This is a genomic window from Mitsuaria sp. GD03876 (assembly GCF_029840635.1).
Lineage (GTDB): Bacteria > Pseudomonadota > Gammaproteobacteria > Burkholderiales > Burkholderiaceae_C > Roseateles.
This window is the reverse complement of sequence record NZ_JAOCCU010000022.1, coordinates 1-55,682: the sequence shown is the minus strand read 5'-3', so window position 1 is coordinate 55,682 and position 55,682 is coordinate 1. Positions and strand designations below refer to the sequence as shown.

At 69.9% G+C, this 55,682-nt stretch carries 53 protein-coding genes and 1 pseudogene (1 of these 54 running past the window's edge); 27 read left to right on the top strand and 27 right to left on the bottom strand.

Annotated elements, in window-relative coordinates:
• The 12 genes from N5D62_RS15310 to N5D62_RS15255 form a co-directional block, all read right to left on the bottom strand.
• A protein-coding gene (locus N5D62_RS15310; RefSeq protein WP_279758707.1) for an ABC transporter substrate-binding protein crosses the window boundary here: on the bottom strand, window positions 1-269 show its beginning. It extends 880 nt beyond the left edge of the window; the window shows 269 of its 1,149 coding nt (coding positions 1-269); it begins with the start codon at window positions 267-269; its stop codon lies off the left edge, out of view.
• Window positions 270-382: 113 nt separating this feature from the next.
• Window positions 383-1,705, bottom strand: a complete 1,323-nt coding sequence (locus N5D62_RS15305) for a TRZ/ATZ family hydrolase (RefSeq protein ID WP_279758706.1) — start codon at window positions 1,703-1,705, stop codon at window positions 383-385.
• A gap of 18 nt (window positions 1,706-1,723) precedes the next feature.
• Window positions 1,724-2,704, bottom strand: a complete 981-nt coding sequence (locus N5D62_RS15300) for a nucleoside hydrolase (RefSeq protein ID WP_279758705.1) — start codon at window positions 2,702-2,704, stop codon at window positions 1,724-1,726.
• 19 nt (window positions 2,705-2,723) lie between these two features.
• Window positions 2,724-3,734, bottom strand: a complete 1,011-nt coding sequence (locus tag N5D62_RS15295) for a ribokinase (RefSeq protein ID WP_279758704.1) — start codon at window positions 3,732-3,734, stop codon at window positions 2,724-2,726.
• Window positions 3,731-4,747, bottom strand: coding sequence for a LacI family DNA-binding transcriptional regulator (locus tag N5D62_RS15290; RefSeq protein WP_279758703.1), 1,017 nt, complete (start codon window positions 4,745-4,747; stop codon window positions 3,731-3,733). Before N5D62_RS15290 ends, N5D62_RS15295 begins: the two co-directional genes overlap by 4 nt.
• 220 nt (window positions 4,748-4,967) lie before the next feature.
• Window positions 4,968-6,278, bottom strand: a complete 1,311-nt coding sequence (gltA, locus tag N5D62_RS15285; RefSeq protein ID WP_279758702.1) for a citrate synthase — start codon at window positions 6,276-6,278, stop codon at window positions 4,968-4,970.
• A gap of 32 nt (window positions 6,279-6,310) precedes the next feature.
• The gene (locus tag N5D62_RS15280; protein WP_279758701.1) at window positions 6,311-6,592 is read right to left on the bottom strand and encodes a succinate dehydrogenase assembly factor 2; all 282 of its coding nucleotides are present in this window, start codon (window positions 6,590-6,592) and stop codon (window positions 6,311-6,313) included.
• Between the two features lie 28 nt (window positions 6,593-6,620).
• A complete protein-coding gene (locus N5D62_RS15275; RefSeq protein WP_279758700.1) occupies window positions 6,621-7,325 on the bottom strand; it encodes a succinate dehydrogenase iron-sulfur subunit in 705 nt (234 codons plus the stop codon).
• Window positions 7,326-7,344: 19 nt separating this feature from the next.
• Complete coding sequence (gene sdhA, locus N5D62_RS15270) at window positions 7,345-9,162, bottom strand: succinate dehydrogenase flavoprotein subunit (protein ID WP_279758699.1); 1,818 nt, start codon at window positions 9,160-9,162, stop codon at window positions 7,345-7,347.
• 3 nt (window positions 9,163-9,165) lie between these two features.
• Complete coding sequence (gene sdhD / locus N5D62_RS15265) at window positions 9,166-9,528, bottom strand: succinate dehydrogenase, hydrophobic membrane anchor protein (protein WP_279758698.1); 363 nt, start codon at window positions 9,526-9,528, stop codon at window positions 9,166-9,168.
• Window positions 9,529-9,604: 76 nt separating this feature from the next.
• Window positions 9,605-10,045 (bottom strand): succinate dehydrogenase, cytochrome b556 subunit, encoded by a 441-nt coding sequence (sdhC, locus tag N5D62_RS15260; protein ID WP_279758697.1) that lies wholly within the window; start codon window positions 10,043-10,045, stop codon window positions 9,605-9,607.
• A gap of 126 nt (window positions 10,046-10,171) precedes the next feature.
• Window positions 10,172-10,954 carry a GntR family transcriptional regulator gene (locus tag N5D62_RS15255; protein ID WP_279758696.1) on the bottom strand — a complete coding sequence of 261 codons (783 nt, stop codon included), beginning with the start codon at window positions 10,952-10,954 and terminating at the stop codon, window positions 10,172-10,174.
• A 253-nt stretch (window positions 10,955-11,207) separates the two neighbouring features.
• On the opposite strand from N5D62_RS15255, the gene N5D62_RS15250 reads away from it, so the two are divergent.
• From N5D62_RS15250 to acnB, 6 genes are all read left to right on the top strand, one after another.
• Complete coding sequence (locus N5D62_RS15250; protein ID WP_279758695.1) at window positions 11,208-12,194, top strand: malate dehydrogenase; 987 nt, start codon at window positions 11,208-11,210, stop codon at window positions 12,192-12,194.
• A 191-nt stretch (window positions 12,195-12,385) separates the two neighbouring features.
• Window positions 12,386-13,396 (top strand): aldolase/citrate lyase family protein, encoded by a 1,011-nt coding sequence (locus N5D62_RS15245; protein WP_279758694.1) that lies wholly within the window; start codon window positions 12,386-12,388, stop codon window positions 13,394-13,396.
• Between the two features lie 233 nt (window positions 13,397-13,629).
• On the top strand, window positions 13,630-14,184 hold the full coding sequence (locus N5D62_RS15240) for a hypothetical protein (protein WP_279758693.1): 555 nt from the start codon (window positions 13,630-13,632) through the stop codon (window positions 14,182-14,184).
• Window positions 14,185-14,362: 178 nt separating this feature from the next.
• Window positions 14,363-14,608: an AbrB/MazE/SpoVT family DNA-binding domain-containing protein gene (locus N5D62_RS15235; RefSeq protein ID WP_279758692.1), complete on the top strand. Its 246-nt coding sequence runs from the start codon at window positions 14,363-14,365 to the stop codon at window positions 14,606-14,608.
• A 4-nt stretch (window positions 14,609-14,612) separates the two neighbouring features.
• Window positions 14,613-15,050, top strand: coding sequence for a type II toxin-antitoxin system VapC family toxin (locus tag N5D62_RS15230; RefSeq protein WP_279758691.1), 438 nt, complete (start codon window positions 14,613-14,615; stop codon window positions 15,048-15,050).
• Between the two features lie 53 nt (window positions 15,051-15,103).
• On the top strand, window positions 15,104-17,692 hold the full coding sequence (acnB, locus tag N5D62_RS15225; RefSeq protein ID WP_279758690.1) for a bifunctional aconitate hydratase 2/2-methylisocitrate dehydratase: 2,589 nt from the start codon (window positions 15,104-15,106) through the stop codon (window positions 17,690-17,692).
• Between the two features lie 138 nt (window positions 17,693-17,830).
• Here acnB and sodC read toward each other — a convergent pair whose 3' ends face one another.
• The 9 genes from sodC to N5D62_RS15180 form a co-directional block, all read right to left on the bottom strand.
• The gene (gene sodC, locus N5D62_RS15220) at window positions 17,831-18,367 is read right to left on the bottom strand and encodes a superoxide dismutase [Cu-Zn] SodC (protein WP_279758689.1); all 537 of its coding nucleotides are present in this window, start codon (window positions 18,365-18,367) and stop codon (window positions 17,831-17,833) included.
• Between the two features lie 176 nt (window positions 18,368-18,543).
• The gene (locus tag N5D62_RS15215; RefSeq protein ID WP_279758688.1) at window positions 18,544-19,044 is read right to left on the bottom strand and encodes a tetratricopeptide repeat protein; all 501 of its coding nucleotides are present in this window, start codon (window positions 19,042-19,044) and stop codon (window positions 18,544-18,546) included.
• A 158-nt stretch (window positions 19,045-19,202) separates the two neighbouring features.
• Complete coding sequence (locus tag N5D62_RS15210; RefSeq protein ID WP_279758687.1) at window positions 19,203-19,949, bottom strand: anti-sigma factor; 747 nt, start codon at window positions 19,947-19,949, stop codon at window positions 19,203-19,205.
• Complete coding sequence (locus tag N5D62_RS15205; protein WP_279758686.1) at window positions 19,946-20,521, bottom strand: sigma-70 family RNA polymerase sigma factor; 576 nt, start codon at window positions 20,519-20,521, stop codon at window positions 19,946-19,948. Before N5D62_RS15205 ends, N5D62_RS15210 begins: the two co-directional genes overlap by 4 nt.
• Before the next feature lie 45 nt (window positions 20,522-20,566).
• Window positions 20,567-21,088, bottom strand: coding sequence for a DUF3455 domain-containing protein (locus tag N5D62_RS15200; protein ID WP_279758685.1), 522 nt, complete (start codon window positions 21,086-21,088; stop codon window positions 20,567-20,569).
• 121 nt (window positions 21,089-21,209) lie between these two features.
• Window positions 21,210-21,881, bottom strand: a complete 672-nt coding sequence (locus N5D62_RS15195) for a retron system putative HNH endonuclease (protein WP_279758684.1) — start codon at window positions 21,879-21,881, stop codon at window positions 21,210-21,212.
• On the bottom strand, window positions 21,878-23,188 hold the full coding sequence (locus tag N5D62_RS15190; RefSeq protein ID WP_279758683.1) for an AAA family ATPase: 1,311 nt from the start codon (window positions 23,186-23,188) through the stop codon (window positions 21,878-21,880). Before N5D62_RS15190 ends, N5D62_RS15195 begins: the two co-directional genes overlap by 4 nt.
• Window positions 23,189-23,248: 60 nt before the next feature.
• Window positions 23,249-24,121, bottom strand: a complete 873-nt coding sequence (locus N5D62_RS15185) for a YbgC/FadM family acyl-CoA thioesterase (protein ID WP_279758682.1) — start codon at window positions 24,119-24,121, stop codon at window positions 23,249-23,251.
• Window positions 24,118-25,104 (bottom strand): alpha/beta hydrolase, encoded by a 987-nt coding sequence (locus N5D62_RS15180; RefSeq protein ID WP_279758747.1) that lies wholly within the window; start codon window positions 25,102-25,104, stop codon window positions 24,118-24,120. The genes N5D62_RS15185 and N5D62_RS15180 overlap by 4 nt, the downstream gene beginning before the upstream one ends.
• Before the next feature lie 97 nt (window positions 25,105-25,201).
• Between N5D62_RS15180 and N5D62_RS15175 the strand changes: the two genes are divergently transcribed.
• The 14 genes from N5D62_RS15175 to N5D62_RS15110 all read left to right on the top strand — a co-directional run bounded on the left by N5D62_RS15175 (window position 25,202) and on the right by N5D62_RS15110 (window position 42,799).
• A complete protein-coding gene (locus N5D62_RS15175; protein WP_279758681.1) occupies window positions 25,202-26,362 on the top strand; it encodes an iron-containing alcohol dehydrogenase in 1,161 nt (386 codons plus the stop codon).
• 34 nt (window positions 26,363-26,396) lie between these two features.
• Window positions 26,397-27,164: a hypothetical protein gene (locus tag N5D62_RS15170; protein ID WP_279758680.1), complete on the top strand. Its 768-nt coding sequence runs from the start codon at window positions 26,397-26,399 to the stop codon at window positions 27,162-27,164.
• 84 nt (window positions 27,165-27,248) lie between these two features.
• A complete protein-coding gene (locus N5D62_RS15165) occupies window positions 27,249-27,836 on the top strand; it encodes a TetR/AcrR family transcriptional regulator (protein ID WP_279758679.1) in 588 nt (195 codons plus the stop codon).
• 156 nt (window positions 27,837-27,992) lie between these two features.
• A complete protein-coding gene (locus N5D62_RS15160) occupies window positions 27,993-28,493 on the top strand; it encodes a hypothetical protein (RefSeq protein ID WP_279758678.1) in 501 nt (166 codons plus the stop codon).
• Between the two features lie 186 nt (window positions 28,494-28,679).
• The gene (locus tag N5D62_RS15155) at window positions 28,680-29,693 is read left to right on the top strand and encodes a tripartite tricarboxylate transporter substrate binding protein (RefSeq protein ID WP_279758677.1); all 1,014 of its coding nucleotides are present in this window, start codon (window positions 28,680-28,682) and stop codon (window positions 29,691-29,693) included.
• 117 nt (window positions 29,694-29,810) lie between these two features.
• Window positions 29,811-31,346, top strand: a complete 1,536-nt coding sequence (locus N5D62_RS15150) for an alkaline phosphatase D family protein (RefSeq protein WP_279758676.1) — start codon at window positions 29,811-29,813, stop codon at window positions 31,344-31,346.
• Between the two features lie 370 nt (window positions 31,347-31,716).
• The gene (locus tag N5D62_RS15145) at window positions 31,717-33,954 is read left to right on the top strand and encodes a TonB-dependent siderophore receptor (protein ID WP_279758675.1); all 2,238 of its coding nucleotides are present in this window, start codon (window positions 31,717-31,719) and stop codon (window positions 33,952-33,954) included.
• A gap of 67 nt (window positions 33,955-34,021) precedes the next feature.
• On the top strand, window positions 34,022-35,332 hold the full coding sequence (locus tag N5D62_RS15140) for a PepSY-associated TM helix domain-containing protein (RefSeq protein WP_279758674.1): 1,311 nt from the start codon (window positions 34,022-34,024) through the stop codon (window positions 35,330-35,332).
• Window positions 35,333-35,385: 53 nt separating this feature from the next.
• Window positions 35,386-36,348 (top strand): hypothetical protein, encoded by a 963-nt coding sequence (locus tag N5D62_RS15135; RefSeq protein WP_279758673.1) that lies wholly within the window; start codon window positions 35,386-35,388, stop codon window positions 36,346-36,348.
• The gene (locus N5D62_RS15130; RefSeq protein WP_279758672.1) at window positions 36,345-36,749 is read left to right on the top strand and encodes a hypothetical protein; all 405 of its coding nucleotides are present in this window, start codon (window positions 36,345-36,347) and stop codon (window positions 36,747-36,749) included. The genes N5D62_RS15135 and N5D62_RS15130 overlap by 4 nt, the downstream gene beginning before the upstream one ends.
• 175 nt (window positions 36,750-36,924) lie before the next feature.
• On the top strand, window positions 36,925-41,136 hold the full coding sequence (locus tag N5D62_RS15125; protein ID WP_279758671.1) for a PAS domain S-box protein: 4,212 nt from the start codon (window positions 36,925-36,927) through the stop codon (window positions 41,134-41,136).
• A gap of 7 nt (window positions 41,137-41,143) precedes the next feature.
• On the top strand, window positions 41,144-41,569 hold the full coding sequence (locus N5D62_RS15120) for a response regulator (RefSeq protein WP_279758670.1): 426 nt from the start codon (window positions 41,144-41,146) through the stop codon (window positions 41,567-41,569).
• Between the two features lie 115 nt (window positions 41,570-41,684).
• Window positions 41,685-42,269, top strand: coding sequence for an XRE family transcriptional regulator (locus tag N5D62_RS15115; RefSeq protein ID WP_279758669.1), 585 nt, complete (start codon window positions 41,685-41,687; stop codon window positions 42,267-42,269).
• Window positions 42,269-42,799 carry a GNAT family N-acetyltransferase gene (locus N5D62_RS15110; protein WP_279758668.1) on the top strand — a complete coding sequence of 177 codons (531 nt, stop codon included), beginning with the start codon at window positions 42,269-42,271 and terminating at the stop codon, window positions 42,797-42,799. Before N5D62_RS15115 ends, N5D62_RS15110 begins: the two co-directional genes overlap by 1 nt.
• A gap of 96 nt (window positions 42,800-42,895) precedes the next feature.
• Here N5D62_RS15110 and N5D62_RS15105 read toward each other — a convergent pair whose 3' ends face one another.
• The 3 genes from N5D62_RS15105 to N5D62_RS15095 form a co-directional block, all read right to left on the bottom strand.
• Window positions 42,896-43,813 (bottom strand): hypothetical protein, encoded by a 918-nt coding sequence (locus tag N5D62_RS15105; RefSeq protein WP_279758667.1) that lies wholly within the window; start codon window positions 43,811-43,813, stop codon window positions 42,896-42,898.
• Window positions 43,814-43,905: 92 nt separating this feature from the next.
• A complete protein-coding gene (locus N5D62_RS15100; protein ID WP_279758666.1) occupies window positions 43,906-44,505 on the bottom strand; it encodes a hypothetical protein in 600 nt (199 codons plus the stop codon).
• A gap of 207 nt (window positions 44,506-44,712) precedes the next feature.
• Window positions 44,713-45,303, bottom strand: coding sequence for a YcxB family protein (locus N5D62_RS15095; RefSeq protein WP_279758665.1), 591 nt, complete (start codon window positions 45,301-45,303; stop codon window positions 44,713-44,715).
• A 153-nt stretch (window positions 45,304-45,456) separates the two neighbouring features.
• On the opposite strand from N5D62_RS15095, the gene N5D62_RS15090 reads away from it, so the two are divergent.
• The 5 genes from N5D62_RS15090 (at window position 45,457) to N5D62_RS15070 (ending at window position 50,249) form a co-directional block, all read left to right on the top strand.
• Window positions 45,457-46,707 carry a hypothetical protein gene (locus N5D62_RS15090; RefSeq protein WP_279758664.1) on the top strand — a complete coding sequence of 417 codons (1,251 nt, stop codon included), beginning with the start codon at window positions 45,457-45,459 and terminating at the stop codon, window positions 46,705-46,707.
• Window positions 46,708-46,750: 43 nt separating this feature from the next.
• Window positions 46,751-47,356: a hypothetical protein gene (locus N5D62_RS15085; RefSeq protein ID WP_279758663.1), complete on the top strand. Its 606-nt coding sequence runs from the start codon at window positions 46,751-46,753 to the stop codon at window positions 47,354-47,356.
• 16 nt (window positions 47,357-47,372) lie between these two features.
• Complete coding sequence (locus N5D62_RS15080) at window positions 47,373-47,732, top strand: hypothetical protein (protein ID WP_279758661.1); 360 nt, start codon at window positions 47,373-47,375, stop codon at window positions 47,730-47,732.
• Between the two features lie 31 nt (window positions 47,733-47,763).
• Window positions 47,764-48,750, top strand: coding sequence for a LysR family transcriptional regulator (locus N5D62_RS15075; protein ID WP_279758660.1), 987 nt, complete (start codon window positions 47,764-47,766; stop codon window positions 48,748-48,750).
• 197 nt (window positions 48,751-48,947) lie between these two features.
• Complete coding sequence (locus N5D62_RS15070; protein ID WP_279758659.1) at window positions 48,948-50,249, top strand: aspartate aminotransferase family protein; 1,302 nt, start codon at window positions 48,948-48,950, stop codon at window positions 50,247-50,249.
• An 86-nt stretch (window positions 50,250-50,335) separates the two neighbouring features.
• Here the strand turns inward: N5D62_RS15070 and N5D62_RS15065 are convergent, their stop codons facing one another.
• Window positions 50,336-51,052, bottom strand: a complete 717-nt coding sequence (locus N5D62_RS15065; RefSeq protein WP_279758658.1) for a DJ-1/PfpI family protein — start codon at window positions 51,050-51,052, stop codon at window positions 50,336-50,338.
• Window positions 51,053-51,104: 52 nt separating this feature from the next.
• Here N5D62_RS15065 and N5D62_RS15060 point away from each other — a divergent pair, with 52 nt between their 5' ends.
• Window positions 51,105-51,962, top strand: coding sequence for an AraC family transcriptional regulator (locus N5D62_RS15060; protein WP_279758657.1), 858 nt, complete (start codon window positions 51,105-51,107; stop codon window positions 51,960-51,962).
• Here the strand turns inward: N5D62_RS15060 and N5D62_RS15055 are convergent.
• Both N5D62_RS15055 and N5D62_RS15050 read right to left on the bottom strand, forming a co-directional pair.
• Window positions 51,955-53,622 carry a response regulator gene (locus N5D62_RS15055; protein WP_279758656.1) on the bottom strand — a complete coding sequence of 556 codons (1,668 nt, stop codon included), beginning with the start codon at window positions 53,620-53,622 and terminating at the stop codon, window positions 51,955-51,957. The two genes, N5D62_RS15060 and N5D62_RS15055, sit on opposite strands and share 8 nt — an antisense overlap.
• Window positions 53,622-55,103: an ATPase domain-containing protein gene (locus N5D62_RS15050; protein ID WP_279758655.1), complete on the bottom strand. Its 1,482-nt coding sequence runs from the start codon at window positions 55,101-55,103 to the stop codon at window positions 53,622-53,624. Before N5D62_RS15050 ends, N5D62_RS15055 begins: the two co-directional genes overlap by 1 nt.
• Before the next feature lie 368 nt (window positions 55,104-55,471).
• Between N5D62_RS15050 and N5D62_RS15045 the strand changes: the two are divergent.
• Window positions 55,472-55,682: pseudogene (locus tag N5D62_RS15045) on the top strand (hypothetical protein); the annotation flags it as partial.

Here is a 55,682-nt window from a genome sequence, read left to right as displayed (position 1 = left end):
GCGGCGCGCTTCGGATCGAAGCCGTCGTCCAGCGACTGCAGGTCGATCTTCTGGCCGTTGACGCCGCCGGCGGCATTGACGTGGTCGATGTAGAGCCGGGCGCCCAGCGTCAGCTCCTTGACGCTGGCGGCGACCTGGCCGGTGAAGCCGGCCGTCTGGCCGATCAGGATGTCCGCGCGGGCGGCGGCGCTCAGGCCCAGGGCCAGCGCCGCGGTGGCGACGGAAGCGGCGAACCGGCTCAGGGGCCGGCGGCGGGAAGGCTTGCTCATGGTGGTCTGTCCCACCGGCGCGGTGTGGCGCGCCGGCTGTGTCTCCTGCACGCCGGCGCCCCGATCGGGAGTGGCGCCGGCCCCTCGGCGCCCTCCCCCGCGTTCAGGGGGGATCAGCGCCCCGCGCGCATCTTAGCGACGATGTCCTGGACGCGGCCCAGCAAAGCCTGGGTGTCGAAAGTCAGAACGTTGCGATTCGACAGCAGCTGCCGCCCGCCCACCCAGACATCCGTGACATGTTCACGCCCGGCGACATAAACGAGTTGCGCGTCGGCGTGATACACGGGCTGGCACTCGATCGAGTCCAGCGCCACGGCCACGACGTCGGCCAGCTTGCCGGCCTCCAGCGTGCCCAGGTCGTTGGCGCGGCCCATTGCCTTGGCCGCGCGCACGGTGGCCATCTCCAGCGCGGTGCGCGCCGAGACGGTCAGCGGGTCGCCCGTCACGCCCTTGGCCAGCAGCGCGGCGGCGCGGATCTCGCTGAACATGTCCTGGCGGTTGTTGGACGCGGCGCCGTCGGTGCCCAGCACCGTGTTGACGCCCGCGGCCTCCAGCGCCTTCACCGGCGCGACGCCCGAGGCCAGCTTCAGGTTGGAGCTCGGGTTGTGGACCAGGTGCACGCCCTGCCGGGCGACCAGGTCGATCTCGTCCTGGTCGAGGTGGACCATGTGGACGGCGATCATCTTGGCGTTCAGCAGGCCCAGCTTGTGCAGGCGGGCCAGCGGACGAACGCCGTACTGCTTGAGGCTGCCGTCGATCTCGTCCTGCGTCTCGTGGATGTGGCAGTGGACCTGCAGGTCGTACTTCTCGGACAGCTGGCGCAGCTGGATGAAGGTCTCGTCGGAGACCGTGTACGGCGCGTGCGGCGCGCTGGTCCAGTCCAGCAGCTGCTCGCCCTTGAACTGCTCGTAGGCGGCCAGGCCCTTGTCGATGTAGTCCTGCGCGTTGGCGGCGTACCCGGTGGGGAAGTCGATCACGTTGATCGACACGCCGGCGCGGATGCCGCTGTCCACCGCCGCGCGGGCCATCGCGGTGGGGAAGAAGTACATGTCGTTGAGGTAGGTCACGCCGCCGCGGATCGCCTCGGCCGCCGACAGCAGCGAGCCCTGGTAGGTCCAGTCCTCGCTGACCCACTGGCGCTCCAGCGGCCAGATGTGGTTGTTGAGCCAGTCCATCAGCGCCAGGTCGTCCGCGACGCCGCGCAGCAGCGACATCGCCGAGTGCGTGTGCGCGTTGATCAGGCCGGGGATCAGCACGTGGTGCGGCAGCTCGACGCGCTCGGCGTCGGCATAGCGCTTGAGGGCTTCCTCGCGCGGCAGCACGGCGGCGATGCGCTCGCCCTCGATGGCCAGCGCGTGCTGTTCCAGCACCGGGCTGTCCGGGGTCATGGTGATCAGCCAGCGGGGCAACAGCAGCTTCACGGCTTGGGTCGTCATGGGGTTCTCCTCACATCCTCAAAAGATCTCGTCGAACAGCGCCAGCACGCGCGCCGCGTCGACCTCGACGCAGACCTGCTGCGCGCGGAAGCGGCTCCACGGCGTGTCCGCGCCGTGCTCGCCGCGCCAGTCCTGGATCGTCTGGCCGGTGGCGATGCCCTCGAGCACGACGCGCACCGGACCGGCGCGCAGCGTGAAGGCCTCGGGCACCAGCAGCACCGCGGCGGCGCTCGCGTCGTGCGCGTAGATGCCGCCGATGCCGTCGCGGGCGTCGTAGAACTGCTGGTAATGGCGCGTCGCCTGCCACAGCAGGTCGCCGGCGCCGTCGCCGCGGCCGCGCAGCTTCGCGAGCTCCGCCTCGCGCATGATCGCTTCCTGCGTCACGTCCAGGCCGACGACGGTCACCGGCCAGTCGGCGGTGAAGACCCGGTCGGCGGCCTCGGGGTCGGCCATGATGTTGGCCTCGGCCACCGGCGAGACGTTGCCGCCGTGCCCGCGCAACCCGAAGGCGCCGCCCATCACGACGATCTGCCGGACCTTGGCCGCGATCGACGGGTCGTGCTCGAGCGCCAGCGCCAGGTTCGTGAACGGGCCGACGGCCACCAGCGTGATCTCGCCGGGACGCTCGTTGACCAGGTCGCAGATCGCTTGATGCGCGGGCCGCGGATCGAGCGGCCGCGTCGGCGCCGGCAGGCGATCGGCGACGCCGCCGAGGCCGTCGTCGCCATGCACGTGCGCGGCGTCCTTGCGGCGGCGCTTGTCCAGCAACGGCCCCTCGGCGCCGGCCGCCACCGGCACGTCCCGGCCGAAGAGCGCGGCCAGGCCGCGCGCGTTGCGGGTGGTGGTCGCCACCGGGCCGTTGCCGAAGGCGGTCGTGATCGCCACCAGCTCGAAGCGCGGGTGGCAGGCCAGCAGCGCGAGCGCCAGCGCGTCGTCGATGCCGGGATCGGTGTCGAAGAGGACGGGAATGCGGCCCGGGGCCGTCAGGGTGCTGTCCATGGGGTACTGCGCTCCAGGGTCAGGGGTTGCCGACGGCGGAGTGTGCCGCGTTCGCGGCCCGCGCGGACAACTCCGGCAATTCCGGCAGCGGCGGCAGCTCCGAGCGGTGCGGCATGGCCTGCTGCACGCCGGAGCGGCTGACCGCCAGCGCCGCGGCCGATTGCCCCAGCGCGGCGGCGCGCGCCGGCACCAGGCCCTCGGCCAGGCCGACGGCGAGGCCGCCGACCAGCGTGTCGCCGGCGCCCACGGTGTCGACCGCGTCCACGCGCGACGCATTCAGGTGCAGCCCCTCGGGGTGTTCGTCGCACAGCAGCCAGGCGCCGGCGCCGCCGAGCGTCACCAGCACATGGCGCGGCCCCAGCGTGCGCAGGTGCGCGGCGGTGGCGCGGGCGATCGTCAACCCGTCGGCGTCGCCGGGCAGCGTCACGGCGCGGGCGAGCTGCAGCGCCTCGGTCTCGTTGACGACCAGCCAGTCGCTCAGCGCCAGCAGCGCCGCGGGCAGCGCCTGCGCCGGCGCGGCGTTGAGCACCGTGGTGACGCCGGCCTCGCGGGCGATCTCGAAGGCGCGCTGGATCGCCGGCAGCGGCACCTCCAGCTGGCCGACGACGACCTTGGCCTGGCGCAGCAGCGCCCCGCCCCGCTCGATGTCGGCATCGTCCAGGTCGGCATTGCTGCCGGGCACGACGACGATCGCGTTCTCGCCGCCCTCGCGGGCGACCATGATCACGGCCACGCCGGGCCAGGTGGCCTCGTCGCGGCGGATCGCGCCGGTGTGCACGCGTTCGACCTCGAGCGCCGTCAGCAGGTCCTGGCCGTGCTGGCGCATGCCGATGCGGCCGATCAGCGCGACCTCCGCGCCCAGCCGCGACGCGGCCACCGCCTGGTTGCCGCCCTTGCCACCGGGCGTGCCGGCGAAGGCCTCGCCGATCAGGGTCTCGCCCGGCGCGGGCAGGCGCGCGGCGTGGGCCACGAGGTCCATGTTGACGCTGCCCACCACCACCACGGTGGCCGCAGCCTTTGCTGAAGTCATGAATGCTCCGGAGACGACGGCGCCGCGGTGCTCTCGCGCAGCACGACCTGCGGCACGAGTTGCAGGTCCTTGTAGGGCGCCTGGGGATTCTCGATGCGCTCGATCAACGCGCGGCCGGCCTCCCGGCCGAGCTCGCGGATCGAGCAGCCCACGCTGGTCAGCGCGGGATAGACGTAGCTGCCGAGCTCGATCGCGTCGAAGCCCACGACCGACAGCTGGCGCGGCACGACCAGGCCGAGCTCGGCGGCGGCGCGCAGCGCGCCCATGCCCATCAGGTCGTTGCAGGTGAAGACGGCGGTCAGCTCGGGCTGGCGCGTCAGCAGCCCCTTGACCGCCTCGTAGCCGCCGGCGGTGCTGAAGTCGCTTTCGGCGAGCCATTCGGCATGCGCCACCAGGCCGCGCCGCTGCAGCGCGTTGCGCCAGCCGGCGACGCGCTCGGTGGTGACCTCGAATTCGGCCGGGCCGCTGACGCAGCCGATGCGGCGATGACCCAGCTCGAGCAGGTGGCGCACCACCTCGAAGGCGCCGAGCTGGTTGTTGACGCTGACGCGGTCCGCGCGCGCGCCGGGCACCAGGCGGTCCACCGTCACCACCGGCACGCTGGCGTGGCGGAAGGTGCCGGCCAGCGTCTCGGCATCGCCGGCCGAGCTCAGCAGCAGGCCGTCGATGCGCTTTTCCAGCAGCGTGCGCAGGTAGGACTGCTGGTGCTTGGGATCGTTGTCCGAGTTGCAGAGGAAGACCGAGTACCCGGCCTGGCGGCACCACTCCTCGGCCCCGACGACCAGTTCGGCGAAGAACGGGTTGCGCACGTTGGGCACCAGCACGCCGACGATCTTGGTCTCGCTGCGCCGCAGCGAGCGCGCCACCGCGCTGGGCAGGTAGCCGATCTCGTCGACCGCGGCCAGCACCCGCGCGCGGGCCTCCGCGCTCACCGGCCGCGTGTTGTTCAACACATGCGACACCGTGGTGAAGGACACCCCCGCCAGCGCGGCCACATCCTTGATGGTGCTCATCGGTAGATTAGGTCCCCAGGTCGTGCCAAACTGGCGGATTCAGTCAATTGCAAACGTTTGCAAAGCATACCCCAACGGTGATGCGATCGATCCCGGGGCGACCCCCGCGCATCAAATATTCAGAAGCGCCAGGACGCGTCCAGATGCGAAAAAGCCCCTGGCGCGGGGCGCAGGGGCTTTCGTGGCTCGAGCCGCCGAGGCGGCTCGACGTGCACGCCGTTCAGCGTTGGGCGATCGGCTGGACGTCGCGCTTGGTGGCGCCGACGAACAGCTGGCGCGGGCGGCCGATCTTGTACTCGGGGTCGCCGATCATTTCGTTCAGCTGGGCGATCCAGCCGACCGTGCGGGCCAGCGCGAAGATCGCGGTGAACAGCGGCACCGGGATGCCGATGGCGCGCTGCACGATGCCCGAGTAGAAGTCGACGTTCGGGTACAGCTTGCGGGCGACGAAGTATTCGTCTTCCAGCGCGATCTTCTCCAGCTCCATCGCCAGCTTGAACAGCGGGTCGTCGTGCAGGCCCAGCTCGCCCAGGACCTCGTGGCAGGTCTCGCGCATCAGCTTGGCGCGCGGGTCGTAGTTCTTGTAGACGCGGTGGCCGAAGCCCATCAGCTTGATGCCGCTGTTCTTGTCCTTGACCTGCTTGATGAACTCGCCGATCTTGGCCACGCCACCCATCTGCTGGATGTCGTTGAGCATGTTCAGGCAGGCCTCGTTGGCGCCGCCGTGGGCCGGGCCCCACAGGCAGGCGACGCCCGCGGCGATCGCGGCGAACGGGTTCGTGCCCGACGAGCCGCACAGGCGCACCGTCGAGGTCGAGGCGTTCTGCTCGTGGTCCGCGTGCAGCGTGAAGATGCGGTCCATCGCGCGCACCAGCACGTCGTTGGGCTTGTACTCCTCGCAGGGCGTGGCGAACATCATGCGCATGAAGTTGCCGGCGTACGAGAGGTCGTTCTTCGGGTACACGTAGGGCTGGCCGATCGTGTACTTGTAGGCCATCGCCACCAGCGTCGGCATCTTCGCGATCAGGCGGATCGCGGCGATCTCGCGGTGCTCGGGGTTATTGATGTCGGTGCTGTCGTGATAGAAGGCCGACAGCGCGCCCACCAGGCCGGTCATGACCGCCATCGGGTGCGCGTCGCGGCGGAAGCCGCGCAGGAAGAACTGCATCTGCTCGTTGACCATCGTGTGATGGGTCACGCGGTCGACGAACTCTTCCTTCTGCGCCGGGTTGGGCAGTTCCCCGTAGAGCAGCAGGTAGCAGGTCTCGAGGTAGTCGCAGTTCACCGCGAGCTGCTCGATCGGGTAGCCGCGGTACAGCAGCTCGCCCTTGTCGCCATCGATGTAGGTGATGGTCGAGTTGCAGGACGCGGTCGACAGGAAGCCCGGGTCGTAGGTGAACTTGCCCGTCTGGCCATACAGCTTGCGGATATCGATCACGTCCGGACCGATCGTGCCCTTGTAGAGCGGCAGATCGATGTGCGGGCTGCCATCGGAGAACGACAGGGTGGCTTTGACGTCAGACGGGGTCATGGGCATTCCTTATGACTTCGGGGGGTTCTTGTTTACTGAGGGGTCCGCAGCATCGCGAGCACCGCGTGGACGTCGGGACGGTCCAGCTCGTCGGCGGGCTCCTTGCGGGCCAGCATCAGGTCGAGCAGGTCGTTGTCCGACAGGTCCATCAGCTGCCGCAGGCCTTCCGCGTGGAACTCGGTGAGCGCGCCTTCGTGCCGCTGGAAGAACCGCTCGATGAAAAGGTCATTCTCCAGCAGACCACGGCGGCAACGCCATTTCAGTTTGGAGAGATCCCTCTCGTCGATGAGGGTGTTCGTGTCGGCGGCGTTCATGCGTGTGCGGGGGCTCGCGATGCCGGGCTCAGACGGCGCGACGCACCATCAGTTCCTTGATCTTGCCGATCGCCTTCGTCGGGTTCAGACCCTTCGGGCAGACGTCGACGCAGTTCATGATGGTGTGGCAGCGGAACAGGCGGTACGGGTCCTCGAGGTTGTCGAGGCGTTCCGCGGTGGCCTGGTCGCGGCTGTCGGCGATGAAGCGGTAGGCCTGCAGCAGCCCGGCGGGACCGACGAACTTGTCGGGGTTCCACCAGAAGCTGGGGCAGCTCGTCGAGCAGCTCGCGCACAGGATGCACTCGTACAGGCCGTTGAGCTCGTCGCGCTCCTCGGGGGACTGCAGGCGCTCCTTCTCGGGCGGCGCTTCCTCGTTCACGAGGAACGGCCGGATCGAGTTGTACTGCTTGAAGAACTGCGTCATGTCCACGATCAGGTCGCGGACGACGGGCAGGCCCGGCAGCGGCTTGAGGATGACCACGTCCGGCAGCGAGCGCAGGTTGGTCAGGCAGGCCAGGCCGTTCTTGCCGTTGATGTTCATCGCGTCGGAGCCGCAGACGCCTTCGCGGCAGGAGCGGCGGAACGACAGCGACGGATCCACCGCCTTGAGCTTGAGCAGGGCGTCCAGCAGCATGCGTTCGTTGCCGGCGAGCTCCAGCTCGATGGTCTGCATGTAGGGCTTGGCGTCCTTGTCCGGGTCGTAGCGGTAGATCTTGAAGGTGCGCTTGATCATGGTGTTCTCCGGCGGCCGATCAGAAGGTACGGACCTTCGGCGGGACGCTCTCGACGGTCAGCGGTTGCAGGTTGACCGGCTTGTAGGTCAGGCTGTTGGTCTTGGAGTGCCACAGCGTGTGCTTCATCCACTCCTTGTCGTTGCGGCCCAGCGGGAATTCCGCATCGTCCGCGCCGCGCTCGAAGTCGTTCACGGTGTGGGCGCCGCGGCATTCCTTGCGGGCGGCGGCGGACACGATCGTGGCCTGCGCGGCCTCGATCAGGTTGTCCACCTCCAGCGCCTCGACGCGCGCGGTGTTGAAGACCTTGGACTTGTCCTTCAGCGTGATGTTCTTGACCCGCTCGCGGATCGCGGCGACGGCGGTGACGCCCTCGTCGAGCAGCTTGCTGGTGCGGAACACGCCGGCGTGCGACTGCATCGCGGCGCGCAGGTCGTCGGCGACCGTCTGGGCGTACTCGCCGCCCGTGTTGGACTCCAGGCGCGCCACGCGGGCCAGGGTCTTGTCGGCGGCGTCCTTGGGCAGCGGCTTGTGCGACTTGCCCGCGGCCTTGAAGGCCTTGTGCGCCTCGACGATGTGATTGCCCGCGGCGCGGCCGAAGACCACCAGGTCCAGCAGCGAGTTGGTGCCCAGGCGGTTGGCGCCGTGCACCGACACGCAGGAGCACTCGCCCACCGCGTACAGGCCGTTGACGACGCTCTTGTTGTCGTCGCCCTTCTGGATCACGACCTGGCCGTGGACGTTGGTCGGGATGCCGCCCATCTGGTAATGGATGGTCGGCACGACGGGGATCGGTTCCTTCGTGATGTCGACGTTGGCGAAGTTGTGGCCGATCTCCAGCACCGACGGCAGGCGCTTGGCGATGGTGTCGCCGCCCAGGTGGGTCATGTCCAGCACGACGTAGTCCTTGTTGGGACCGCAGCCGCGACCTTCCTTGATCTCCTGGTCCATGCAGCGCGAGACGAAGTCGCGCGGCGCCAGGTCCTTCAGCGTCGGGGCGTAGCGCTCCATGAAGCGCTCGCCGTTGGCGTTGCGCAGGATCGCGCCCTCGCCGCGGCAGCCTTCGGTCAGCAGCACGCCCGCGCCGGCCACGCCGGTCGGGTGGAACTGCCAGAACTCCATGTCCTGCAGCGGGATGTCGGCGCGGGCGGCCATGCCCAGGCCGTCGCCGGTGTTGATGAAGGCGTTGGTCGAGGCCGCGAAGATGCGACCCGCGCCGCCGGTGGCCAGCAGCACGGTCTTGGCTTCGAGGATGTGGATCTCGCCCGTCTCCATCTCCAGCGCGGTCACGCCGACGCAGTCGCCGTCGGCGTCGCGGATCAGGTCCAGCGCCATCCACTCGACGAAGAAGTTGGTGCGGGCCTTGACGTTCTGCTGGTACAGCGTGTGCAGCAGCGCGTGGCCGGTGCGGTCAGCCGCGGCGCAGGCGCGCTGGACCGGCTTCTCGCCGTAGTTGGCGGTGTGGCCGCCGAACGGACGCTGGTAGATCGTGCCGTCCGGGTTGCGGTCGAACGGCATGCCGAAGTGCTCGAGCTCGTAGACGACCTTGGGCGCCTCACGGCACATGAACTCGATGGCGTCCTGGTCGCCCAGCCAGTCCGAGCCCTTCACGGTGTCGTAGAAGTGGTAATGCCAGTTGTCCTCGGACATGTTCCCCAGGCTGGCGCCGATGCCGCCCTGGGCGGCCACGGTGTGCGAGCGGGTGGGAAAAACCTTGGACAGCACGGCCACGTTCAGGCCGGCCAGCGACAGCTGCAGCGACGCGCGCATGCCGGAGCCGCCGGCTCCGACGATCACGACGTCAAATTTGCGCTTGGGCAGCGAGGTTCCGATTGTCATTTCTTACAGCCTCCAGAGCACTTGGATCGCCCAACCCGCGCAACCCGTCAACCACACCAGCGTGAACGTGTGCAGGAACAGCCTCACGCCCACCGGCTTCACGTAATCCATCCAGATGTCGCGCACGCCGACCCAGGCGTGGTACGCCAGGGAGACGATCAGCGCGAAGGTCAGGAACTTCATCCACTGCTTGCTGAAGATCCCGGCCCACAGGTCGTAGCCGATCGGCTGGCTGGTGAACAGCACCTGCGCGAGCAGCACGATGGTGAAGAGCGCCATCAGCAGCGCGGTGGCGCGCTGCGCCATCCAGTCGCGCAGGCCGTAATGCGCACCGGTGACGATGCGCTTGCTTCCGTAGGTTGTCATTGTTGATTTGCCTCTTGGGTCAATCGTCGGAATCCGTCCCGACCGCGCGGCCCGTGGCCGCCCGGTCGCGGCGGCATCAGTACAGGCCGAACAGCTTGGCGCCGAGCGCCAGGGTCAGCACGACGCTCAGCACGAGCGTCGCGACGGCGCTGCTCTTGCCGAATTCCTTGCTGACGCTGTGCGTCGCATCCATCCACAGGTGGCGCACGCCGGCGATGAAGTGGTGCAGGTAGCCCCAGATCAGGCCCAGCGTCGCCAGCTTCACGAACCAGGCCGGCACGAAGCCGATGCCCGAGACGAAGGCGGCGGTGAAGGTCTCGTACGAGATCTCCGACGTGAGGCTGGTGTCGAACATCCAGATCACGAACGGCAGCAGGAAGAACATCAGCAGGCCGCTGATGCGATGCAGGATCGACACGATGCCCGCCGGCGGCAGGCGGTACGCGACGATCTGCGTGACATGGATGTTGGTGTAGACCGGTCGATTCTTCTTGGTGGCTTGGGTGGCGTCCGTCATGTCCGACCTTGTAATCAATGTGAAACCCGAAGATTTTATTGCAACGCAACACCCCGGAAGGGTGTCCTGGGCGCATGTCGTTTCCATGCCGTGCCATGGAAGCGTCATCGCCACAACACGAAAGCATCAGTTCAGGTCGTTGCGATAAAAGTGGTGGGAGGTGTTGTAGAGACCGCGGCGCAACTCCACCGGCTTGTCGCCGTAGGTGAAGGAGAGCCGCTCCACGCTCAGCAGCGGACTGCCGGGCGCGACCTGCAGCAGCGCGGCGGCATCGTCGTCCGCCGCGACCGCGCGGATCTTTTCCTGCGCGCGGATCATGTGCACGCCGAATTCGGTTTCGAGCAGGCTGTAGAACGGGCCGCGATGCTCGAGCAGCCGCTCCGTCGACAGGCCCTTGAACAGCGCGCCCGGCAGCCAGATGTCGTCGAACACGACCGGATGGCCACCGCTGTGCAGCAGGCGGCGGATCTCGATGACCGGGTCGCCGGCGCGCAGCTGCATCAGCTTGGCGATCCACGCGGGCGCGCGCTGGCGCTTGCAGTCCAGCAGCTGGCGGCCGAGCGTGGCGGACGCGTCGCCGTCGGGCGTCAGCCGCAGGAAGCGGTATTGCTGCTGCTGTTCCGCGTGGGTGGCGACGAAGGTCCCCTTGCCCTGGCGGCGCACCAGCAGGTTGTCGGCGGCGAGTTCGTCGACGGCCTTGCGGACCGTGCCCTGGCTCACCCCGAAGCGGGCGGCGAGCTCCATCTCGCTGGGGATGGTCTCCCCCGCCTTCCACTCGCCGGCCTGCAGCCCCTTGAGGATCAGCCCCTTGATCTGGCGATACAGCGGGCTGAACGACGGCGCGGCCTCCGCGCGCGCCAGCTCGTTGAGCGGCGTGACGGGGTGGACCGGGGCGGCGGGGGGCGACATGGGGCGGGATTCGAGCACAAACGCCGCGCGAGCGTCCATCCTCCGCGGGGAGTCCGACGAGATTAGTCTTATATAAGACACAAGAGTGTCAGTTTCGCGCAATCGTCGTCCCGTAATTTGGGCCGCCGCTCCACACCGGTGGGCGAAGAAGACCCTTTCGCAAGCCGTGGCGCCGGCGTGCTGGCCTACACTTGCCGCCGCTGGCGCCGACCGCGCCTCCCAGATCGTTCACTCGCACTTTTCGGAGACTCTGATGAGCAAGAAACCCGTTCGCGTCGCCGTCACCGGCGCCGCCGGCCAGATCGGCTACGCCCTGCTGTTCCGCATCGCCAGCGGCGAGATGCTGGGCAAGGACCAGCCCGTGATCCTGCAGCTGCTGGAGATCCCCGACGAGAAGGCCCAGAACGCGCTCAAGGGCGTGATCATGGAGCTGGAAGACTGCGCCTTCCCGCTGCTGGCCGGCATCGAGGCCCACAGCGATCCGATGACCGCCTTCAAGGACACCGACTACGCGCTGCTGGTCGGCGCGCGTCCGCGCGGCCCGGGCATGGAGCGCTCGGACCTGCTGGCCGCCAACGCCCAGATCTTCACGGTGCAGGGCAAGGCGCTGAACGCCGTGGCCTCGCGCGACGTGCGCGTGCTGGTGGTCGGCAACCCGGCCAACACCAACGCCTACATCGCGATGAAGTCGGCCCCGGACCTGCCGGCCAAGAACTTCACCGCCATGCTGCGCCTGGACCACAACCGCGCCGCCTCGCAGATCGCCGCCAAGACCGGCAAGCCGGTCGCCGGCATCGAGAAGCTGGCCGTGTGGGGCAACCACTCGCCGACGATGTACGCCGACTACCGCTTCGCCACGATCGACGGCCAGTCGGTCAAGGCGCTGATCAACGATGAAGAGTGGAACCGCACCACCTTCCTGCCGACCGTCGGCAAGCGCGGCGCGGCGATCATCGCCGCGCGCGGCCTGTCGTCGGCCGCCTCGGCCGCCAACGCCGCGATCGACCACATGCGCGACTGGGCCCTGGGCACCAACGGCAAGTGGGTCACGATGGGCATCCCGTCGGGCGGCGAATACGGCATCCCCAAGGAAGTCATGTTCGGCTACCCGGTGACGGTCGAGAACGGCGAGTACAAGATCGTCGAAGGCCTGGAGATCGACGCCTTCTCGCAGGAGTGCATCAACAAGACGCTGAACGAACTGCTGGAAGAGCAGAACGGCGTCAAGCACCTGCTGTAAGACTCGGACCACCCCTACCGCCTTCGGCGGCCCCTCAAGGGGCGGCTCCGAGGCCTGGCAAAGCCAGATCCTCGTGCCCGGCTTGATCGGGACCCTGCTTCGCCGGTCCGTCGCTGAAGGCAGTATCGTTGGGCCGACCTTCGCAAGAGGGTCGGCCCTTCTTCATTCCAGATCTCCTCATCCCCCCTCGCATGAGCGCCCTCCTCACTCCCGCCCAGGCCCTGTTCGAAGAAGGCCAGGCCCCCGTCGTGCTGCCGGTCGTCGACCACTACTGCGGCGTCGAGGCCCGCATGATCAAGAGCCTGGAGCTGCAGGCGCGGATGGGACCGGTCTTCGACATCACGCTCGACTGCGAGGACGGCGCGCCGGTCGGCGGCGAGGCCGAGCACATGCTGCTGGTGCTGCACCTGCTCAACGGCCCGCTGAATGCGCACGGCCGCGTCGGCGTGCGGGTGCACCCGTTCCGGCATCCGGCGTTCGAGGCCGACGTCGAGGCGGTGATCGCCGGCGGCGGCGAGAAGCTGGCCTTCCTGATGATCCCCAAGCCCGAAGGCATCGAGGACCTGGGCCGCGCGATCGCCTTCATCGACGACAGCCTGAAGCGCCACGGCGTGCGCAAGCCGCTGCCGCTGCACACGCTGGTCGAGACCCACGGCGCACTGCGCGACGTGATGGCGATCGCGGCCCATCCGCGCATCGAGTCGCTGTCCTTCGGGCTGATGGATTTCGTGTCCGCGCACCGCGGCGCGATCCCGCGCTCGGCGCTGACCGTCGAGGGCCAGTTCACCCATCCGCTGGTGCGCCGCGCCAAGCTGTCGATCGCCGCCGCCGCGCACGCCCACGGCAAGACGCCGTCGCATTGCGTCGTCACCGAGTTCAAGAGCGAACGCGCGATCCAGTCCGCCGCCGAGCGCGCCGCGCGCGAGTTCGGCTACACGCGGATGTGGAGCATCCACCCGAACCAGATCCAGCCGATCGTCGATGCCTTCGCGCCCAGCGTCGCGGAGATCGACGAGGCGATCGACATCCTGCACGCGGCGCAGGCCGCGCAATGGGCGCCGATCCAGCACCGCGACATGCTGCACGACCGCGCCAGCTACCGCCTGTTCTGGCACCTGCTGCAGCGCGCCCACGCCACCGGCCAGGCGCTGCCGACGGAGGTCGAGCAGGCGTGGTTCGCACCGCGCCCGTCGCCGCTCTGAGGCGGTCTTGGGCCAGCCTTGACGCGACCCTGACGCGGCCGGGGGGCCGCCGCGCGCCACGGCCCGCGCAACCGGTGAATCCCCTAGGCCGGATCAACCGATTGACACATTAATTCGCCGCCTGGCGCCGGCAGGCAGCGGTGACAATCGCGCATCGCCGGGTTCCGGCGTTTTGCTTTTTCGGCCACCCGCACCGGCGGGTGGTTTCCCCAGGTCCTCACCCTCCACTCCGAATGCGACTGACCGCCCTCCTCCTGTCCGGCGCCGCTGCCGCCGCGCTGACACTGACCGCCGGCTTCGCCGCCGCCCAGCCCGATCCGAACGCCGCCAAGCCCGCGGCCAAGGCCCCCGCGAAGACCCCGGCGAAGAGCGCCAAGAAGCCCGCCGCCAAGACCCCGCCGCCCCCGCCCCCGCTGCCGGAAGCGAACGAGGAACAGCTGGCCGCCGCCAAGCGCGCCTACCTTGGCCTGTACGAGTGCGAGTTCAAGCAGTCGATCACCATCGAGCCCAACGCCAAGCACACCGGCTACATCGACGTGGCCTACAAGAAGGACACCTTCACGATGAAGCCGGTCCTGTCGTCCACCGGCGCCCTGCGCCTGGAAGACGTCACCGGCCGCACGCTGATGGTTCAGATCGCCAACAAGTCCATGCTGCTGGACGTGAAGGCCGGCCAGCGCATGGTCGACGAATGCGTGCACCCCGAGCAGCGCGCCGCGATCGAGGCCGCCCGCGCCTCGTCGGCCCCCGCCGGCTCCGGCCTGGGCATCGCTCCCGGCTCGAACTGAGCCCCCGCGCCATGCCGGAAGCCGCCCTCGAGGCGGCTTTTTCATTGGCGCCGCTGGATTTCATGGGCCGAAAGTACGTACAATTCATGCATACTTTCTGAGCCATACCGCCGGATGTCCGGCGGTCATGAATTCGCCAGAAGCGTCACCTAATCTCCCAGCATTGCCAGGAGCGCCCATGGAAGCCACTGTCGCCGAACGAGGTCAGATCACCCTGCCCAAGGCCGTCCGCGACGCGCTGGGCCTGACCAAGGGCACGACGCTCAAGGTCGAGCTCGACGGCGCGCGCATCATCCTGCGCAAGAACGTCGACGACGCCATCTCCCGCGCCCGCGGCCGCTTCAAGCTGCCCGAAGGCACCGCCACCGACGACGTGATGCGCGAACTGCGCGGCCGCGCGCCGGACGAGTCGTCCGAGGCCTGATCCGATGATCGCCGTCGACAGCTCCGTCCTCATCGACCTCCTGGGCGACGCGCCCGGCGCCGACGCGGCCGAGGCCGCGCTGCGCCTGGCGCTGTCCAGCGGCCCGGTGGTGCTGTGCGACGTGGTGCTGGCCGAGGTGACCGCCGGCCTCGGCCACGGTTCCGAGGTGATGGACGCGCTGGAGGAGATGGGCCTGAGCTTCCTGGCCATCGACCAGCGCGCGGCGATCCGCGCCGGCGAGATGCAACGCAAGTTCAAGCAACGGCTGGCCGACAAGGGCGCGCCCGAGGCGGCCGCGTCGATCCCCTCCGCGCGGGCGATGCCCGATTTCCTGGTCGGCGCGCACGCGATGCTGCAGTGCGACGGCCTGATCACCCGCGACCAGGGCTTCTTCCGAGACTATTTCAAGGGCCTCAAGGTCATCGTGCCCAGCGCGCCGTGACCGCCAAGACCCGCCTTCCGACCCAAGCAGAGACCACAGAAACTGGAGTTCGCATGCTGCAAGCCTACCGCCAACACGAAGCCGAACGCGCCGCGCTCGGCATCCCGCCGCTGCCGCTCGACGCGAAGCAAGTCGCCGAGCTGATCGAGCTCATCAAGGCCCCGCCCGCCGGCGAGGACGCCTTCCTGCTGGACCTGCTGACCCACCGCGTGCCCCCGGGCGTGGACGACGCCGCCAAGGTCAAGGCCAGCTTCCTGGCCGCCGTCGCGCACGGCGACCTGGTGGTCGGCCTGGTCTCCAAGGCCAAGGCCACCGAGCTGCTGGGCACCATGGTCGGCGGCTACAACGTGCATCCGCTGATCGAGCTGCTGGACGACGCCGAGGTGGCGGGCGTCGCGGCCGAGGGCCTGAAGAAGACCCTGCTGATGTTCGACTACTTCAACGACGTCGCCACCAAGGCCAAGGCGGGCAACGCCAAGGCCAAGGAAGTGATGCAGAGCTGGGCCGACGCCGAGTGGTTCACCTCGCGTCCCGAAGTCGAGAAGAAGATCACCGTCACCGTCTTCAAGGTGCCGGGCGAGACCAACACCGACGACCTGTCGCCCGCGCCGGACGCCTGGAGCCGCCCCGACATCCCGCTGCATTACCTGGCGATGCTGAAGAACACGCGTCCCGACGCGGCCTTCAAGCCCGAGGAAGACGGCAAGCGCGGCCCGATGCAGTTCCTCGAGGACCTGAAGAAGAAGGGCCACGTCGTGGCCTACGTCGGCGACGTCGTCGGCACCGGTTCGTCGCGCAAGTCCGCGACCAACTCGGTCATCTGGGCCACCGGCCAGGACATCCCGTTCGTCCCGAACAAGCGCTTCGGCGGCGTGACGCTGGGCGGCAAGATCGCGCCGATCTTCTTCAACACGCAGGAAGACTCGGGCTCGCTGCCGATCGAGGTCGACGTGTCCAAGCTGGAGATGGGCGACGTCATCGACGTGCTGCCCTACGACGGCAAGCTGGTGAAGAACGGCGAGACGGTCGCCGAGTTCAAGCTCAAGAGCGACGTGCTGTTCGACGAAGTGCGCGCCGGCGGCCGGATCAACCTGATCATCGGCCGCTCGCTGACCGCCAAGGCGCGTGAGTTCCTGGGCCTGGCCGCCTCGACGCTGTTCCGCCTGCCGCAGGCGCCGGCCGAGACCAAGGCCGGCTTCACGCTGGCGCAGAAGATGGTCGGCCGCGCGGTCGGCCTGCCGGAAGGCCAGGGCGTGCGTCCGGGCACCTACTGCGAACCCAAGATGACGACCGTCGGTTCGCAGGACACGACCGGCCCGATGACCCGCGACGAGCTGAAGGACCTGGCCTGCCTGGGCTTCTCGGCCGACCTGGTGATGCAGTCCTTCTGCCACACCGCCGCGTATCCGAAGCCGGTGGACGTGAAGACGCACCGCGAGCTGCCCGCCTTCATCTCCAACCGCGGCGGCGTGTCGCTGCGTCCGGGCGACGGCGTGATCCACAGCTGGCTGAACCGCCTGTTGCTGCCCGACACCGTCGGCACCGGCGGCGACTCGCACACCCGCTTCCCGATCGGCATCTCCTTCCCGGCCGGTTCGGGCCTGGTGGCCTTCGGCGCCGCGACCGGCGTGATGCCGCTGGACATGCCGGAATCGGTGCTGGTGCGCTTCAAGGGCTCGATGCAGCCGGGCGTGACGCTGCGCGACCTGGTGCACGCGATCCCGCTGTACGCGATCAAGGCCGGTCTGCTGACGGTGGCCAAGGCCGGCAAGAAGAACATCTTCTCGGGCCGCATCCTGGAGATCGAAGGCCTGCCCGACCTGAAGGTGGAACAGGCGTTCGAGCTGTCCGACGCCTCGGCCGAGCGCTCGGCCGCCGGCTGCACGATCAAGCTGAACCCGGCGCCGATCAAGGAGTACCTGACCTCCAACGTCGTGCTGATGAAGAACATGATCGCCGACGGCTACGCGGACGCGAAGACGCTGCAGCGCCGCATCGAGAAGGTCGAGGCCTGGCTGGCCAAGCCCGACCTGCTGGAAGCGGACAAGGACGCCGAATACGCGGCCGTGATCGAGATCGACCTGGCCGACATCACCGAGCCGATCGTCTGCTGCCCCAACGACCCCGATGACGCGAAGGTGCTGTCGGAAGTCGCCGGCACCAAGATCGACGAGGCCTTCATCGGCTCGTGCATGACCAACATCGGTCACTTCCGCGCGGCGGCGAAGCTGCTGGGCGGCCAGCGCGACATCCCGGTCAAGCTGTGGGTCGCGCCGCCGACCAAGATGGACCAGAGCGAGCTGATCAAGGAAGGCCATTACGCCGCCTTCGGCACGGCCGGCGCGCGCACGGAAATGCCGGGCTGCTCGCTGTGCATGGGCAACCAGGCGCAGGTCCGCGAAGGCGCGACGGTCATCTCGACCTCGACCCGCAACTTCCCGAACCGCCTGGGCAAGAACACCAACGTGTTCCTGGGCTCGGCGGAGCTGGCCGCGATCGCGTCCCGCCTGGGCCGCCTCCCGACCAAGGAGGAGTACCTGAAGGAAATGGGCGTCATCGACGCCGACAAGTCGAGCGTCTACCGCTACATGAACTTCGACCAGATCGAGGAATACGCGGAGACCGCGAAGTCGGTGGCCTGAGGCCACGACGCCGAGGCGGCCCGACGGGCGGCCTCGGACGCAGGGGATTTTGAGTCCCCTGCCCTATGAACAAGGGCCCGGAGGCGCAAGCTTCCGGGCCCTTTGCATTGGCGCCAGCGCCGGACGCCGGCCGCGCGCTCAGCCGCCGATGACGCCGCAGGCGACGCGCGCCCCGCCACCGCCCAGCGGCGCGGGATGGTCGGAATGGTTGTCGCCCCCGGCGTGGACCATCAGCGCATGGCCCTTGAGCTCGGAGAGCTGCTTCAGGCGCGGCGACAGCACCGGGTTGATCGCCTTGCCGTCCTGCGCGACGAACAGCGGCGGCAGGTCGCCGAGGTGGCCGTCGCCCCAGGGCTCGCCATGGCGCTTGGTGCCCTGCGGGTCGAAGTGCCCGCCCGCGCCGCCGGCCGGCGTCGTCGTGCCGTTGGCCGTGGACGGCGCGCACGACGCGTTCTCATGGACGTGGAAGCCGTGCAGGCCGGCCGGCAGTCCGCTGAGCTGCGGATAGAACGCGAGGCCATACGGCGTCTCGACGATGCGCACGGTGCCGACGGCCGCGCCGGCGCCGTCCGCCTGGGCGGCGGAGAGGTTCACCGTCAGCTCGGCGGCCTGCGCGGCCGTGGCGGCGACGCAGGACACGAACAGGCTCAGGCACAGCGACTTCTTGAAGTTCATTCAGGGCTCCTTGGCGTGGGTGTAGTTGGGTTTGTGGGAAGGGGGATGGGCGGGTGTCGTCGGCATCGCCGCCCGGGACCTGCGGGAAGAGCGGCACGGGCTGGCGGCCATGGGTGTCGGCGATTCTGTCCACCCCGGCGTCCGGATGGCGTTTCGACCGCGTTAGGAAAGCGGGTTCACCAGCCCTTGGACACGTACTTGTTGCCGTTGGCCTGGTAGCGCTCGATCGCTTCCTTGAGGTCGGCGTGCTGCTCGCAGGCGGCATTGCATTCCGTGGCCAGCGTGGCGAGCCGCGCCTGCGCCTTGGCCAGGTCGCCCTTCATCAGGTAGAGCTCGCCGGAGTACTCCAGCGCGTTGCGGTGATGCGGGTCGATGCGCAGCGCCTCGTCGTAATAGCGCTCCGAGGCGGCCAGGTCCGGATTGCCGGCCTTGCGCGACACGTAGCCCATCAGGTTGTTCCAGTCGGCGCTGCGGCGGTCGTCGACGCGCTTGAGCTCGTCGCGCGCGGCCTCCCACTTGCGGGCCTCGATCAGCTGGCGCGCGGTGGCCAGGCGGTTGGCCGACGGCGCCGGCGTGGCGGCCGGCGGCGGCGACATGTCGGCGGCCAGCGCGGGGGCGACGGATCCGGCCAGGGCCCAGGCGGCGACGGCCACGGACAGCAGCTTCAAAGACTTCATGGGGGGCTCCTCGAGGGTGACGCAGGACATCCTGCTTCCACACATACGGACGCCGGATGCTGCCGGACGCACCCGAGATCGAAAATCCCCTGTCGCGCATCGATCGCCTCGCGCGGCGCCGGTGCCATCGCCGCCTCCGGCGCCATGCCCAGGCGGCCTCACCACACCTTGACGCAGGCGCCTTCCAGCACGAAGGCCGAGGGCGCCGCCGGCGGCGCGGCGGCCGGTGCCTCGAGGCTGATGCCGAGCCGCCCCACGGCGGCGAAGAGCTTCTCCGACTCCTGCGGCAGCGCGATGCGCGTCTGCCCGGACGCCGTCACCGTGCCGACGACCCAAGGGACGCCCTCCTTCGGGATCGCCCACAAGGTGGCCTGGCGGCCGGCCGGCACGTCGATGGGGCGCAGGACCTTGACGGTCAGCAGCTTGCCGTGGCGACGCGAACTGACGACGACCGACGGCGGCGCCGACGGCGCGCCGAGCACGCCGACGTAGCTGGCGGGCAGCGCCTCCGACGGCGCCTCCAGCCCGGCGATCGTCGGCGCCGTCTTGATGACGACGACGGCCGCGAGCATGCCGGCCACCACGCCGCCGAGCACGCGCGCGGACAGCCAGCGCCGCACGCCGCCGACGACGCCGGCATCGCCGGTGCCGGCCTTCGACGCGGCCGCCCGCGTGTCCGGGAACAGGCGCTGCTCGATCGCGCGCCAGGTCGACGCCGGCGGCGGGATCGGTTTCTGGGCGCGTTCCATCACCGCCAGCCGGGCTTCCCACTGCGCGACGGCGGCGGCGATCTGGCGGGAGTCGCGCATCAACGCGAGCAAGCGCCGCCGCGCCGGACCTTGCAGCGTGCCGAGCGCGTATTCGCGCGCCAGGTGGTCGATCAACTCGGGGCGTTCGTAGTTCATGACGCGACGACGCCTCCGGCCTCGAGGCAGGTCTTGAGCCGGTCCAGCCCGCGGCGCACCCACGCCTTGATCGTGCCCAGCGGCGTGTGCAGCGCCTCGGCGATCTCGGTGTGGACCATGCCGCGGTAGTAGGCGAGCGCGAGCGCCTGGCGCTGCGGCGCGGACAGCGTCTGCATGCAGGCGCCGATGCGGGCGTCGACCAGGCTTTGCTCGAGCAGGTGGGCCGGTTCGCCGGCCGCGTCCGCGGGCACGGCCAGCGCGTCGTCGTCGAGCGCGACCGACTGCGCGTCCTCGTGGCGGCGCGCGCGCAGCAGGTCGATGGCCTTGTTGCGGACGATGTTGATCATCCAGGTCATCGGCGTGCCGGCGGCCGGTTGGTAGCCCTGCGCGTGATGCCAGATGCTCACGTAGGCCTCCTGCAGGATCTCCTGGGCGCGCTGTTCGTTGCGGAGCATCCGCAGCGACACGGAGAACAGGTGCGCGCTGGTCAGGCGGTAGAGGTGCTCGAAGGCGGCGCGGTCGCGCAGGGCGACGCGGGCCATCAGCTGGTGGAGGTCTTGAGGTGCTTGCATCGCCCGCGGTCAAAGCCAAGACGCGGATGATCGTTCAAGAACGGCTCAGCGGGGCTGGGCCGCGCTCCAGAAGACGTAATCGGCGGTGTAGGGAACGCGCGCGGTGCCCGAGGCGGCGCCGGTGCAGTCGGCCGCCGGCGGCGCGACGCCGCCCACGGTGTTGACGCGCTGGACGGCCTCGACCGGCTCGAGCCCGCCGGCGCCGGAGCGCGCTTTCACCGTCAACAACAGCCAGGGGATGGCGCCGGCGGCCGGCGCCGGCGACGAGGCCTGGACCTGCCCGACGATCCGGGAGCCATCGTTCAATTGCCAGAACGGTCCGGCGCCATGGTCGCCGGCCTTCGCGCCGCGGGCGTCGGTCAGCGTCGCTTCCGGGCGGCGGAACTGCCAGGTCCAGCCGCCGCCGTCGGCCCTCGCGCACTCGTAGACCTGGACGCCGACGGCGTGCAGTTCAAGCAGCCGCTGGGCGCCTTCCGCGGGGCGCAAGGTGGCCGGGAGATCCTGGGCGCTCGCCGCGACGGCGGCACAGGCGAGGAACGGGAACAGGGCGGCGTGGATTCGCTTCATGGGTGCTTCCTTGAGGTGGACGGTGGAGGCGCGGCATTGGTGCCGCACGCTTCGACTTACGGACCTCGGTCGGGAACGGATGCACCGGGTTCAAGAAAAAGTCGCCGTCACCTCTTGGGACTCAAGGGGAGGCTCGACGCATGTCCTCGATCATCTGCTCGGCATGACGAGCCAGCACGTGACCGAACTTTCGCGCCCGTCCGTCGCTACCGGCCGCCCGCCACGAATCCGCGTACTGGCGAAGCTGCTCTTCGTTGGTCGATCGCACGAACTCGTCGTTGAACACTTCTTCGAGAGCCTCACGCCTCCGTTCACGCAGCACCTCGACATCCAATCCGAGCAACTTGCTCATGTAGCGAGCCCCAGGGTCGACTGGATCGGTTGCATACACCGCTCCGCTCAATGCATAGATGAATCGCTGCTCACAGTCTTCTTCTGTTGGCGCGATGAAGCGCTCCTCGCAGAAATCATTCTCTTTGGCGTGTCCGCAGTGCCAAGTTGGCCGCATGCCCTTGGGCGTGCGGACGCAAGATGCATGGAGGTTCGAATAGTCCAGATCCAGCTGCTCGAATCGCGACTGCGGTCGAAAGTGCTCGATGTGACTGTCGGCTTCGCCAATGACGCTGCCGCAATAGCAGCAGAGATGCGCCTGCTCCTCCAACAGGGCGCGAAGAAGATTGCGTTTGTCCTCTCCGCCCAAGTCGCGATAGCGAGGACTCCAGCCGTCAGCCTTACCGTCAGTCCTCCAACGCTCGAATTCATGCGGCGACTGCCGCTTGGCGATGTACCTCATCGTCCCAGGGTCCGCTTCCGCTGAAGAAGCGCTTCTTTGCCAATCAGCTCCCGCACCTCTGGAGCGTCCTTGGCAAGCTCATCAATCTTCTGCTCGGCCACATCCAATTGGTTTCGAGTGAGCGCCTCGTCGATTTCGTCCAGACGCTCTTTGATTGGCGTCGCTCGGACTTCTGCCGACATGAGTTCCTGAAGCACCTGGTTGGAGGTCATGCCAAAGCTGCCAGGAGGATTTACCGGCCCTTCCGGCGTCAGCAAGATCACGTGGTCATGCGGCAGTTCGCCGATCACCTGCGGCGAATGGCTGGCAACGATGAACTGCACTTTCGGAAAGGCCTTCGTCAGACCTCGCGTCAAGGCGCGCTGCCATTCGGGATGGAGGTGCATGTCGAGTTCGTCGATGAGCACTATGCCCTCGGTACTGGAAATGACCTCGTCACCCAAATGCGGATTCAGCAAGCACATCCTTCGCGCAATGTCCGCGATAAGGCAGATCACAGCTCTCTGACCGGCGCTCAAATGTTCGAACGCGACCGGGTCGCGCCGTGCCCCATCCCCGTCATGCCAGTCCACCAAAATCTTCTTGCTCTGGAAGTCGTAGCGAATGAACTCGAAAGACTCCAGAGCGCTTCGCAACGCCCGAGTGATTTGGCCAAGCTCGTCGTTATCGATCTTTGAGAACACTCGACCGGACTCCGACGCCACCTGTAGTCGTTCAAGCGACTTTGCAACGACCCAGCGCTGCAATGACTCGGCGTCTTGGCCCGCCGTGGCCCAACTCTCATACCCATGACCGCGTGAATTCCGCTCTACAGCCGCGCTGAGTGCATCGGTGTCTCGCACATGCCAAGCACGACTCGCTCGATAGAACGCGACCACCGGAAGCGCCTGGATTTGCTGCGCTTCCGTTCCTTGTGTGCCGCTGAGAGCTCTCATTTGCAAGGCAACGTTCGGGCTCGATCCGCCGAGCTGGATATGCCCCAACGTCCTTTGGACCTTCCAATTCATGCGGCTGCCGTAAACCTCACCAACCACATCGATTTCAACCGGGTACTGCTCCTCGAAGCGCACGCGGCCATCTGGCGCCACGACTTTGACCCAAGCGAATCCAGGTTCAGAGAAGGGGCCGGAGAAAAAGATATTTGGCAGAGCAGGAACGGCCTGCGTAAGCGCCTCAAATAACGCATGGAGCAGAGAAGTCTTTCCCGCTCCGTTCACGCCTGCGACCACAGAGAGGCCTCGTGCGAACCGCACCTCCAGATGCTCATGCCCGCGATAGTTCTTCAGCTCGATGCGTTCGATGTACATGTCGGGTGCCCTCTTCTTCTCGTCATCTTCCCACGACCAAACCCCAGCGCCGGCAAGCGCTCAGAGCCCTCGCACCATCTCCACGTGCGCGATCCCCGCTTCCTCGAACACCGGCCCGCGGCGCTGGAAGCCCGCGCGGGTGTAGAAGCCCTCGGCGCTGAGCTGCGCGTGCAGCAGCACCTCGCGGTAGCCCTGCTCCCGCCCGGCCTGCATCAGCGCGTCCAGCACCTGGCGGCCGACGCGGCTGCCCCGCATCGGCGACAGCACCGCCATCCGGCCGATCTTGGCCACGCCCGGCACATGCTCCAGCAACCGGCCCGTCGCCAGCGGCCGGCCCAGCCGGTTGTACGCCACCGCGTGCGTGCAGCTCTCGTCCGCCGCGTCCCATTCCATGTCGGCGGGGATCTTCTGTTCCTCGACGAACACCGCCTGGCGGATCCGGTGCGCGTCCGCGCCCAGCGTGTCCCACTGGCCCACCCGCGCCTCGGTCATCGGCTCGCCGCGCTCGAAGCCGAGCAGCAGCTCCCGCAGCGCCTGCGGCACCGCCTTGGGCACCCGCGCCGCCGGATCGGCGAAGACATAGACCAGCTCGCCGTGCACCAGGCACTCGTCGCCGCGGAACACCGCGCAGGTCACCGTCAGCGAGGTCGTGCCCACCCGCTCGGTGCGCACGCCGATGTCCAGCAGCTCGTCGTAATGCGCCGAGCCGAGGTACTCGATCGTCGACTTGCGCACGAACAGGTCGCCCTCCAGCGCCTGCATCGTCGGCGCGTACGGCAGCGCCAGCGCGCGCCAGTAGCCGCCGACCGCCGTGTCGAAGTAGGTCAGGTAATGGCCGTTGAAGACGATCTGCTGCGCGTCGATCTCGGCCCAGCGCACGCGCAGGCGTTCGAAGAAGCGGAAGCGGTCGCGGGAATGGACGGTGGTGGTCATGCGGCCTCGCCGGAAGAAGTCGTGGGCGCCGCGGCGTCCAGCCCGAAGGCCTCGCGCAGCGCGTCGGCGCAGGCGTCCAGCGCCTGCTCGGCCTCGGGAATGCTACGGCCCATCTTGATGAAGTCGTGTGTCACCCCGCGGAACAGCTCCAGCCGCACCGCGTTGCCGTTGGCGCGCAACAGGTCCGCGTAGGCGATGCCCTCGTCGATCAGCGGATCGGCCTCGGCCAGGACGAAACACGCCGGCGCCACGCCCTCGTGGTCCTCGGCCTGCAGCGGCGCGAAGCGCCAGTCCTCGCGGCGCTCGGCCGGGATGTACTGGTTGAAGAACCACGCGATCGTGTCCGCGTCCAGCAGGTGGCCCTTGGCGAAGCGGCGATGCGAGTCCGTGTCCGCATGCGCCGTCGCGCCCGGCGTGATCAGCAGCTGCATCGCCAGCGACACGCCAAGGTCGTCGCGGATGTCGCGCGCATGCAGCGCGGTCACCGCGGCCAGCGTGCCGCCGGCGCTGTCGCCGCCGACCGCGATGCGGGCCGGGTCCAGGCCCAGTTCGGGCGCGGCCTTCGCCAGCCAGGCCAGCGCGGCCCAGCAGTCGTCGACGGCGGCGGGGAACGGGTGCTCGGGCGCGAGGCGGTAGTCGACCGCCACCACCGCCGCGCCGCTGCGCAGCGCCAGCTGGCGGCACAGGCTGTCGTGGGTCTCGAGGCTGCCGATGACGAAGCCGCCGCCGTGGAAGTACAGCAGCACCGGCAGTCCGGCCGGGTGCGTGGCGGCCGCGTCCTCGCGCGTGACGGAGGCGTAAAGGCGGACCGAGATGTCGCCGGCGGGACCGGGGATTGCCCGGTTCTCGATGCGCGGCAACGGGGCGCGCGGCAGGTCCAGGATCTCGGCGCCCATCAGGTAGGCGATGCGCGCCTGCTTGGGCGACAGGCTGTGGAACGACGGCCGGTTGGCGCGATGGATGCGCTCCAGCACCGCGGCCATCCGCGGTGTCAACAAGGTGCTACTCAACGGGAACTCCAGGACGTAGGCTCAGCCGTTCGCCGAGCCGCAATCACGCGATTTTCGCAGAGGACACGAGATGGCCTTGATCCAGTACCTGACCCACATCCACCTGGAGGCCGGCGCGCGCCGCGTCATCGGCGCGGAATGCCAGCGCACCGGCATCACCCGGCCGCTGATCGTCACCGACGCCGGCGTGCGCGCGGCCGGCGTGCTCGATCAGGTGATCGACGCCTGGGTCGCCTCGCCGATCGATCCGGCCACCGTGCCCGTCTACGACCGCACGCCGCCCAATCCCACCGAGGCCGCCGTGCGCGAGGCCGTGGCGCTCTACCGCGAGCACGGCTGCGACGGGCTGATCGCGATCGGCGGCGGCTCCAGCATCGACCTGGCCAAGGGCGTGGCGATCGCCGCGACGCACGACGGACCGCTGACCGCGTACGCCACCATCCTGGGCGGCGCGGGCAACATCACCGAGCGGGCCGCGCCGCTGATCGCGGTGCCGACGACGGCCGGCACCGGCTCCGAGGTCGCGCGCGGCGCGATCCTGATCGTCGACGACGGCCGCAAGCTGGGGTTCCACAACTGGGCGCTGATGCCCAAGTCCGCGGTCTGCGATCCGGAGCTGACGCGCAAGCTGCCCGCGTCGCTGACCGCGGCCACCGGCATGGACGCGATCGCCCATTGCATGGAGACCTTCATGTCCTCGGCGTTCAACCCGCCGGCCGACGGCATCGCGCTGGAAGGCCTGCGCCGGGGCTGGCGCCAGGTCGAGCGCGCCACCACCCACCCCGACGACATCGACGCGCGGCTGGACATGATGGCCGCCAGCACGATGGGCGCGCTGGCCTTCCAGAAGGGGCTGGGCTGCGTGCACTCGCTCAGCCACGCGCTCGGCGGGCTGATGCCGCGGCTGCACCACGGCACGCTGAACGCGGTGTTCCTGCCGGCGGTGATCCGCTTCAACGGGATGCACGACTCGATGCGCCGCGACGACAAGATCGCCCGCATGGGCCATGCGATGAACCTGCAGGAAGGCACGCCGGCCGACGAGCTGGCCGGCGCGGTCAAGGGGCTGAACCAGCGGCTGGGGCTGCCCGCGGGCCTGGGCGCGATGGGCGTGACGGTCGACCTGCACGACCAGATCGTCGAGCGCGCGCTGCACGACCACTGCCACAAGACCAACCCGCGCGAGGCCTCGGCCAGCGACTATCGGCGGATGCTGGACGAGTCGATGTGAGCGGCGGGCGGCGGGGCGTCGCGACAATCGCGCGATGTCCTCGTCCCTTGAGTTGGAAAGCGCTCGTCGCTTCTGGTATCGCCGCGTCGACCAGCGCATCGACGCCCGCGCGTCCTGCGTCGCCCTGGTGGTCCGCACCCTGCCCGGACAGCGGCTGGAAGGCTTCGGCAGCGGCTTCTTCTACGAACGGGCCGGCTGGCCCTTCTTCATCACCGCCAAGCATGTGCTCGACGACGTCCGCGCCAGCATCCAGCAGGGACAACTGCCCTTCCTGCTGGTGCGCGGCCGCGCGGGACTGGTGAAGCTCACCTCGATCGAATTCTTCGCGCAGGAGGAACTCGACCTGGCCGTGGCGCCGCTGTGGCAGCGGCCGTCCTCGTCGTATCGGCATGTCGACTTCTTCACCGAGTCCGAGATCGCCGCCCCGGCCGCGGACGACCAGTTCGCCTTCACCGGCTTTCCCGCGTCCCGCAACAAGACCTACACCGGACAGGTGCCGAAGCCGGAACAGCGCATCCTGACCATCCAGGGCGCGTCGGGTCCGCTGGGCCTGTCGCCCTTCCTGACGCTGCCGTTCGACTCGAAGGGCCTGCATGACTCGGCACTCCGGCCGGCCTCGATGCCGTTGCCCAACGGCCTGAGCGGCATGAGCGGCGGTCCGGTGTTCTCGGTGCACGGCCCGCTCGACCAACCGACGCTGCGCCTGTGCGGCGTCGGCGTGGCCTGGAACCCCGACTGCGCGCTGAAGGTCCTGCGTTTCGACGTGGTGGATGCCTGGCTGGGCAACCACCTCCAGTGGTAGGTCGGCGCCGGCCAGGGACATCGTTGGCAGTCTACCAACTAGTAGATTACACTCCGGCCCCATGACGCCCGACATCGCTTCCGCATGACCACCGAGCTCTCCCCGAAAGCCGCCGAAATCGTCGCCCACACGCGCTCGCTGCTGGTGGCCGGCGGCTACAACAGTTTCAGCTATGCCGACCTGGCCGAGCGGGTGGGCATCACCAAGGCCAGCATCCATCACCACTTCCCGAGCAAGGCGCAGCTGGTGCAGACCGTCGTGCGGCTGTACCGCGAGGAAGCGCGGCAGGGCCTCGCCATGCTGGAGCGCCAGTTCGACGACCCCTTGTCGGAGCTGAACGCCTACGCCGACTACTGGTCCGGCTGCATCCGCAGCGGCGAACACCCCTTCTGCATCTGCGCGATGCTGGCCACGGAGCTGCCGACCCTGCCGGAGGACGTGGCCCTCGAGGTGCGGGCGCATTTCCAGCACCTGGACGCATGGCTGGCCTCGGTGCTCCAGCGCGGCGCGGCGCGCGGCCAGTTCCACCTGCTCAACAGCCCGCCGGTCTCGGCGCGCGCGTTCATGGCCGTCGTGCACGGCGCGATGCTGGTGGCGCGCGCGATGGACGATCCCAAGTCCTTCTCGGCCATCGTGCAGCCGGCGATCCTCAAGCTGACCCAACCGGCCTGATCCCCACACCCGAGGCGGCGCGCGAGCCGCCTTTCATTGAACCCCATAACCTACCAACTAGTAGATCACGACACCACCCTTCAATCCCGCGAAGGCCCGATCGCACCTTCACCCCACCGTCCCCTTCCATCACCCCTTTCCTCTTCGAGATCGACCATGCCTCATCCCCTTTCCGCGCTGGGCATCGCCCACACGCTGCTGAGCCTGCCGCCCGTCATCGCCGGCCTGTACAGCTTCGTCCGTCATCGCCGCATCGATCCGTCGACGCGATCGGGCCGCGTCTACCTGGGCGGCCTGACGCTGTCGGTGTTGACGGCTTTCGGGCTGTCGAGCGTCCAGGGCGTGAACCCGGGCCATGTGCTGGGCGTGCTGGCGCTGCTGGCGGCCTTCGGCGGCGGGCTGCTCGTGCCGCGACTGGGCTTCCTGGGCCGGCTGCGTCCGCACCTGCAGGCGTTCGGCTTGTCGTTCAGCTTCTTCCTGCTGCTGGTGCCCGGCATCAACGAGACGCTGACCCGGCTCCCCGCCGCCAGCCCGCTGGCCGCCGGGCCGGAGGACCCCGTGGTGCGCACCACGCTGCTGGCCTGGCTGCTGGTGTTCGTGGTCGGCTTCGCGCTGCAGAGCTGGCAGCTCCGCGTGGCCCGGCGCCGGGATGCGTGATGCGGCGATAAATCCTGGCAAAGCAGGCGCTTAGCGGATTTCGATGGCGACGCCGGCTAAGCGCCTGCCAAAGCATCCGGAATGGCGGGCGATCTGCGGGCCCGCCGAGCGCCCCGCCCGGGTATCCACGCTGCGTCCCCACCGGGGAAAGCTCGTCTCATGACGGTCACCCGACAAGGAGACCTCATGTCCATTCCCCGCTCCGCGCGCGGCCGCTCGCGCAAGACCTGGCCCCGCCGCGCGTTCGCCGGCGCCGCCGTGGCGCTGTGCGCCCTCGGCGCGCTGCCCGCCCTGGCGCAGGACGCCTTCCCGTCCAAGCCGATCCGCTTCATCGTCCCCTACGCCGCCGGCGGCACCACCGACCTGGTCGCGCGCACCGTCGGCGCGCAGATGTCGCAGGCGCTCGGGCAGACCGTCGTCATCGAGAACCGCGGCGGCGCCGGCGGCAACCTCGGCATGGACGCCGTCGCCAAGGCCGCGCCCGACGGCTACACCATCGGCATGGGCGCGATCTCGACCAACGCGCTCAACCCGCACATTTACAAGAAGATGTCCTTCGATCCCCGCAAGGACTTCAGCGCGATCGGGTTGCTGGGGAACTCCACCATCGTGCTGGAGGTCGGCCCGTCGCTGCCGGTGAAGACCGTCGCGGAACTCCGCGCCCATGCGGCCAAGCACCCCGGCCTGCCGTACGCGACCGCCGGCGCGGGCACCTCGATGCATCTGGCCGGCGTGCTGTTCGGCCAGCTCAGCCACACCGAGTGGGTGCACGTGCCCTACAAGGGCAGCGCGCCGCTGATCACCGACCTGATCGGCGGCCAGGTGCCGGTCGCCTTCGACAACCTGCCCGCGTCGCTGCCCCACATCCAGGCCGGCAAGCTGCGCGCGCTGGCCGTCGCCGGCTCGCAGCGCAGCCCCGCGCTGCCCGACGTGCCCACGCTCGCCGAGGCCGGCCTGCCCGGCTACGCGATCGAGCCGTGGTTCGGCGTCTACGGCCCGGCCGGCCTGCCCGCGCCGGTGGTGAAGAAGCTCGAGCTCGCGCTGCAGGCCGCGCTGGCCGATCCCGGCGTGAAGGACAAGCTGCTCGCCGCCGGCTTCTCGCCGAAGGCCTCGACCGCCGCCGAGCTCGCCAAGCTGAGCGCCAGCGAGTACGAGCGCCTGGGCAAGGTCGCGCGCGACGCGAAGATGACGGTGGATTGATCGCTCGATCGATCGACGGCGCGATCACGTGAACACCTGATCGCGTGATCGCACGGACGCGGGGCGCGGCAACGGGTCGTCGCCGCGCCGTCAACGAAGCCGACTACCCTGGATCTCATGACCTCCCTCTGGACTCCCTCCCGCCGCGGCCTGCTGCAGGCCGCCCTCGCCGCCGGCTGCGCGCCGGCCCTGCTCCGCCATGCCGATGCCGCCGCCGAGCCGCTGTTCGGCCTCGGCATCGCCTCCGGCACGCCGCGCGCGGAGCGCGTGGTGCTCTGGACCCGGCTGCTCGGCGACTCGCTCCCGGCGCGGGTGGCTGTCGAGTGGGAGCTCGCCGAGGACGAGGCCTTCAAGACCGTGGTCGCCCGCGGCACCGAGCAGGCCGAGCCCGGCACCGCCCACAGCGTGCATGCCGAGCCCGCCGGCCTGCGCCCCGACCGCTGGTACTGGTATCGCTTCCGCGCGCTCGGCCAGCAGAGCGCAGTGGGCCGCACCCGCACCGCGCCGGCCGCCGACGCGGCGACGGGCGCGCTGCGCTTCGCGATCGCGTCCTGCCAGCGCTGGGACCACGGCGAGTACGCCGCCTGGGGCGACATGGCGCGTCAGGACCTGGACCTCGTCCTGTTCCTCGGCGACTACATCTACGAATCGGCCACCGCGATCGACAGCAAGGCGCCGCGCCGCCACCAGGGCGGCGCCTGCCGCGGCCTGGACGAGTACCGCCAGCGCTACGCGCAGTACAAGAGCGACCCGCAACTGCAGGCGATGCACGCGGCCGCGCCGTGGATCCTCACCTGGGACGACCACGAGACGCAGAACGACTGGGCCGGCGACGTGTCCGAGGACCTCGCGCCCGATTTCCACCAGCGCCGCATCGCCGCCGCGCAGGCGTACTGGGAGCACCAGCCCTTCCCCAAGGCGATGCGCCCGAAAGGCGCGGACATCGTGCTGAGCCACCACGTCGACTGGGGCCGCCTGGCGCGGCTGATCACGATCGACGACCGCTCCTGGCGCGATCAGCAGGTCTGCCCGAAGCCGGGCCGCGGCGGCTCCAACACCGTCGACCTGAAGGACTGCCGCGCGTTGCTTGACGACCGCCGCACGATGCTGGGCGCGCCGCAGGAGCGCTGGCTGCGCGACAGCTGGGACGCGACGCGTCCGTGGAACCTGCTGGCGCAGCAGACGCTGATGTCGCGCTTCAACTGGCAGGACCCGGCGAAGGGACCGGGCCGCTACTGGACCGACGGCTGGGACGGTTATCCGTTCGCCCGCGAGCGGCTGCTGCGCGACCTGGCGTCGCGCCGCGTGCCCAACACCGTCGTGCTGGGCGGCGACGTCCACGCCAACTACGTCAGCGACCTCAAGCTCGACTGGGACGACGCGAAGGCACCGGTGCTCGCCAGCGAGTTCTGCGGCACCTCGATCTCCAGCCACGGCATGGAGCAGGACCGGCTCGACAAGGCGCTGCCCTTCAACCCGCAGGTGCGCTACGGCCGCAGCGACCAGCGCGGCTACATGCGCTTCGAGCTGCGCGAGGGCCGGCTCGACGCCGAGCTGCGCAGCGTGCGCACGCCGTGGGACGCGAAGAGCGAAGTCAGCACCGCGGCGCGGTTCACGGTCGAGGCGGGACGGCCCGGCGCGCAGGCCGCCTGACACCGGCGCCCCCGCGAGTCGGGGGCGCGCAAGGCCCCATCGGCTTCACGCCATTCACGGCCGCGCGAAACAATCTCGGTACACTCCGGCCCGCTCGTGACCTGGGAGCGCTACCAGCGCCCCGCCCCTCTGTCGCGAGCGCCCTCCGCCATCGACGCGGAGCGCCAGCCTCCCGGGCGGCCGTCCCCTGACGGTCCCCACTGCAGCCAGCACCCCCGATCCCGCGCGGCCCGTCCAGGCCGCCGCCGGACCCGTTCACGCGGGACCGGCCGTTCCCGTGCCTTGCTCGCAGACGCCATGCAACGCGGATTCCTTCACCCCGCGTTCCGCGCGCCGCCCCTGCGCCGGAGCCGCGTTGCCATCGACGTCCATGAGCCACCGTTCCCGCCTCCCGCATCCCCGCCGGATGCCCATCGCCCTGTCCCCGCTCGCCGCCGCCCTCGGCCTGTTGAGCCTCGCCGCCGCCCATGCGCAGCAGGCGCCCGCCGCGCCGGAGGAAGGCGCGCCATCCGCCACCGCTGCGGCATCCACGGCGGCGTCCGCCGCCGCGGCCGGCAATGCCGCCGCCAACGCCAACGCCAACGCGGGCGCCAGCGACGAGCCGCGCAAGATGGATTCCGTCGTCATCTACGGCAGCGTGCAGCGCGACACCGGCTTCGCGCCGACGCAGGGCATCACTGCCGGCAAGGCGGAGATGCGGCTGCTGGAGACGCCGCGCTCGATGAGCGTCGTGACCCGCGAGGTGATGGACTCGCGCCAGATCACCAACCTGCAGCAGGCGCTGCAGACCGTGCCCGGCGTCAGCCCGGTGAACTTCGGCCGACGCGGCTTCGACGACATCAACATCCGCGGCTTCCGCTCGACCGAGTCGATCCTCATCGACGGCCTGGTGCAGAGCCCCGGCATGTGGACCCGGCTGACCAGCTACGCCTACGAGCGCTTCGAGGTGCTCAAGGGCGCGTCCTCGATCCTGTACGGCCAGGTGCAGCCCGGCGGCCTGGTCAACGCGGTCAGCAAGCGGCCCGAGGCGGTGCGCCGCCTGGACGGCGGCATCGACATCGGCAGCTTCAACAGCCGCACGCTGTCCGCCGACATCAACGAGCCGCTGTCCGCCAACGGCCGCACCGCGCTGCGCGTCACCGCGCAGACCTCGGACGGCGATGACGCCACCGATGACGTCTGGCGCAAGGACCGCTGGGTGTCGCCGTCGCTGTCGATCGACTTCGGCCGCGACACCGACTTCGTGATCTTCACCAGCTACAGCACCAGCAAGTGGATCCGCCAGCAGGGCACCACGCCCTACGGCACGCTGCTGCCCAATCCCAACGGCACGGTGCGCCGCACGATGTTCACCGGCGACGCCTCCTTCGGCGGCTACGACGTCGAGCAGAAGACCGCCGGCTACAGCCTGGAGCACCGCTTCACCCCCGCGCTGACGCTGCGCCAGGGCGTGCGCTACGAGGAGGAGTCGGGCACCGGCAACTTCGTCGCGCTGCAGGCGCTGCAGGCCAACCGCCGGCTGCAGAACCGCTCGGCGACGCGCCAGTACCTGGACTTCGACATCCTCGCCACCGACACCTCGGTGCTGGCCAAGGTCGACATCGGGCCGGTCGCGCACCAGGTCGTCGTCGGCCTGGACGCGCGCCGCGGCCACAGCCGCCAGGGCTCGCGCTCCTGCACGATCGCGCCGCTGGACCTGTTCAACCCGCAGTACGGCGTGCCGGCCACCTGCCCGGCCGCCCTGAGCTCGTTCGCGCCGTCCACGCTGACCGTCGCCGGCCTCTACCTGCAGGACCAACTGAAGTTCGGCGACGGCTGGACCGCGCTGGTCGGCGTGCGCCGCGACCACTCGCGCGAGCGCATCGAGGACAAGGTCCGCAACACCCAGTCGCTCAAGACCGACAGCGCCACCGTCGGCAGCGCCGGGCTGGTCAAGGAGTTCCTGCCGGGCTGGTCGACCTACGTCAGCTGGTCCGAGTCCTTCCTGCCGGTCAGCGGCCAGGACTTCGACGGCAAGGGCTTCGTGCCGGAGACCGGCAAGCAATGGGAATGGGGCTTGAAGCACGAGGCGCTCGACGGGCGGCTCACCGGCTCGATCGCGGTGTTCGACCTCAAGCGCCGCAACGTCACCACGTCGGACCCGGTCAACACCGGCTTCAGCGTGCAGACCGGCGAGCAGCAGTCCCGCGGCGTCGAGCTGGAGGTCGGCGCGCGGCTCAAGGACGGCCTGAGCCTGACGGCCGGCTACGCCTACACCGACGCCCGCGTCACCCGCGACAACAACACCGCGATCCTGGGCAAGCCGATCAACCTGCAGCCGCTGCACGCCGCGACGCTGTGGGCGCTCTACAAGCCGACCTGGCTGCCGAACTGGACGCTGGGCCTGGGCGGGCGCGCCGTCAGCCAGCAGCGCGGCAACCTGCCCTTCACGCTGCCGGGCTACGCGGTCGTCGACGCGAGCGTCGGCTACAGCGGCCCGACCTGGCGCGTCAACGCGGGGCTGAAGAACCTGCTCGACAAGGACTACTTCGACGGCGCGATCAACGCCAACGTCGTGTCCCCGGCGCTGGGCCGGACCTGGACGGTCAGCCTGCAGGTGAGCTACTGAACCCGCGCCGCCGTCACGCCGTCACGCGGATGTCCTGCCTCGCCATGAACTGCCTGAAGGCGCTTCCATGCCCAGCCGCCGCACGCTGAACCTGCTGTTCGTCCTGCACTCGTGGGCGGGCGTGGTCACGGGCCTGCTGCTGTTCGTCGTGTGCTTCTCGGGCGCGGTGGTCGTGTTCAAGCACGAGATCGACCTGTGGGCCAATCCGGCGCTGCGCGCGATGCCGCGCGTGGCGGCGCCGGTCTCGCCGGACGTGGTGATGGCGGAGATCGCCGCGCGGCATCCGGGCGCGACGGTCGACTCGCTCGCGCTGCCGGACGACGCGATGCCGGTCTACATGGCCTACGTGCGGCTCGGGCCGGGCGACGGCGCCGGCGGCATTCGCACCAAGCTCGCGCTGCGCGCGGACACCGGCGCGCTGATCGGGCCCGTGGAAAGCCAGCTCGGGCAGTACATCCGGATGCTGCATGTCTTCCTGTTCTTCGGGCCGCGCTGGATCGTCGGGTTCCTCGGCGCGGCGATGCTGGTGCTGATCGGCACCGGCTTCGTCATCCACCGCAAGGTCCTCGCGGAGCTGTTCACCCAGCGCTGGGACCGCAGCCTGCGCGTGGTCATGTCCGACCTGCACAAGTCGGCCGGCATCTGGGGACTGGCCTTCCACCTGCTGATCGCGGCCACCGGGACTTGGCTCGGCCTCGCGCCGGTGTTCGAGCGCGGCTGGGAGTACGTGACGAAGGTGGCCGCGGGCACCGCGGCGGCGTCCGTGGCGCCGCCCGCGACCTCGAAGGCGGCGGCATCGCCCGCGGCAACAGCAACGGCAACGGCAACGGCAACGGCAACGGCAACGGCAACGGCAACGGCAACGGCAACGGGGACGGGGACGGGGACGGCGACGGCGACGGCGGCGGCGAGCAAGGGCAAGTCGGGCAAGGCGAGCGACAAGGCCGCGCGGGTGCCGATGGCCCCGCTCGCCGAGATGGTCGAGGCGGCGCGGACGGCCGTGCCCGACTTCGAGCCGAAGGCGATGTCGCTGCAGAAATGGGGACGGCCCGACGCCGTCGTCACGATCACCGGCGGACTCGCGCATCACCTGCACAGCAACGCGGCGGTGCGGTTCTCCGGCGCGACCGGGCGCGTGACCCAGGCGCGCGATCCGCGCCAGATGGGCTTCTGGAGCCAGGTCGACGGGCTGATGGAGCCGCTGCACTTCGGCGACTTCGGCGGCCTCGGCCTGAAGTGGCTGTATTTCCTGCTCGGCCTGACGCCGGCCTTCCTGTCGCTGACCGGCACCGTCATCTGGCTCGACCGCCGCCGGCAGCGGGAGGCGACGCGCCGCCGCGCCGCGGCCCCCACCGTCGCGCGAGGAGCAATCGCATGACGATCGATCGCACACCCGATGGAGCGTCGGGTCGGAAGCCGAGGCTCGACAGGGTGACCGGCCCCGCCGGAGCGGCGGCGCCGGCCGAATTGCCGGCGCTGGGCGGCGGCACGCGCTTCCTGCTCGGGCTCTTCGCGGCGATGCCGGCGACGCTGGTCGTGGGCATCGTGCTGCACCTCGCGCCCCCGCCAGGGTGGACGCCGCTGGCGCAGCGCCCCGCGTGGGCGATGTGGACGCTGGTCGCGCTCTGGCCGGCGATCGCCGCCGGCCTCGCGTTCGCGGCACGGCGCGAGTCGCCGTTGTGGCGATGGACCTTCGGCCTGACGGCGGGGCTGCTGGTCATCGCCGCCTTCCTCGGCGGATGGCACGGGCATCCGCCGCTCGGTCCGATGACGGTCTCGCTCCTCGCCCTCGCGGGCGGGTCGGGCGCCCTCGCTTTCACGCTGGGCGAGCCGAGACCCGACAAGCGCCCCGCAGCACGCCGGGCAGCCGTCACCTCCACCTCCACCTCCACCTCCACCGTCACCTCCACCTCCACCGCCACCGCCGCCCCGACCTCGGCCACCGGCCGAGCGCCGGCGTCAGGACTTTCGATCGAGTCGGGCGCACCAGCGCCGCCCGTTGCGGACTCGCCGTCGCGTCCAGCTCCCTGGCGCCGCGTGATCGACCACCTCGCCCGATACGCCGGCTTCTGGATCACCGCCCTGCTGATGGTCGAGAGCTTCCGCCTGGCGCATCTGGTGGCGGTCGATCCGCAGCGCGGTGTCGGCATGCTGGGCATGCTGCTGACCTTCTTCCTGGTGTTGCCGGCGGTGTCCCTCGCGGCATGGCTGCGCCGGACCGCGATCGTGCTGTTGGCGCTGGCGGCCCTGGCCTTCGCCGCGCTGGCGGGGGTTTCCGGCGTGCCGCAGGCCGGTGTCGCCGCGGCCCTGCTCACCTGGCCGCTGGCGCGCGCCTGGCGCCAGGCGCCGATCGCGACGGACAACGCCGCCGACATCGACGAGGTCCCGGCATGACTGCCCTGGCCCACGCCACCTGGACACTCGCCGGCGCGGCCCCCGCGCTCGCCGCGTTCGCGATCGCGGCCGCGACGCCCTGGGGCCTGTCGCGCTGGGCGCTCGCCGTCGGCACGCGGGCCGCGCCGGCGGACGCGACCCGCGCGCCGGCCGCGCTGCTGGCGGCCTTGGCGCCGCTGCTCCTGCTGCAGCTCACCTGCGGCGTGAGCGCGCTGGGCGTGGCCGGCGGCCTGTTCGTCGTCGCCGCGGCCTGGATGCTCATCGGCTGGTGCTTCGTGCTGGCCCTGAACCTCGCGCCGGCGCGCACCCTGCGCGCAAGCCGCGGCCTCGGCCTGGCCGGCATCGCCGCCTGCGCCGCGGTGCTGTCGGCCCACGCGCTGGGCGCCCTGCCCGGCCAATAAGTCGGGCCGCGCCGCGCCGCGCCGCGCCGCTGGCAATCGGCGCACCCGCCGCGCCCGTGGCGACCCCGGGTATTCGCCTTGCTCCGCGACCCCATGTCGAGGCCCTGCAGCGGCGCCCATAATCGCGCGTTCTCCAAACGCCTCGAGGCCCCGCTTGACAGACAGAGACGACGGAATGAGCACCGATCCGCGATCGCCCGACCATGCCGAGGAAGACGAAGCCGACGAGCTCGACAACGTCGTGCCGTCCCGCGGCTACCAGATGCTGCCGGTCGTCGGGCTGGGCGGCTCGGCGGGCAGCATCTCGGCGCTGCAGTCGTTCTTCGCCGGGCTGCCGGCGGACACGGGCATGGCCTTCGTCGTGGTGCTGCACCTGTCGCCCGACCACGACAGCGCGCTGGCCGACCTGCTGCAGCGCGAGACCCGCATGAAGGTGACACAGGTCCTCGAGACCGCGCCGATGGAGGCCAATCGCGTCTACGTCATCCCGCCGCGCAAGGGCCTGAAGACGATGGACGGCCACCTGCGCCTGTTCGACCTGCCGAACGACCGCACGCGGCACGTCGCGGTCGACCACTTCTTCCGCACGCTGGCGGACACGCATGGCCCGCATGCGTCGGCGGTGATCCTGTCGGGCAACGACGGCGACGGCGCCATCGGCATCAAGCGCATCAAGGAGCGCGGCGGCCTGACGATCGCCCAGGACCCGGGCGAGGCTGAATTCGAAGGCATGCCCCGCACCGCCATCGCCACCGGCATGGTGGACTGGGTGCTGCCGGTGGCGGAGATGCCGGGCCGCCTGATCGACTACCACCGCCAGGAGCACCGCGTCCGGCTGCCGCCCGAGGACGGCCCGCCGGTGCAGATCGCCGGCAGCACGTCCGACGAGGGCACGCTGCGCGACGTGCTGAACTTCCTGCGCACCCGCACCGGGCGGGACTTCTCGTACTACAAGCGCGCCACCATCCTGCGGCGCATCGGGCGCCGGATGCAGGTCAACGGCATCGACGACCTGTCGGGCTACCTGGGCTGCCTGCGCACCCGCCCCGGCGAGGCCGGCGCGCTGCTGCAGGACCTGCTGATCAGCGTGACCAACTTCTTCCGCGACGCCGACTGCTTCGCGGCGCTGGAGTCGCGCATCCCGGACCTGTTCCGCGACAAGGGGCCGACCGACATCGTTCGGGTGTGGGTCGTCGCCTGCGCGACCGGCGAGGAGGCCTACACCGTGGCGATGCTGCTCAACGAGCACGCGCGCACGCTGGACGCGCCGCCGGTGGTGCAGGTCTTCGCCACCGACCTGGACGAGGACGCGATCCAGGTCGCGCGCGAGGGCATCTACCCCTCCACGATCGAGGCCGACGTCTCCGAGGACCGCCTGCGCCGCTACTTCATCAAGGAGCACCGCGGCTACCGCGTGCGCCGCGAGGTGCGCGAGATGGTGCTGTTCGCGATGCACGACCTGCTCAAGGACTCGCCGTTCTCGCGGCTGGACCTGGTCACCTGCCGCAACCTGCTGATCTACCTGAACCGCGACGCGCAGGCGCGCGCGCTGGACATCTTCCACTTCGCGCTGCGCCCGGGCGCGACGCTGTTCCTGGGCTCGTCGGAGTCGGTGGAGGACGGCAGCCCGCTGTTCACCGTGCTCGACAAGAAGCACCGCCTGTTCCGCCAGCGGCCGATGCCGCGCGCCGGGCTGCCGGTGCCCTCCGGGCCGGGCACGCTGGCGCTGGCGCTGGAGACGCAGCAGGCGCAGGGCGAGGCGGCGCATTCGGCGGGCCGGGTGTTCGAGCAGGGGCCGGCCAATCCGCGCCTGGCCGACCGCGCGGCGTCGTCGCGCACCGTGCCCTGGGGCGAGGTGCACCTGCGGCTGCTGGATCGGCTGGCGCCGCCGTCGGTGCTGGTGGACGCGGAGTACGAGATGCTGCATCTCTCGCCCGCCGCCGGCCGCTTCCTGCAGTTCAACGGCGGCGAACCCAGCCGCAACCTGCTGCGCTCGGTGCATCCGGCGCTGCGCATCGAGCTGCGCGCGGCGCTGTACCAGGTGAGCCAGTCGGGCGAGCCCACGACGGTGCCGGGCCTGGCGATGCCGCTGCCCGAGGGCTCGCTGGCGGTGACGGTGCATGTGTACCCGGCGCGCGACGTGTCGCCGGACCTGATGCTGGTGGTGTTCCAGAGCGGCGTGCCCGAGACGCCGCTGGACGCGGCCGCCGAGAAGCGGCCGCCGGAGCCGCTGGCGCGCCAGCTCGAGCGCGAGATCGACCGGCTCAAGTCGCACCTGCGCGACACCGTCGAGCAGTACGAGGCCTCGACCGAGGAGCTCAAGGCCAGCAACGAAGAGCTGCAGGCGATGAACGAGGAGCTGCGCTCCGCGACCGAGGAGCTGGAGACCAGCCGCGAGGAGCTGCAGTCGATCAACGAGGAACTGACCACCGTCAACCACGAGCTCAAGAGCAAGGTCGACGAGTTGGGCCAGGCCAACAGCGACATGCACAACCTGATGGACGCCACCGCGATCGCGACGGTGTTCCTGGACCGGCAGCTGCGCATCACGCGCTTCACGCCGTCGGCGGTGGCGCTGTTCAACCTGATCGCGACCGACATCGGCCGGCCGCTGACCGACCTGACCACGCAGCTGCGCTACCCGTCGCTGGCCACCGACGCGCAGAACGTGCTGGAGACGCTGGTCTCGGTCGAGCGCGAGGTCGGCCAGGGCGGCGATCCGGGCGCGGGCGACCTGGTGGATGCCGGCGGGCATTGGTACCTGGCGCGGCTGCGCCCGTACCGCACGATCGACGACCGCATCGCCGGCGTGGTGCTGACCTTCGTCGACATCACCGAGCGCAAGCGCGCGCAGGAGGCGCTGAGCGCGGCGGACGCGCGCTTCCGCGCGATCGTCGACCAGGCCACGGTCGGCGTGCTGCAGGTCGACCTGCAGGGGCGCATCGCCCTGGTCAACGGCCGCATGTGCCGGCTGCTGGACTACGCGGAGCAGGAACTGGTGGGCATGTCGCTGGACGCGCTGGTGCATCCGGACGACCAGGTGCAGCACCGCCAGCGGCTGCAGCTGCTGCTGGAGCGCGACGAGTCCTTCGAGATCGAGAAGCGGCTGCTGCGCCGCGACGGCTCGCCGGTGTGGGTGCACAACAGCGTGACCTCGCTGCCGGCGATGGACGGCGGCGAGGGGTCGGTGATCGCGGTGTGCGTGGACATCACCGAGCGCAAGACCGCCGAGGCGGCGCTGCGCAACAGCGAGGAGCACCTGCGCATGGTGCTGGAGAACGCCCGCGAGTACGCCATCTTCACCACCGACGCCGACCGCCGCATCACCGCCTGGAATCCCGGCGCGCAGCGCATCCTGGGCTACTCCGAGCAGGAGGCCACGGGGCGCCAGGCCGACATGATCTTCACCGACGAGGACCGTGGCGCGGGCGTGCCGCAGGAGGAGGCGTCCCAGGCGCTGGCCGAGGGCCGGGCCGGGGACGACCGCTTCCACCAGCGCAAGGACGGCAGCCTGTTCTGGGCCAGCGGCGCGATGATGACGATGCACGACGCCGAGGGCCGCAACGCCGGTTTCGTGAAGATCCTGCGCGACCAGAGCGAGGCGCGGCGCTCGCAGCAGGCGCTGGAGCTGAGCCAGTCGGAGCTGCTGCGCGCGCTGCGCGAGAACGAAGGCGCGCGCGCCGCGCTGGAGGCGGCCAACGTCGCGAAGGACCAGTTCCTGGCGGTGCTGTCGCACGAGCTGCGCACGCCGCTGACGCCGGCGGTGATGGCGCTGCAGATGCTGTCGCGGCGTGAGGAGCTGCCCGAGGACGTGCACCGCTCGCTGGAGATGATCCTGCGCAACATCCGCGTGGAATCGCGCCTGATCGACGACCTGCTGGACCTGACGCGGATCTCGCGCGGGACGCTGGAGCTCGATCGCGCGTCGGTCGACCTGCACCAGATCATCCGCGCGGCCTGCGAGGTCTGCGACGGGGACGTGCGGGAGAAGGCGCAGGTCCTGACCGTCGACCTGCGCGCGACGGTGCATCGCACGGTGGGGGACAACCACCGGCTGCAGCAGGTGGTGTGGAACCTGCTGAAGAACGCGTCCAAGTTCACGCCGCCGCGCGGCGCGATCCGCATCTCGACGACGCTGGAGGAGGGTCGTTTCGTGATGACGGTGGAGGACAACGGGGTGGGCATCGAGCCGGAGGCGCTGCCCCGGATCTTCGAGGCCTTCGTGCAGGGAGGGACCTGGGTGGCGAGGGAGTTCGGCGGGCTCGGACTGGGGCTGTCGATCTCCAAGGCCACCGTGGAGGCGCACGGCGGCCGTCTGCGGGTGAGCAGCCCGGGACGCGGCCAGGGCGCCACGTTCACACTCGAATTGCCATTGGCGGAACTGTGAGCAGGTCATGTCCCCCACTCCCTCCCCGGGCACCGGCGCGGCGCATCTGCGCGTGTTCGTGATCGAGAACCACGACGACACGCGCCGCACGCTGTCGCAGCTGCTGTCGATGCTCGGGCACGACGTGCGCTGCGCGGCCTCGATGCAGGAGGCGCTGGCGGCGCTGCCGGCGGCGGAGCCCGACGTGGTGCTGTCCGACATCGGGCTGCCCGACGGCGACGGCTGGGAGCTGATGGCCCGGGCGCACCTGCCCGGCAGCGTGTACGCGATCGCGATGAGCGGCTACGGCATGAGCGCCGACAAGGAACGCAGCGCGGCGGCGGGTTTCCGCCACCACCTGGTCAAGCCGATGGACCTGACCAAGCTCGAGGCGCTGCTGGACGAGGCCGCGCGCGAGTCCTGCGACCGGCGCGCGGCGCGGGACCACTCGTAGCGCGCCGGCGTGCCGGCCCGGGCGCGGGCTGGCGCGCGTCACCGCGGGGATCCGGCGGCCGGCGACTCCGGCTGATTTCCATTGCGCTGGAAATTCATTCCAGTAAGATGGATTGATGGACATCGACAAGCACCTCGCGACGCGCGTGCGGGACCTGCGCAAGGCGCAGGGCCTCACGCTGGAAGCCCTGGCCGAACGCAGCGGCGTGAGCCGCTCGGCGATCTCGCTGATCGAGCGGGAGGAGACCAGTCCCACGGCCGCGGTGCTGGACAAGCTGGCCAATGCGTTGCGGGTGTCGCTGTCGGCGCTGTTCGCGACCGAGGATCCGGAAGAGTTCGCGTCCCCGCTGGCACGCGCCGCCGATCACCGGGTCTGGACCGATCCGGAGTCGGGCTACATGCGGCGGCACCTGTCGCCGGCGACGATCGGCTCGCCGCTGGAGCTGGTGGAGGTGACCTTCCCGGCCGGCAAGTCGGTCACCTTCGACACGGCCGGTCGCAGCAACGTCGTGCACCAGCAGGTCTGGATGCTGGAGGGCGAGATGGAGATCACCATCGGCAAGAAGGCCTGGCGGCTGCGGCCGGGCGATTGCCTGGCGATGGTGCCGGACCAGCCGCTGGCCTTCCGCAATCCGACGCGCAAGGTGGCGCGTTACGCGGTCGCGATGGCGACGGCCACTTCCCTGCCACGGAGGTTCTGATGAGCGGCTTCTCGATCGTGTCCTGCGGGCTGGAGCGGCATGGCGCCGCGATCCTCGACATCTTCAACGAGGCGATCGTCAACTCGACGGCGCTCTACGACTACCGCACCCGCGCGCCGGAGAGCATGGCGGCGTGGTTCGCGGCGAAGGCCGCGGGCGGGTTTCCGGTCGTGGGCATCGAGGACGCGGCCGGCACGCTGCTGGCGTTCGGCAGCTACGGGACCTTCCGCGCGTGGCCGGCCTACAAGTACACGGTGGAGCACTCGGTCTACGTGCACCAGGACCATCGCGGCCGCGGGCTGGGCCGGGTGGTGATGGAGGCGCTGATCGGCGTGGCGAAAACGCGCGACGTGCATTGCCTGATCGGCGGCATCGACGCCTCCAACGCGGGCAGCATCGCGCTGCACGAGCGGCTGGGCTTCCGCCACGTGGGCACGCTGCCGCAGGTCGGCTTCAAGTTCGGGCGCTGGCTGGACCTGGCGTTCTATCAGCTGCTGCTGGAGACGCCGGAGGATCCCGTCGACGGGTAAACGGACCGGCTCCGTTGTCGGTGGCCTCGCGCCGCTGCCAGGCCGACCTAAGAGCACCGAGGGACGTCCGGCGATGTCTGCCTTGGGCTCGTGCCATCAAGGCAGGTGATATCCGATCGTGAAGAGCGCGGCCTCGATGCGGCGCAACCCGTCGGGCCCGCGACACCAATCGGCATCGGCTCCCTGTTGAACTTCACCGAGGATCCAGTTGGCCTGCACGTTCCAGCGAGCCCAGATGCGATCGCTGGTGTTCAATGCCGGGAACGCCAGCGGACCGCGAGACGGATTGCGCGGAAGAGGCAGGAATCTCCCGGTGGATGTCTGGCCGCCCCAACGGAAGGCCAACTCTTCGGGCACCGTCGAGAGCTTCTGGGCAGTGCAAAACATCCGTGTCAGCAAGCCCAGCGCGGCGCCGACGCGCCCGTCATAAATGATCGATGCGCGACAGGCCAAGGCGAACAGCTTCGTGTAGCCCGCATTCATGCGGGCGCCTTCATCGCCACCGAAGACCGACAGGTCAACGACGTCCGCGTCGATCGCGTCCCGAGCCAGGCGAATTCGACGCACCAGAGTCGACGCGTTCTCGCGCGCCCATCGCATGTTCTCTCGATAGAGCTTCAGCCCGGTCCCGCCTGCGCCCCACCTTAGGACCGCGCAAATCGCCGAGAGATGTGCATCGAGCCGCTGCTCGTCAGTCCCCTGCGTGTCCAATGCGGTGAGCACCTCCTCGCGCAGAGCCTTCAGCACCTCATCGTTGGCCGCGAAGTTGCCTCGATTCCACCAGTAGCGATCGAAAGCACCTTCGAGCGAGTCGATCCTCAGGCCCCGCGCACCCTGCGTCTGCTGGACGAGAAACGCGTAGCCGACATAGAGCTTCCTGTCTCGCACGGAGAAGACGTGCGCCGCAGGCAACGGGGCGCCGGCGACGAGACCACGGAGGAACTCGATAAAGCCGATAACGGGCTCCTGCGACAGATAGGTGCGCTTGTAGAGAACAGTCGAGGCGGTTGCCATGGCGATCGGATGTGATGGTGCTCATCACATTGTCGCGACGCCGCTCTTGAATCTCCCGGTTGCATCGGACGCCAAGGGCGATCCGCGATGCTTCAACGACGTGATGGACGCCCTGACTTCTGCGCGCTCCATCGCACGCAACCGAGCCCTGCCAACCCCGCCAAGAAGTACAGCGCGATCGCCGGCTCCGGAATCGTCGGCACCAGCAGCAGGTCAGGCGCCACGACCTGGCCGACCTGCGTGCTCTCCCACGGCGGCTGACCGCCGGTGTAGCCCGGCACGTAGAGGTTGTAGTTGTACGGATAGGGATTGGCGGCCGGCGCGTGCGTCGTCGTGAACGAGAAGCCGCTGAGCGCCTCGGTGCCGTTGAACGGGCAGCCCCAACCCCAGTAGGAGGCGGACTTGAATTCGCTGCCCGGCGGCTGGCCCATCAGGGGGCCGGAATACAGGTTGAACTGGCAACCGGCGGGGCTGGTCGAGGACACGGGGAACAGGTCCCAGCTGGTGAAGCCCAGGCTGTTGAACATCACCAGCACCTGCGTCACCGGCAGGTCCGAGGCCGACAGCGTGTAGCTGTAGGTGTAGAGCCCGTTGTTGAAGCTCACGCTGCCGGACAAGGTCGCGGCGGGCGCGGGCGTCATCGGGGCAAGGAGGAAAGCGGTCGCGAGGACCGAAGCGGCAGTCGCGCGCATGAGCGCCTCCATCGGCGGTTGAGCGACGACGGTGTACGCCCGCGCCGCGCCGCCGGCAAGGCGGAACAGGGGACATGGCGGGCACGCCAACGCGTCGGGGCCGCGAGCCGCGGACCGCGCGCCGCAAGCCGCAAGCCGCAAGCCGCAAGTCGCAAGTCGCAAGTCACGGGCGACGATGCCGAGCCGTCCGGCCGGGCCCTTCCTGTTTCAGACCTCCGCGACCTGCGACGACCAGCGCTCGAAGCGCTCGCGCTCGGCGGCGCTGAAGCAGCGGTGCGGGAGCGGCATCGCGCCGCGGGCCGTCTCAACCACGTAGGCATCGCGGTAGCGGTGGACGGCAGTCATGTCGCTCCAGCTCAGCGTGAACGGCCGCCCCTTGCTCTGGCGCGTCAGCCCCCGCGCGTCGATGTCGAAACTGCACGCGCCGACGCGCCACTTCTTGAACAGGAAGATCGGCGTCGCCACGACGGTCAACGTGAGCCGACTGCCCCAGCCGATCCGGCGATGCCCCTCCCCTCGCCGCTGCATGGCAGTGGGCAGGTGCTCGTGCACCGCCGCGAGGTACTCCCGCAAGCCGTAGTGGACCGTGAAGCGGATGGGCGGTTCGGGCACGGCATCCGCGAGCTCGGGCTCGGGCTCGGGCTCGGGCTCGGGCTCGGGCTCGGGCTCGGGCTCGGGCTCGGGCTCGATGGCGCCTGGCGTCGACAGCGCCGGCAACACGGCCTGCTCCTGCTGGATCGAATGCGTGGCGACGGGGCGCGGGTCGACGACCGGCTTCGGATGGCGTGGGAAAAGCATCCGGCCGATATCGCGCCGGACAGCGTCGATTCAAGCCAGGGTTTTCGCGATCGGCATCGCCCCTGCGCTCCCCACGGATCGGGCGCCTCGCCGCCTTCGCCGTCCCTAGAATGCGCGCGGCCTTCCAAAGCAGAAGGTGAAGGGAGGAAAACCATGAAGAAGAACCCCATGGGCCATCGCGCGGGTCGAGCTCGCCCGCTTGCAAGCGCGACAGCGCGCGCCGGCCTGCTGTGCGTCGCCGGCGCGCTCGCCGGTTGCGCCGCGCCCACGCCGCCCGAAGCGGTCGAGACGAGCATTCCGACCGCGGGATGCAACAGGAACCTCATCGACATTCCGGCGCCGCTGAAGGTCTCGGACCTGTACGTCGACTGGGCCTACCTGGAGTTTCTCGCCCGGCCCTTCCCGAAGCCGCCCTTCCCACCTTCGGGTCAGCGCAAGACGTCGTTGGATCTGGGTCGCGCAGTGGACTACTTCCTGGAGAAGCGTCTGATCGCCCTGGAGACCAACGTGCCCGCCGCGCAGGCACCGGAGCATCAACGCGGCAAGATCGCGCGGATCGCCATCTGGCCGGAAGGCAGTCCCGCATGCCGCTCCGCGAGCCCGCTCGAGGGCAACGTCGTGAAGCGCCGCCTCCAGGGCGTGCCGCCTGGTCAGTGCGTCGGCATCGACTGGCTCCCCGCGCGCACGTCACCGGTCCGCATCGACGCCCAGGTGACCGACGCCTTCGTCATCGCGCGCTTCAAGCTGCAGCGCTTCGATGTCAGCGCCAGCAGCCTCGACGCGCAAGGCCGCTCGCAGACCGCGTTGAGCCTCGTCGACCACGTGGGACGGATTGGCCAGAACTACCAGTTCCATGAGAACTGGGTCTCCATCTGCCCGGACAGGAACGCCGCGGTCTCGGCCCTGGATGCGGCCATCGTCGGTCAAGGCCATCCGTTGCTGCGGGTACCCGAGGAACGGCTCGTCAGCCTGCCGCCGTCGGCCGTCGCCGACCTTCAGCGCGGTCTTCCGGCGATGCCGGCCGACCGGTTCGCCGCCCTGCAGTGGCGGGAGAACGCCGATCGCTACAAGGGCACCGGCTCCCTGTACGGCATGGACCAGCGCGGCGAAGTCTGGGTCGAGAGCGACCGCAGCCGGAGCATGGAATGGGCCTTCTCAGCGGCGCGACCGGGACACATCACGGTCGCGCTCCTGCCCAGGGAGGACAAGCGGGTGACCTACGCGACACTGGCCTTCGCCAGGACGCCATCCGGCGGCCATGGCGTCGTTGTCGAACGGCTGAAAGATCCAGCCCCCGGACGGCTCTTCGAATTCGACGCTGACCTGAACCTCGTCGGCGCCTTCGCATTGACCGCCGAGCAGGTCCGCGAGGCCGTCGCGCAGGCGCAGCGTCCAGCGCGATGATCCGGCCCCGCCACACATCCACAAGCAGATCCGGGAGGACAACATGGACAGACGCGCGATGCTGATGGCCGGTGCGGCCGTCGCGCTGGGCACGGGCTGCGCAAGCCGGCCGAAGGAGTTCGGAGCGGTCTACTACCAGGAGACCGTCCAATCGCTGGCGGCGACGCCCGACTGGCGCGGACTCATCGTCTTCGGCAGCTTCCATGACTACGAACTGATGCCGCCCAAGGCGCTCGTCGAGTTGCTCACCAGTCCGCTTCGGTCGCGCCTGGCCGGCGACTTCCGCGACGGCCATCTGCTCGAGGACAACACGGTGCGGCTGAACGTGCGGCTCACGTTGCCCGAGAGCGGACTGTCCGCGGAGGAAGCGAGCCTGTACCGCTCGACCTCGCCGCAATTGCCGGGTCATCGCGTGCTCTTCGATCAACGCCTCAAGTTCCGGCGCTATCCGCGAGCGGAAATCGACAGGTCCCAGCTGGGCCTCCGCCCGACCAATCAGCCGTACGTGATCGACATCGTGGGCGATGCGGTACCGCCCCCCACCTCGTCGCTGTCCGCGCGACTCATCGATCGCACCCCCACCGCCGTCCTGATCCCGATCGCCATCGTCTTGGTGCTGATGACGCAGAAGGGCATGCCGCTCAAGTGAGCGGCAAAATCCATCGATGCGCCCTTGCCACTTCATCGTGATCGCTCGCGTCCGTCCACCATACGGCCAATCAAAGGTCGTCCGCGGTCAAGCGACGGGGTGGCAAAACACGCACTTTCTCGAGACCGGCACGCAGCTGCAATCCGTCGCCGCTCGCTTTGATGACGGCAATCGCGGGATCCTCATCGCCGAAGGACAGTTTCGCGACCTTGAGTTGATCATCCACCACCATGGCGAGGAGCCCATCGAGAAGGGGACGCGCTGGGTCACGGACTACTCCGGCGGGCGCTTGGGCTGGACGGAAGTGATCGATGTCCTCGGACGCCACCGCGACCTGCTTTGGATGGATCCATTCGAGGACTGGCGGGTCATCTGACAGTTCCCCTTCCACGCTTCGTCTCACCCCCATGACCGCCACTCTCGACATCGACCTGCTGCGCAGCCTCCTGGCCGTCGCCGAGACCGGCGCGCTCAGCAAGGCAGCGGCGCGCGTCGGGCGGACGCAGTCCGCGCTGAGCATGCAGATGCAGCGGCTCGAGGAAGTCGCCGGCCAGCCGCTGCTGCATCGCACCGCGCGCGGCGTCACGCTCACCGCCGCGGGAGAACGCCTGCTCGCGCACGCGGGCGAGCTGATGCGCCGGCATGACGAGGCGCTCGCGGAACTGCGCGGTGGCCATATGTCGGGCGTGCTGCGCTTCTGCTGCCCGGAGGACTACGCGATGGTCTTCCTGCCGCATCTGCTTCAGGGCTTCGCGAGCCTGCATCCCCGCGTGCAGCTCGAGGTCGTCTGCGCGCCGACCCCGCGCCTGTTGGAGCTGCTGGCACGTCACGCGGCGGACCTCGCCCTGGTCTCGGTCGAAGCCACCACCACCACCACCACCACCACCACCACCAGCACCAGCACCAGCACCGACACCGACACCGACACGGACACGGACACGGACACGGATACGGATACGGACACGGGCGCGGATACGGACACGGGCGCGGGCACCAACACGGGCAACCACGTCATCCGCCACGAGCCACTCGTCTGGGTCGCCCGGCGCGGCACGCCGGTCGCCGCGCTGACGCCGTTGCCGCTCGCCCTCGGCGCGCCCGATGCGCTGGACCACCGCTACGCCGTCCAGGCCCTCGAGGCCCAGGGGCGCGAGTTCCGACTCGCCTACGCGAGCAGCAGCCTGGCCGGGCTCATCGGCATGGCGCGCTCGGGGCAGGCGGTCACCGTGCTCACCCGCACCGCCGTGCCGGACGACCTGGAGATCCTCGGCGAGGACAGCGGCCTCCCGCCCCTGCCCGCCGTCGCGCTGACGCTCGCGTTCGATCGCGAGCGGCCGACGCCGCTCACCGCCGCCTTCGCCGCGCACGTGCGGAAGTTCCTGCCCTCGGCCTGAACCGCGCTCGCCGCGCGGCGAGCCACCCGGGTCCGTCGCGCTTGCCATCCCACGCGCGCGCCATGCATGGCGGCAACCCGCGCCGGCAATGCGCGCCAGCAATCCGCCGCGCTGATGGCTCCCATCAAAACTACTCGCTACCCGGCGCGCGTCGATCTGCCTACGCTCGCGGCTGCCCTTGTTGATGGAGGACTGCCATGTCGCGCAACGCCGATCCGACGTTCTGGGAACGTTCCCGCAAGCACCTGATCCGCTACGGCGGCAGCTTCGAGCCGCTGATCATCGAGCGCGCCCGAGGCAGCTTCGTCCACGACGCCGACGGCCGCGCGATCCTGGACTTCACCTCGGGCCAGATGAGCTCGCTGCTGGGCCACGGCCACCCCGAGATCGCCGAGGTGATCGCCACCCACGCGCGCGACCTGGACCACCTGTTCAGCGGCATGCTGAGCCGCCCGGTGGTCGACCTGGCGACCCGGCTCGCAGAGGTCGCGCCGCCCGGCCTGGAGCGCGCGATGCTGCTGAGCACCGGCGCCGAATCGAACGAGGCGGCCATCAAGCTGGCCAAGCTCTACACCGGCAAGTACGAGATCGTCGGCTTCGCGCAGTCGTGGCACGGCATGACCGGCGCCGCCGCGTCGGCGACCTACTGCGCCGGCCGCAAGGGCTACGGGCCCGCGGCCGTCGGCTCCTTCGCCATCCCCGCGCCCAACCCGTACCGGCCGCGTTTCGGCGGGCTCGGCGCCGAGGACTGGCAGGCCGAGCTGGACTACGCCTTCGACCTGATCGACCGGCAATCCAGCGGCAACCTCGCCGCCTTCATCGCCGAGCCGATCCTGAGCTCGGGCGGGCTGATCGACCTGCCCGTCGGCTACCTGAAGGCGCTGCAGGCGAAGTGCCGCGAGCGCGGGATGCTGCTCATCCTCGACGAGGCCCAGACCGGCATCGGCCGCACCGGAATGATGTTCGCGTGCGAGCGCGACGGTGTCACGCCGGACATCCTGACGCTGTCGAAGACGCTGGGCGCCGGCATCCCGCTGGCCGCCGTGCTGACGACCGCCGAGATCGAGGAGCGCTGCCATGAACGCGGCTTCCTCTTCTACACGACCCATGTCTCCGATCCGCTGCCCGCGGCGGTCGGGCTGAAGGTGCTCGACATCGTCGAGCGCGACGGCCTGGTCGAACGCGCGCGCATCGCGGGCGCGCGGCTCGAGGCGGGACTGCGCTCGCTGCAGCGCGAGTTCGACTGCATCGGCGACGTGCGCGGCCGCGGGCTGCTGCTCGGCGTGGAGATCGTCAGGAGTCAGGCCGGCAAGGAGGCCGCGCCGGAACTGGGCGCGGCCATCACCCGCGCCTGCATGAAGCACGGCTTGAGCATGAACATCGTGCAGCTGCCGATGATGGGCGGCGTGTTCCGCATCGCCCCGCCGCTGACGGTCACCGACGAAGAGATCGACCTCGGGTTGTCGCTGCTCAAGCGCGCAATCGAGGACGTCGTCTGAGGCGACATGGCGGGCCCTCGGCCCTGTAGCGCCGTCACCGGGCCGCATTCGGTGGCGGCCCTTCGCGACGGCCCCCATGCAGCGCCTTACCCGGCAGTCCCTTGCCGGGCGGCCTCGCCCTCGAGACGCCGCGCCAGGTTCCTTCGCGCCTGCTCGACCGCCGCCGCGCGCGCTTGCTGGCGGGCGATCCCCGCCTCCCTGCACCGCGTGACGATGTGCGGCGGCGAGGTCTCGGGCGTGCCGCCGGGGAAAGGCGGCGCGGGGTCGTACTCGATGTGCAGCTGGATCTGGCGCGCCGTGTCCTCGTCGCGCATCAGCGCCACCGCCTGCAGCGCCATGTCGATGCCCGACGTGACGCCACCCGCCGTGATGAGCGACCCATCCACGCAGATCCGCGCGTCATCCGGGAGCGCGCCGAAGGCGGGCAGGAACTCCCGCGCCATCCAGTGGGAACTCGCCCGCTTGCCGCGCAGCAGTCCCGCCGCGCCGAGCAGCAGCGCGCCGGTGCAGATGCCCAGGACGTAGCGGGCCCCCGCGGCCTGCCGCGCGATGAAGTCGACCCAGGGCGCCAGCGTCATCGCCTCGTCGACGCCCGGACCGCCCGGCACGACGAGGACGTCGGCAAGCCGCGCGCTGTCGAAGCTCGCCGTCGGCGTGAGGATCAGTCCGCGATCGGACACGACCGGCGCCAGGTCCGCCGACACCAGGTCGACGGTGAAGCCCGGCACGCGGGCCAGGACCTCGTAGGGACCGGTCAGGTCGAGTTGCGTGACACCGGGAAACAGCAGGACGTTGACTTGCATGAAAGACCTCCGTGAGACTGCCGCGACCTTAGAGCGTCCAGAGGAGCCGGGAGTGCCAGAAACGGGCCGCATCGCGCCAATCGACATCACGCCCATCGACATCGCCTTCCTGGTCTTCGACGGCTTCCAGCCCATCGACCTGGCCGGACCGTGGCAGGCCTTCGTCACCGCCAACGAGGAAAGCGGCCAGCAGCGCTACCGGCTGGTCACCTGCGGCAGCGCCGACGTGGCCGCGACGACCGGGCCCGGCCTGCGGCTGCAGGTCGACCTGGGCCTAGCCGAATCGCTGGCACGCGACTTCCACACCGTCATCGTCCCGGGCGGCGAAGGCGTGCACCGCCTCGCCGCGCGGCCCGACATCCGGGACTGGCTGCGCGCCGCCGACGCCACGACGCGGCGCACCTGCAGCGTCTGCACCGGCGCGTTCCTGCTGGCCGAAGCCGGATTGCTGGACGGCCGCCGCGTGACCACGCACTGGCGCGCCGCCGAGCAGCTGCAGCAGCGCTTCCCAGCGCTGCAGGTCTGCGGCGAGCTGATCTACAGCGAGAGCGGCAAGTACTGGACCTCCGCCGGCGTGACCGCCGGCATCGACCTGGCGCTGACGCTGATCGAGCGCGATGGCGGCCGCCACCTGGCGCAGCGCGTCGCGCGGCGGCTGGTGGTCCCGCTGCGCCGCGACGGCGACCAGCGCCAGTACAGCCAGGCCCTGCGCGCGCAGGACCGCGCGGGGGCGCCGTTCTCCGAGCTGGTCGGACGGCTGATGGCCGCGCCCTCGCGCCGCTGGACCATCGACGAAATGGCCGAGCTCTGCCACATGTCGCGCCGGACCTTCCAGCGGCGCTTCAAGGCGTCCTTCGGCCTGCCGCCGCTGGTCGCCCTGCGCCAGCTCCGCGACGAGACCGTCAGGTGACCGCCAGATGCACCGCGTCCGCGAGCGCGTCGACGTGGAACGGCTTCTTCAGGATGAAGCGCGCGCCCAGCGAGTCGCCCACCTTGTCCATGTCCGCGTAGCCGGTGGCCAGGATGATGGGGATCGTCGGCCAGCCGTCCTGCACCTGCCGGATCAGCTCCGCGCCGTTCATCCCCGGCATCACGTAGTCGACGATCAGCAGCGTCGGCGGCCGCTCGCCCAGCACGCGCAGGGCCGCCGGCCCGTTGGACACGCCGGTCACCTGGTGCCCGAGCAGCTCCAGGCTCTGCACGATGGACTGGCGCACCTCGTCGTCGTCCTCGACCACCAGCACCCGCTGCGGCGGCGTCTCCAACCCCTGGCGCGCCGGCTCCGGCTCCTGGGCCAGGTGGCTCGCCACCAGCGGGAACAGCAGCCCGACCTCGGTGCCCCGCCCGGGCAGGCTGGCGATCCTGGCCACCCCGCCGGACTGCTTCGCGAAGCCGTAGACCTGCGCCAGTCCCAGCCCCGTGCCGCTGCCCATCGCCTTGGTCGTGAAGAACGGCTCGAACACCTTCTCGATGATGGACGGCGGAATGCCCTGCCCGCTGTCCGCCAGGCTCAAGCGCACCGCTGGCACGTCCTCGCCCCCGCCGCCGCCCCGCTCGATGACCGCCTCGCCGGTGGTGATCGTGATCGTGCCGCCCTCGGGCATCGCGTCGCGTGAATTCAGCGACAGGTTGAGGATCGCCATTTCCAGCTGGTTGGGGTCCAGCCGGGCGACCGGATGGGGATGGCGCAGGTCCAGCTCGATGCGCACCCGCGAGCCGACCGAGGTCTGCAGCAGCTCCTGCATGCCGGCGATCGACGCATGCAGGTCGGTCGGCTGCGGCACCAGCGACTGGTTGCGGGCGAAGGACAGCAGCTGCTCGGTCAGCCGGGCGCCGCGGCGCACCGTCCGCCGCGCGCCCTCGATGACGCGGCCGGCCTGCGGCGGGCAGTCCAGCCGCGCCAGGATGTCCAGGTTGGTGCCGATGACGTGCAGCAGGTTGTTGAAGTCATGGGCGATGCCGCCGGTCAGGTGGCCCATCGCCTCCATCTTCTGCACCTGCAGCAGCGTGGTCTGCGCGCGCTCGCGCTCGGCGATCTCGTTCATGAGCCGGTTGTTGGCGTCGGAGAGCTCGCGCGTGCGGCTCTCGATGCGCCCTTCGAGTTCCCGGTTCAGCTTGCCCACGGCCTCGTGCGCGACGGCGAGTTCGGCGAGCATCGACCGCGTCGCGTACTGCCGCGACCGCGCCCGCACCGCCGTCTCGACGGCGGACTGCAGCGAATCGGCGCTCAGCGGGCGCTCCAGCAGGATCACGTTGCCCATCAGCCGCAGCGACGCCGCCGCGTTGGGCGGGCGCGGCCCGGCGCGCTTGCGGGTCAGCACGACGAAGGGAAAATCGGACCACGCCGGCTGCGACCGCAGCCACAGGTCCATCGGCCCCTGCGGCGTGACGCTGAAGGCTTCCTCGGTCACCACCGCGGCGGCGGCGCCCTCGCCCAGCGCGGCGAGCAACTGCGCCGGCGACGCCACCGTCACCGCCGGCGCCAGCCGCGAGACCACGTCCGTCACGACCTGCGCGTCCCGCCCGAACGGGGCGAGGATGACGACGCGGGTCTCGGACGCGTCGACCATCAGGAATCGCCGTCGCTCAACAACGCGCCCTTGCCCCGGTAGGTCGCCACGCCGGCGACCACGCCCTCGAAGTCGGTCAGCGCCTCGCCCAGCTCGACGCCGTTCTCGCTCAGCCGGAACTCGTGGATCGTGGACGCGTGGCGGTTGGTCCGGCTCTTGGTGACGGAGATCGCCTTGAGCAGGTGGCCACGGGCCTCGAAGTAGCGGAACAGCACCACGGCGTCGCTGAGGTAGCTCAGGTCGATGTCCAGCTTGCCCTGGCCCAGGATGCCGTGCTGGCCCAGGATCAGGATGGTCATCACGCCCCGCTGGTTGAGGTAGGTGAGCAGCTCATGCATCTGCAGCATCAGGAACTTGCCGCCGGGCATCGCCTGCAGGTAGGCATTGAGGCTGTCGATGACGACGGTGCGGACGCCGCGCTGCTCGACCGCGTGCCGGACGCGGGCGGCGAACTCGCCGGGCGTGACCTCGGCGGGGTCCAGCGCGCTGATGAGCAGCCGGCCGTCCTCGACACCGGGGCTCAGGTCATAACCCATCGCGTGGGCCCGCGGGATCAGGGTGCCCAGGCCCTCGTCGAACAGGTAATACGCCGCCTTCTCGCCGCGCCCGATGGCGGCATGGACGCAGGCCACGGCGGTGCTGGTCTTGCCGACGCCGGACGGTCCGACGAACAGCGTGTTGCTGCCCCGGGCCAGGCCGCCGCCCAGCGTCGTGTCCAGCCGCGGGTTGCCGGTGCTGACGTTCTCCGGCCGGAAGCTCTTGTGGTGCTCGGCCGCGACGAGCCGCGGGAACACCTCCAGCCCGCCGGTCTTGAGCGAGAAGTCGTGTTCCCCGCTGCGGAAGTCGATGCCCCGCATCTTGGCCACGCGCAGGTAGCGCTTGTCGGCGCCGTACTCGCCGACCAGTTGCTGCAGCCAGACCACGCCGTGCGCGATGCTGCGCAGCTGCATGTCGCCGCTGGCCGCGCTGAGGTCGTCCAGCATCAGCACGGTGCAGCCATGGCTGGCGAAGAAGTGTTTCAGCGCCAGCACCTGGCGCCGGTAGCGCAGCGGGTCCTGGGCGAGCAGGCGCATCTCGGACAGGCTGTCGAAGACGACACGACGCGGCCGGGTGCGCGCCACGCGCGCCATGACGCCCTGGACGGTCTGGTTCAGCTCCAGTTCCGCCGGATGGATGATGGATTGCTCCGCTTCCGGGCTCAGGTCCTGCGGGTCGACCAGCTCGAAGACATCCGCCCCGGGCACGTCCAGGTCCCAGCCATGGGCGCGGGCGACATCCTTGAGCTCCGACGCCGTTTCCGACAGGGTGACGTACAGGCCGGACTCGCCCGATTTCAGTCCCTCCAGCAGGAAATGCAGGCCGAGGGTGGTCTTGCCGGTCCCCGGTTCGCCTTCGAACAGGTAGAGATGGCCACAGGGCAAGCCCCCTTGAAGGATGTCGTCCAGGCCAGGGACGCCGGTGGAGCAGCGGTTCGATGCCATATATCTAGAAGGCAGGGTGAGCGACCCGCGCCGCGGCGAAGCGCGCGACGGGGGATGAGGCGACCACCTGGCAATCGGCATGCCCACGACCCCGGTCGCGACGCCCCGTTTGCGACGATTTCCGCACTTCCGAAGTGACACTTTTTGTCAGGCCTGACAAAACCTGACCCTGCCGCGCGGCGCAGTTCGCCCAAATGCGGTGGCCCCACCCGAGTTCGCTGATCGAAATGATTCGGTTGGGCGAAGAAGGCCTCGCTTCTGAAACCAATCGCAACCGGCACGTCCCCTGCATCAACGACGCGAACGTCCACCACGGCGTCGCGTCCCGCGCTCCCTGGTGCCCCCTTCCCCGGAGCTGCAGGAGCGCCATGCGCCACCCCCTTTCCACGGCCGTCCCGACCTCGGCCTGTCCGTCCCCGAAGACCACCTCCTGGGGGCTCGTCTTGAGCGCCGCGGTCGTGCTGAGCGCCGCCGGCACGCTGGCCGGCTGCGGCGGCGGTGGCGGCTCCTCCGGCGATTCCGGCGGCAATCCGCCGCTGGCCGGCTCGCCCGCGCCCGCCCCGGCGCCGGCACCCGCTC

Excerpts from the sequence above, each read along its gene's own strand:
- N5D62_RS15180 (WP_279758747.1), bottom strand. The coding sequence starts at position 25,104 with ATGGCCGCGGTGCTGGAGCGCATCCATCGCGCCAACCGGCCGTCGTTC.
- N5D62_RS15100 (WP_279758666.1), bottom strand. The coding sequence starts at position 44,505 with ATGCGCGCGACTGCCGCTTCGGTCCTCGCGACCGCTTTCCTCCTTGCC.
- N5D62_RS15185 (WP_279758682.1), bottom strand. The coding sequence starts at position 24,121 with ATGACCACCACCGTCCATTCCCGCGACCGCTTCCGCTTCTTCGAACGC.
- N5D62_RS15275 (WP_279758700.1), bottom strand. The coding sequence starts at position 7,325 with ATGATCAAGCGCACCTTCAAGATCTACCGCTACGACCCGGACAAGGAC.
- N5D62_RS15080 (WP_279758661.1), top strand. The coding sequence starts at position 47,373 with ATGCGCCCTTGCCACTTCATCGTGATCGCTCGCGTCCGTCCACCATAC.
- N5D62_RS15170 (WP_279758680.1), top strand. The coding sequence starts at position 26,397 with ATGTCCTCGTCCCTTGAGTTGGAAAGCGCTCGTCGCTTCTGGTATCGC.
- N5D62_RS15175 (WP_279758681.1), top strand. The coding sequence starts at position 25,202 with ATGGCCTTGATCCAGTACCTGACCCACATCCACCTGGAGGCCGGCGCG.
- N5D62_RS15150 (WP_279758676.1), top strand. The coding sequence starts at position 29,811 with ATGACCTCCCTCTGGACTCCCTCCCGCCGCGGCCTGCTGCAGGCCGCC.
- N5D62_RS15120 (WP_279758670.1), top strand. The coding sequence starts at position 41,144 with ATGTCCCCCACTCCCTCCCCGGGCACCGGCGCGGCGCATCTGCGCGTG.
- sdhA (WP_279758699.1), bottom strand. The coding sequence starts at position 9,162 with ATGACAATCGGAACCTCGCTGCCCAAGCGCAAATTTGACGTCGTGATC.
- N5D62_RS15195 (WP_279758684.1), bottom strand. The coding sequence starts at position 21,881 with ATGAGGTACATCGCCAAGCGGCAGTCGCCGCATGAATTCGAGCGTTGG.
- N5D62_RS15200 (WP_279758685.1), bottom strand. The coding sequence starts at position 21,088 with ATGAAGCGAATCCACGCCGCCCTGTTCCCGTTCCTCGCCTGTGCCGCC.
- N5D62_RS15300 (WP_279758705.1), bottom strand. The coding sequence starts at position 2,704 with ATGGACAGCACCCTGACGGCCCCGGGCCGCATTCCCGTCCTCTTCGAC.
- N5D62_RS15190 (WP_279758683.1), bottom strand. The coding sequence starts at position 23,188 with ATGTACATCGAACGCATCGAGCTGAAGAACTATCGCGGGCATGAGCAT.
- N5D62_RS15050 (WP_279758655.1), bottom strand. The coding sequence starts at position 55,103 with ATGGCATCGAACCGCTGCTCCACCGGCGTCCCTGGCCTGGACGACATC.
- N5D62_RS15070 (WP_279758659.1), top strand. The coding sequence starts at position 48,948 with ATGTCGCGCAACGCCGATCCGACGTTCTGGGAACGTTCCCGCAAGCAC.
- N5D62_RS15215 (WP_279758688.1), bottom strand. The coding sequence starts at position 19,044 with ATGAAGTCTTTGAAGCTGCTGTCCGTGGCCGTCGCCGCCTGGGCCCTG.
- N5D62_RS15115 (WP_279758669.1), top strand. The coding sequence starts at position 41,685 with ATGGACATCGACAAGCACCTCGCGACGCGCGTGCGGGACCTGCGCAAG.
- N5D62_RS15255 (WP_279758696.1), bottom strand. The coding sequence starts at position 10,954 with ATGTCGCCCCCCGCCGCCCCGGTCCACCCCGTCACGCCGCTCAACGAG.
- N5D62_RS15130 (WP_279758672.1), top strand. The coding sequence starts at position 36,345 with ATGACTGCCCTGGCCCACGCCACCTGGACACTCGCCGGCGCGGCCCCC.
- N5D62_RS15110 (WP_279758668.1), top strand. The coding sequence starts at position 42,269 with ATGAGCGGCTTCTCGATCGTGTCCTGCGGGCTGGAGCGGCATGGCGCC.
- N5D62_RS15250 (WP_279758695.1), top strand. The coding sequence starts at position 11,208 with ATGAGCAAGAAACCCGTTCGCGTCGCCGTCACCGGCGCCGCCGGCCAG.
- N5D62_RS15105 (WP_279758667.1), bottom strand. The coding sequence starts at position 43,813 with ATGGCAACCGCCTCGACTGTTCTCTACAAGCGCACCTATCTGTCGCAG.
- N5D62_RS15125 (WP_279758671.1), top strand. The coding sequence starts at position 36,925 with ATGAGCACCGATCCGCGATCGCCCGACCATGCCGAGGAAGACGAAGCC.
- N5D62_RS15295 (WP_279758704.1), bottom strand. The coding sequence starts at position 3,734 with ATGACTTCAGCAAAGGCTGCGGCCACCGTGGTGGTGGTGGGCAGCGTC.
- N5D62_RS15210 (WP_279758687.1), bottom strand. The coding sequence starts at position 19,949 with ATGAACTACGAACGCCCCGAGTTGATCGACCACCTGGCGCGCGAATAC.
- N5D62_RS15160 (WP_279758678.1), top strand. The coding sequence starts at position 27,993 with ATGCCTCATCCCCTTTCCGCGCTGGGCATCGCCCACACGCTGCTGAGC.
- N5D62_RS15055 (WP_279758656.1), bottom strand. The coding sequence starts at position 53,622 with ATGGTCGACGCGTCCGAGACCCGCGTCGTCATCCTCGCCCCGTTCGGG.
- N5D62_RS15235 (WP_279758692.1), top strand. The coding sequence starts at position 14,363 with ATGGAAGCCACTGTCGCCGAACGAGGTCAGATCACCCTGCCCAAGGCC.
- N5D62_RS15165 (WP_279758679.1), top strand. The coding sequence starts at position 27,249 with ATGACCACCGAGCTCTCCCCGAAAGCCGCCGAAATCGTCGCCCACACG.
- acnB (WP_279758690.1), top strand. The coding sequence starts at position 15,104 with ATGCTGCAAGCCTACCGCCAACACGAAGCCGAACGCGCCGCGCTCGGC.
- N5D62_RS15205 (WP_279758686.1), bottom strand. The coding sequence starts at position 20,521 with ATGCAAGCACCTCAAGACCTCCACCAGCTGATGGCCCGCGTCGCCCTG.
- N5D62_RS15085 (WP_279758663.1), top strand. The coding sequence starts at position 46,751 with ATGGACAGACGCGCGATGCTGATGGCCGGTGCGGCCGTCGCGCTGGGC.
- N5D62_RS15155 (WP_279758677.1), top strand. The coding sequence starts at position 28,680 with ATGTCCATTCCCCGCTCCGCGCGCGGCCGCTCGCGCAAGACCTGGCCC.
- sodC (WP_279758689.1), bottom strand. The coding sequence starts at position 18,367 with ATGAACTTCAAGAAGTCGCTGTGCCTGAGCCTGTTCGTGTCCTGCGTC.
- gltA (WP_279758702.1), bottom strand. The coding sequence starts at position 6,278 with ATGACCCCGTCTGACGTCAAAGCCACCCTGTCGTTCTCCGATGGCAGC.
- N5D62_RS15290 (WP_279758703.1), bottom strand. The coding sequence starts at position 4,747 with ATGAGCACCATCAAGGATGTGGCCGCGCTGGCGGGGGTGTCCTTCACC.
- N5D62_RS15075 (WP_279758660.1), top strand. The coding sequence starts at position 47,764 with ATGACCGCCACTCTCGACATCGACCTGCTGCGCAGCCTCCTGGCCGTC.
- N5D62_RS15090 (WP_279758664.1), top strand. The coding sequence starts at position 45,457 with ATGAAGAAGAACCCCATGGGCCATCGCGCGGGTCGAGCTCGCCCGCTT.
- N5D62_RS15095 (WP_279758665.1), bottom strand. The coding sequence starts at position 45,303 with ATGCTTTTCCCACGCCATCCGAAGCCGGTCGTCGACCCGCGCCCCGTC.
- N5D62_RS15240 (WP_279758693.1), top strand. The coding sequence starts at position 13,630 with ATGCGACTGACCGCCCTCCTCCTGTCCGGCGCCGCTGCCGCCGCGCTG.
- N5D62_RS15245 (WP_279758694.1), top strand. The coding sequence starts at position 12,386 with ATGAGCGCCCTCCTCACTCCCGCCCAGGCCCTGTTCGAAGAAGGCCAG.
- N5D62_RS15065 (WP_279758658.1), bottom strand. The coding sequence starts at position 51,052 with ATGCAAGTCAACGTCCTGCTGTTTCCCGGTGTCACGCAACTCGACCTG.
- sdhD (WP_279758698.1), bottom strand. The coding sequence starts at position 9,528 with ATGACAACCTACGGAAGCAAGCGCATCGTCACCGGTGCGCATTACGGC.
- sdhC (WP_279758697.1), bottom strand. The coding sequence starts at position 10,045 with ATGACGGACGCCACCCAAGCCACCAAGAAGAATCGACCGGTCTACACC.
- N5D62_RS15140 (WP_279758674.1), top strand. The coding sequence starts at position 34,022 with ATGCCCAGCCGCCGCACGCTGAACCTGCTGTTCGTCCTGCACTCGTGG.
- N5D62_RS15280 (WP_279758701.1), bottom strand. The coding sequence starts at position 6,592 with ATGAACGCCGCCGACACGAACACCCTCATCGACGAGAGGGATCTCTCC.
- N5D62_RS15230 (WP_279758691.1), top strand. The coding sequence starts at position 14,613 with ATGATCGCCGTCGACAGCTCCGTCCTCATCGACCTCCTGGGCGACGCG.
- N5D62_RS15145 (WP_279758675.1), top strand. The coding sequence starts at position 31,717 with ATGAGCCACCGTTCCCGCCTCCCGCATCCCCGCCGGATGCCCATCGCC.
- N5D62_RS15305 (WP_279758706.1), bottom strand. The coding sequence starts at position 1,705 with ATGACGACCCAAGCCGTGAAGCTGCTGTTGCCCCGCTGGCTGATCACC.